The sequence below is a fragment of the Clostridium sp. CM028 genome (genome assembly GCF_030585565.1).
Classification (GTDB): Bacteria; Bacillota; Clostridia; order Clostridiales; family Clostridiaceae; genus Clostridium_AD; species Clostridium_AD estertheticum_B.
Genome location: NZ_CP077766.1, coordinates 980416 through 1038086 on the forward strand (window position 1 = coordinate 980416; position 57671 = coordinate 1038086).

A 57671-nucleotide genomic window follows, 5' to 3' on the forward strand; every position below is an offset into this window, starting at 1 on the left:
ATACAGCTCCTTATATAGGTAAATTATCTGTTTTATTACAATGGAATGCCCAGGATCCAGTTGATGCTTTTGAAAGACACAGAAATGATGTAATCTATAAGAATTATCAACACAACAGAAATCCATTTATAGATCATCCAGAATGGGCAAATTTGATTTGGAACTAATAACTAAAAAAACTAACTCAAAAATAAAAATTCGAGTTAGTTTTTTTAATCCTAATCTATTAAATTATCACAATCAGCATCAAATAGTCCATTCTTTACTTTACTCCTACTGCATCCCAAGCTGCATTTACCGCAGCAACTTCTGATCCATCTGCACCGTAAAGATCTGTTGCGGATTGAACAAGTGCAAGTCTTGCATCGTGGAAGTTAGAAGTTGCAATTAAATAATTAGATAAAGCACTGTAATAAATTTGTTCTGCTTTAGCTATCCCTACGTTATCATTAGAAGCTATAAGATAACAAGCTTTGTTTGGAATTCCACTGTTTGTATGAACTCCACCCCAATCTCCCTCTAGCGTATTAGGAGTAACTACAAATTTACTCATATTATCTGGATCGCCATATTTAGTTGGATTGGATATATCTCTTAATGCATCACCCTCTACTTTAGGTGTCCAAACATCTTCACCCATTAACCAGTCAAATTTATCAGCTTGTCCATAATTTTCGATGAATGCACCAAAAGCATCTGACATAGATTCATTTAATGCTCCAGATTGAAATTCATAATCAAGATTTGCTGTTTTTTCATCTACTGCATGTGTCATTTCGTGACCCACTACATCTAAAGCTCCAGATAATTCAATAGAATCAATACCATCCCCATCTCCATAAATCATTCGAGTTCCATTCCAAAAAGCATTAACATAGTTCTTAGCGTAGTGAACTGTAGATTTAATTTCCATATCTTTTCCATCAAAACCATTTCTATTGAATTTAGTTTTATAATAATCATATACAACTCCTGCATAGTAATGTGCATCTACAGCAGCTTTATCATTAATTACGTTTGTAGTTGAATAGACGATAGAACCAATTTTGTTAGTAGTATTAGCCGCTGAAGTAGTAGTTATGCCCTTACCTCTTGTTGTATCTCTTAATTGATATTGAACCTTGTTACGTACATCAACCTTGTCAAGATTTAATGATTTAGAATCATTAAGTACACCTAAACCTGTTCCTGTAGCAGCAACCTTAGATATTTTATTGCCTTTTTTTACTATATCTCCATTTTCAGCATTTATAAAGAACTTCCAATTTCCTGGTGTTGGTGATAGAAAGCTTAATGAAACAACATAAACTGGAACATATTTATCATTTATATTGTATAGGTAAAGTTTAGTAGTTGGATCCGCCTCAAGCTTATCAAATTTAACTTGCGTTTTTGCAATTTCAAGAGCTTTGTTTTCACCTATTAACTGTTCTTTATTTATTTTTGCATTTTTTGCGTTAGCATCATATTTACCATTTACAGCATATACTTCACCCTTTTGATTAAAATGAACGATATATTCATTACCATAAACCGGAATATCATTTACCATTTGTTGAGTTTTGATATGTTTAAAACCCAATTTATCATCATTTGATTTTACTTCTTCCAACTTATTCACTGAATCTTCAACTACGGTTTTATTTCCCTTAAAGAATTTATGCACGCCATTCATGTCTTTTGACAATTTTTCTGATGATTGTACCTTCACAAAATTTGCCGGCTTTCCTTGTGATGCATTTGCATTAGCTGGATTAATTAAAACCACCATTGCCATTGCAGTTAAGATTGAAATTGCTTTTTTCATATAATCTCCCCCTCTATAATTTGTATATACAGTGTTTTTATGTATATAACTACTTATATAATAAAGAGAATATTCTTTATAGTCAACTAATTTCGCAACATAATATATGACATTTTTTTTATTTTTTTGAATAAAACAGCAAAAACCAGCAGTCAAAATAAAACACTGCTGGTTTTTGCTTATTAGTATGATTTTCCCCAAAGCGCCTCTGCCTTAACTTCCCATTGCAGAACTCGACCTCACATTCTTCTATAATAATTTTTTAAGTCTATCTCCCTCATTACTAAATAATATTGCGTCGTCTAAACACTCAATATCTTTATTATTTAATTTATACAATTCAACTCCTAATTCAGATAACATGTCATTTTTATATATTTCAAGTTTTATTTCATCAATTGTATTCATAAACAATTTGTGCCTCCTTTATTATTTAATTTACCTGACTTAGTTCTCAATACAGTGTAATTACATATCTTTATTATTTTCTATCAATCCTTGTATTTTTATACCCTTATTTTTATACTTAAAATTCCAGAAAGAAAATCTCCCTATTAGGTTGCAAATAAATTTGTTACACAATTTAACTGTTTTGTAGTAACATTGCACAAATTTACTTTATTGGTAATATTATCAATCTTTATTATAGGCTATGATAATGCTAGAAATCAAATCAATAAAAAAATCAAGAAAGGCATGGTGTAACATGGGGAACTATCAAAGAATCAATTCACTTAAAAAGGATGGTATTGAAAACAAAAAAGCATATTTAATCGGTGGAGGTATTGCCTCTCTTGCAGCCGCAGCTTATCTGATCCGCGATGGACATATGGATGGTAAAAACATTACTATTATGGAGGAAACTCACGTTTTGGGTGGTGCTATGGATGGTGCAGGAGATGCCGACCATGGATATATTATCCGTGGTGGTAGAGAACTTGTGGAACATCATGAATGCTCCTGGGATCTGTATAGCTTTATCCCTTCATTGAATAATCCAAGCAGAACCGTTTTAGATGAATTTCGTGAACTTAATGTTGCAGAGCCTAATGAATCTCACTGTCGCTTGATTCATAACTGTGGAGAAAAAGCAGATTTTTCAACTTTAGGCCTATCCGATATTCATATTAAACAAATTACAAAACTTATTCTTGCCACTGAGGAGCAACTTGGCGTAACGACAATTGAACAATTTTTTGATCCCTCCTATTTTGAAACAAACATGTGGTATTTCTGGCGCTCCATGTTTGCTTTTGAAAACTGGCACAGTGTTGTGGAGATGAAACGCTATATGCAGCGCTTTATGCATCTTATCCCTGGTATGAACCAGCTTAAAGGAATTATGCATACCCAGTATAACCAGTACGATTCGATGATTCTTCCACTTATTACCTGGCTCAAGAATAAAAATGTAAACTTTGACCTCCACACACAGGTTACCGACTTGGATATCAGCACTGTTGGTGAGCAAAAGACCGTAATCTGTATTCATCTACTTCGTAATGGCAATTCTGAAAGAATTGCAGTGTCTTCAAGCGACCTCGTTTTCGTTACCAATGGTTCAATGACAGAAAACTCAACTTTGGGCAGTATGTATACACCTGCTGTTTTAAACAGAGATAAGGTAAACTGCGGTTGCTGGAATTTATGGAAGAACATTGCAAAGAAAGACCCTTCATTTGGTCACCCAGAGGTATTCTGCAATGACATTGACAAAACAAAATGGGAATCCTTTACAATGACCTTTAAGGGGCCGTTTATGGGCAAATTTCTAAAGAAATTAACTGACAGAGATCCTGGCGTTGGTGGTGTTGTTACCATAAAGGATTCTAACTGGTTGATGAGCTGGACCTGCTCTAAGCAGCCTCACTTTATTAACCAACCTGATGATGTATTAGTTTTATGGGCATATGGCTTATTTCCAGACAATGTCGGTGATTACATCAAGAAAAAAATGTGTGATTGCACCGGCGAAGAACTTGTCTCAGAATTATTATATCACATGGGGCTTAAGGATAAAATTGACGATATTCTAAAAACTGTAAATGTTATTCCTTGTATGATGCCTTATGTCACCAGTCAGTTTATGCCTCGTGTTAAGGGAGATCGTCCTGATGTTATCCCTGAAGGCAGTACAAACCTTGCATTTCTTGGACAGTTTGCTGAAGTTGCCGACGACTGTGTATTCACTATAGAATATTCCGTTCGTACGGCGATGATGGCTGTTTATGCATTGCTAGACCTTGAAAAACAAGTAATTCCGATTTATGCCTCAAAATATGATATACGTGTGCTATTGAGCGCCGCTAAAACACTATACAGCGGACGACCTATTCCGGGAGAAAAAATCATCCAAAAGCTGCTCAAAGATACTACACTCGAAAATTTACTGTAACAAATAAAAAAATATTGAGCTCTCAATGTATATACAAGAGAACTCAATATTTTTACTTAAACTTTGCTAATATTTCTTCCATTTTTTTAAATTCCTTATTTATAGACTCTTCCGGTTTTTCAGTTATAACGCTAACAATTATAACAGCTATGAGCGATAATATAAATCCTGGAACCATTTCATACATATAAGTAGATAGTCCAGAAACAATCCATACAATAACTGTTAAACCTCCTACAACCATACCTGATAGAGCACCCCACTTAGTCATTCTCTTCCAATAAAGACTTAGTAAAAGAACAGGTCCAAAGGATGAACCAAAACCAGCCCATGCTTGCCCAACTATATTAAGAATAGTTTTGTTTGGCAAATATGCAAAGAATGTGGCAACAGCTGAAACTATAAGTATAGATATTTTCCCTATCTTCATTTGCTGCTTATCTGATGCCTCTTTGTTTAAGAATGTTAAATAAAAGTCCCTTGTTATAGAACTTGAACACACTAATAGTTGAGAAGAAATAGTACTCATAATAGCTGATAGCACTGCTGCTAATATAATACCCGTAATAAATGGATGGAATAAAATATCTCCAAGACGAAGGAAAACTGTTTCTGGATCATTAAGCGGGATGTTGTTTTTTGTAAAGTATACAAGTCCTATAAGTCCACTTGATACAGCACCTAAAAGACCTATGGTCATCCAGGTAATCCCTATTCTTCTTGCTGACTTTAATTCCCCTGCAGATTTAATTGCCATAAAACGGACAATAATATGTGGTTGTCCGAAGTATCCAAGTCCCCATGCCAAAAGTCCAATAATAGTTGCAACACTTGTTCCTCTAAACATATCAAATAAAGCTGGGTCAATAACTTTTATCTTATTAACAAATGTACCAGCATCTACTCCTATATTCATATATGCTACAATTGGCACTACAACTAGTACAACAAACATCAGGGATCCTTGGAAAAAGTCTGTAAGACTTACTGCTAAAAACCCTCCAAAATATGTATATAGCACAACTACAGATAATGTGACAACTACACCCGCTGTATATGTAGAGTTAAATATACTTTCAAATAATTTCCCCCCTGCTACAATTCCAGATGAAACATATAGCACAAAGAACACAAGTATTATTATCCCAGATACAAGTCTAAGCATATTAGACTTATCTTTGAAGCGGTTTTCTAAATAATCTGGAACAGTTAATGAATCATTCGAAACCTCTGTATAAATTCTAAATCTTGGAGCAAGCAGAAGATAATTTAAGTAAGCCCCTATTGTTAAACCGATTCCAAGCCAAATGCTAGATATTCCTTTTGTATAAACCGCACCAGGAAGTCCCATCAGCATCCAGCCACTCATATCGCTTGCACCAGCAGATAGTGCTGTTACCATAGGTCCAAGCCCTCTTCCACCTATCATGTAGTCTGAAATATCATTTGTTTTTCTGTAAGAATAATAGCCTATTAAAAGTAAAATAAGTATATATACCCCCATAGCAGCAACTGATTCTATTTCCATATTAATTCTCCTTTCAATACTATAATGTCATTCGTCAATTTCATAAAGTTTGTAGTATAGCATTTTACAAGACAATTGAAAATATGAGTTTTTAACAGATAATATTTGAGCGTACAAAACAATATTATACCACATATGTTTATTAGCCCATTGCCATTTTAATCTCGTTTCATAATTTATATAATGAATTTCACAACTTTTTTAACACTGTAATTGACATAGGCACCAATTTACTTTATAGTAATTAACTATATATAGTTAAAATTGATATAAAGGAGTAGAAATCATGTGATTAAATTTTTGTTAGAGCTAGGCTTAAAGTTTGAAACCGTAGGTGTTTTGATAAAAATCATTATAACTTTAATGTTAATAATGATATTTTATTTAGTAAAAAAAAGTATATGTTCATTTATTAATAAATCCAATCTTGATTCCAATAACATAATAAAATATAAAAAAACATCCTCGCTATCAATAAATATCTTAACTGCTGTAGTGATTATACCAATATGGATGTATGAGTCTAAGTATATACTCACATTTTTAGGATTTTTCTCAGCTGGACTAGCCTTTGCCTTTCGTGATCTTGTAGCAAGTTTTTTAGGTTGGCTTATAATTAATACTCATAAGCCTTTTAAACTTGGGGATAGAATAAAGCTTGGGGAAAGTCTTGGTGATGTAATAGCTATAGACTGGTTTTATACTACCATAATTGAGGTTATGGAAAATGACAACAAAATCTACGGGCAAAGCACTGGAAGAATTACTCATATACCAAATATAAAAGTTCTCACTGAAGATCTTATAAATGAATCTAACTCATTCCCTTTTACTTGGAATGAACTTGAAATAAGCCTTACACTTAAAAGTAATTGGAAAAAAGCTAAAAGCATATTACTATCTATTGCTAATGATAAAGTAGGAGATATTGAGCAAGAAGCAAAAGATTCACTAAATATAGCCTCAAAAACTCTTCCTATTTATTACGAGAACCTTTCTCATACAGTATATACTTCTATGAAACCCGCAAAAGTTTGTTTAAACTTAAGGCTTATTTGCAAGGCGAGAAATTATAGAAACTTACAACATGCCCTAGTAGAGGATATCTTAGATGAATTTTCTAAACATGATGATATTGAATTATTATAATTAAGCGGGTAAATTAGGGATAACTTCTACATTAAGTGGAATTGGTGAATAGAAATTAAAAAAATGGCCAAGCAAGCTACTGCACGAGGAAAACTTGGAAATTTCAAGCCACTTGGCGCACAAAATGTACTAAATATATATAGATCTTCTCTATAATAAGGGGTATTTATAATTGTTACTACTCAGGCATTTACTATATGTTATGCCTAAGTAGTAACTTATTTTCTTTTCATGCTTATTATAAACACATTCCCAATCAAGTCCTAATATCCCATTTATTTATAGACACAATTCCATTACAGGTTACTTTTACTCCTTCATCTTCCTCGCATTGATAAAATCTTGTGGTAAACACCTCTTGTCCCCCATTTATAAATATTTCTATAGAAGATGTATCTGAAAATATCCATATTGATTCTAATTTTTCTAATTTGACTATCCTATTCACTCTACCGTATCCACTCTGCCCTAAAGAAAGCTCAAAGATTTGTTCATCCTCATTGAATATCACTTTGCAGTCATTTCTCATAATTAATTGAAAATCGCCAGAAAGCTTCTCTACATCTAGTTTTAGTTCTAAAATCTCTCCCTTCAATTCTTTAAATACTTTTTCTCCGTTAATGCTGGTTTTAAAAGCTATATGATTTTTTCGCAGTTCTTCCATTTCTTTAATAGGCCTCTGTATAAGTTTTTCATTCACTATAAAAAGCTCTCTAGGCATAGTTAAAGCATGTTGCCAAAAGTTTTTTATAGTAGGATTACTATACTGAGTTACATCAGTAAGCCCCATCCACGCTATCATTATGCGCCTACCTTTATTATCCTTAAAAGTTTGAGGGGCATAAAAATCAAACCCTCTATCTAATTCTATAAATTGTTCATAATTAAAATTCTTCTTATTTTCAGTAAAGCTTCCCAATGCATATCCACTTTGATATATATTGTTATATAAATACCCTTTTACAGAAATTCCTTGTGGTGATATGATCAAAACATCTTTCTCCTCAAGTGTGAAAAAATCTGGGCATTCCCACATGTACCCTAATCCTTCTAATCCTCCCGCTGGTGTGCTTTGAAGATTCCAATCCACTAAATCTTTAGATTTATATAAAAGCACGTAACCTTTATTATCTTTTCCTCTTGCACCTAATACCATATAATAATTATTGTTTTCCTTCCAAACCTTAGGGTCTCTAACATGTAACGTAAAATTTTCAGGAAAATCCTTGTTTGTTAATACTACTTTCTTTTCGCCAAAATTAATTCCGTCAAGACTCTTTACACAAATCACATTTTGCTGCCTACCAGTAAGTACATAATCGTGGTTACCTTCTTCTTTTACATTACCAGTATAAAATAGATATAATTCGTCTCCTTCTACTAAGGCTGATCCCGAATAAACTCCATCACGATCAAATTCACTGTCTGGATATAAGGCTATTCCTAAATCATCCCACCTCAAGAGATTCTTTGATTTATAATGTGCCCAAAATTTTAATCCACCTCTAGCATCGAGTGGTGAGTATTGATAAAACACATGATATTCACCTTTAAAATAGCACAATCCATTAGGATCATTTAACCATCCTATTTTAGGCATAATGTGATATTTTAATGCCCATTTATCTCCATTTACTATGTCTTTAACATTATTTATTGCTACAACTATTTCTTCATTTAATAATTCAATTTTTCTTTTCATAATTAGCTACTTCTTCATAATGTTATATACTTGTTCTTTTTTAGGCAATGCATCAATAGCCCCTCTTTTAGAAACTACGAAGGCTGCTGTTGCATTTGAAAAGTTTAACATTTCTTTAATTATGTCTTCATCTAAGCCCAAAATATCCTTTAATGATAAATCCATGCTTGCTATTTGATATAAAAATGCGCCTATAAAAGAATCTCCCGCTCCTGTAGTATCTTCAACTTTTATAGTAAATCCCTTTGAAAACACTTTTTTATTTTTCACAATAAACTCTGCACCACTGCTACCTTTAGTATAAATAACAATAGCTACATTACCTTTAAATAGACTACTTAGTGCAGTCTCTTCATCTTGAATTCCTGTTATAAATTGGAGTTCCTCATCACTTATTTTCAATATGTGAGCCTCTGGCAAAAACTCCAATATTGCTTGCCTACACTCATCTTCACTATTCCATAAAGGTAACCTTATATTAGGATCAAAGCTTATAATTCCGTTTTTTTCGCTACAATATTCTATAGCTTTTCTATGAGCCTTTTGGATTGGAGCATCTATTAAACTAACGGAGCAAAAATGAAGTATTTCTCCTTCCCCAAAATCGCTGTCTTTTATTTCTTTTTCATCTAGCAACATATCCGCACTTGGATTTCTATAAAATGAAAAATCTCTTTCCCCATTTTCGTTTAGCGAAACAAAGGCTAGTGCTGTTTTAGCTAAATTGGTTCTTAAAACACTTGATACATCTACTCCTAATGGTTTTACAGCATCTACTATTACATCTGCAAATGCATCATTCCCTAGTTTTGTAAGTATTTTGCTCCTACCACCAAGTTTAGCGACTGTAGCTGCAACATTTAAGGGGGCTCCTCCTGGAACTCTTAAAAAGCTATTAACTTCTTTTAGGGCTATCCCTTTTTCACACGGAATAAAATCTATTAAAGCTTCGCCTATACAAATAACCTTTTTCACTATTTAGCAACTCCTTATTTAATATCTTATTTATTATTATTCTTCTATACCTAAAACATACGTTGTACCAAATGAAACAACTAATGCTATGATTAATCCAATTATATAATTAACCATTGAATCAGGTTTTACTATAGTAAGTCCTGGAATTGCAGTTAATCCTATAGCATTCATAGCTACCTTTGTTAATACTACATAAGCGCCTGCAACAGCTCCACCTGCAAGTGCGGCTAAAAATGGTTTTCTAAACTTTAAATTAACACCGAATATTGCAGCTTCTGTTATTCCAAGAAAAGCACTTAAAGCAGATGGTAATGCTATAGCTTTTGTTTTTGCATTCTTTGTTTTAAAGTATACAGCTAGTGCAGCACCACCTTGTGAAAAGTTTGCCATTGCCCATATAGGAAGTAATGTATTAGCTCCTGTATCGGCTAATAATGAAAGTTCAATAGCATGGAAGCTATGGTGAATTCCAGTCATAACTATAATTGAATAAGTTCCACCAAATAATACTCCAGCTAATAACCCGAATTTACCAATTGCAACAGTTAAGAACATGCTTATTCCTTTCCCTATAACCATTGCAAAAGGTCCAACTATAGATAATGCTAAAAATCCTGTTATTAAAACAGTTAAAAATGGGGTTAAAAATATATCTAGTACTTCTGGAACAATTTTTCTAATTCTTTTTTCTATAAGACTCATAATCCAAATTACAAGTAAAATTGGTATGACAGTTCCTTGATATCCTACTAGTGGCATATCTATTATCCCACCTAATATTCGCATAGACTTATACCCGCCACCTATTGTCCACGCATTTTGAAGTTCAGGATGAATCATTATTCCCCCAATAACAGCCGCTAAATATGAATTAGTTCCAAATTCTTTTGCTGAACTAAATGCTACCAATATTGGGAGGAATATAAATGCTGATGAACTAAACCAAGCTAGCATTAACCACCACCAAGTCCCGGACAATGACTCAAAACCAAAAGCCTTTAGTGCTCCTAATGTTCCCATTAATAGTCCCGATGCTACAATTGCAGGAATTATAGGAACAAATATATTTGATAATACCCTTGCTATCTTTTGAATTGGGTTTAGCTTTTTCATAGCATCTCTTTTTACATCTGAAGTACTAACTTCATCTATATTTGCTTCTAAAGCAAACTGTTCATAGACTTTATTTACAATACCCTGACCTAATATTATTTGGTATTGTCCCCCATTTAAAAAGCTCCCTTTCACTAACTCTAAATTTTCAATTTTATCTTTTTTTATAAGACTTTCATCTTTTAGAACCAACCGTAAACGAGTTGCACAGTGCGCTGCACTGTCTATATTTCCCCTTCCACCTATAAGTTCTAATATTTCACTAGAAGTTTTCTTGAATAACATATCCTTACTCATAATACTTCCCCCTTTATAATTATAAATTGTTTAATGATAATGGTATCGTTCCCATAACGAATAAAAAATAAGTTTTAATTAAACTTCTCCTGCGGAGCTACAATATTAACGACTGATCTTAAATTTTATGGTATCGTTCCCATAAGCCCCTAAAAAAATGTAAGCTACTTAAATGTTTACATTTTCATTTTATACTATTTCTTACCTCAAGTCTATAGCCTAATTTAATATTTTTTACATTTTCTTTTACATAGTCTATATTTTTGTTTAACAACTCCATCATTATTTCTGCACTTTTTTCTCCAGCTGTTTTATAAAAATAATGCGCTGTTGTAAGTTTAGGAGTTACTACTCTAGATATTTTTGAATCTCCGATACTACAAATGGATATATCTTCAGGGATCTTGTATCCTATCTCTGTGAGGTATTGCATTGCTCCTATGGCTATATTATCAGTTACAGCAAAAATTGCTTTTGGTTTTTCAGTTTGACCCATTAATTCCGCTGCTAATTTATACCCAGAATCCATAGAAAAATCACCTTTTTTCAAAAACTCTTGTTTACATGAAACACCATATTCTTTTAATGCGTCCATATAGCCTCTTTTTCTTTCAAACCCAACAGAAATATCTTCTTCAGTAACTCCTATAAATGCTATTTCTGTATGCCCTTTGTTTAAAAGTAGCTTAACCATGTCCTTAGACGCATTGTAATCATCATAATAAACACAATGAAAATTTTCAGTTTTTTGAGCTACTACAACTATTGGAAATTCTATACTAGCCATAATCCTTAAATGCTTTTCTGTTAATTTTGTTGCCATGAATATTATGCCGTCTACTTGATTGTTTTTAAATATCTCTAAATACTCAATTTCCTTGTCTACACTTAAATTTGCATTTGCAATGAGTATATCATAACCATATTTAGATACTTCATTTGATATCCCCTCAACAACTCTAGAAGCAGTTTCTGTGCTTATTTTAGGAACAATAACGCCAATAAGGTTTGTTATTTTGGTTCTTAGAGTTTTAGCCTGACGAAGAGGCGTATATCCTGTACTCTCTATTATCTCTTGTATTTTGAATCTATTTTCACTACTGACGTATCCATCATTTAAATACCTAGATACCGTAGACTTAGATACACCAGCTAACTTTGCCACTTCTATAATATTCATAATTATCACCAACTAAATATATTTTACTCTTATCTATATAGTATACTTTTACTCCTATGTATAATCAACCTTTTAATGAACTTTAAGACAGCTACTAAAAAGGGGGCGTATTTGTATTGGGAGGTATAAGTTAAAAATTAATATTACAGAAAAAAAATAATTAACAAGGGAATTTGAACAAATCCCCTTGTTAATTATGATAATTTCCATTTTATACTTATAGATTATCTACCAACTAATCCTCCACCATTACCTGATGCTGGACTTTGTGGTCCATAAATTGGTGGTCTCTTAGCATTCTTTTGACTTGAAGATTTCGCTTTTTTTTCTTCAATAATTTTTTTCATTATTTCCATGTTTTTGTTTATATTATTTTTCATATTTTTTACCTTCTTTTCTTTATTTTTTACATCTTTTATATATAAAAAAACTAACTTCTACCTTCTAATTTAATATTAATAGTAAATATTTTCAAGGTATGATTTATTATTTTATTAATCTATTATACCCTAAAAACAATCCTTTGAGTGACACCTATTAACTAATATTTAAAAAGTAATTATCTTTACTTCCAATCTTTATAAAGAGTCAGATTCTTGTCAAAAACTGGGTCAGTTTTAATAGTAATATTATTTATTTATTGACAATTCTTTTTTAATATGATATATTCTTTTTTAATATAACTTATAATTTGATGACGAGAAAGAGTACGTTTTAGTATCTGTTCTAAAGAGAGTTGACATTTGGTGAGAGTCAACGTTCAGTCTATATCCGAAAATCATCTCTGAGAAGTAAACCTGAAATCTAATAAGGTTTAATGGTTGTCCACCATTACAAGGAACAGATATCGATTGGTATCTTGCTAAGTGCTATTAAAGTTATTCATTATAATTTTAATAGATTTAGGGTGGTAACACGTGCATACTCGCTCGTCCCTTTTATAGGGACGGGCTTTTTTTATTTTTAAAGGGGGTGGTTTAGTGGATAGCGACATTGATATTAGCGATATAATACTAAAATTTAAAAAAAATAATATTTTTGGAGGAATTACTATGAATAAATTATCAAGAAAAAGTTTAATGCTAGTTAGTTTAATGCTATTTTCAATGTTTTTTGGAGCTGGAAACTTAATCTTCCCTCCTGTACTTGGACAAATGTCAGGTACAAATCTTTTACTTTCGTTATCTGGCTTCCTTGCTTCTGCAGTAGGTCTACCGATCCTGGCTGTAGCTGTTGTTGCAAAAGCTGATGGTCTTCAAAATTTAGCTGGCAGAGTTAATAAAACCTTTGCGCTTATTTTCACATTGTTAATATATTTATCAATTGGACCATTTTTAGGCATACCTCGTGCTGCTAGTTTGTCTTTTGAAACAAGCATAGCACCATTTTTACCAGCATCAGTTATTGGTGGAGCTTTATCTCTTTTTCTATATACATTGTGTTTCTTTGGTTTAGCTTTTTGGCTAAGTATGAATCCTAATAAATTAATGGATCGTTTTGGGAAGGTACTAACCCCCGCTATCTTAATACTTATATTAATTGTATTTATAGGTAGTTTAGTAAAACCAATTGGTAGCTTCAATGCTCCAATTGGAGATTATGCTAGCTTTCCTGTGTTAAAAGGATTCTTGGATGGATACATGACTATGGATGCCATCGCTGCACTTAATTTTGGTATAGTTGTTGCATTAGTTTTAAAGAAACAAGGAATTACAGATGAAAAAGCTTTAAGCTCCTATACAATAAAAGCTGGACTTATAGCTGGTCTTGTTTTAACTGTAATATATCTAATGCTTTCATGCCTAGGCGCTGCTGCTCAAACTAGATTTGGTGCTACAAAAAATGGAGCGCAAACATTAACAAATGTAGTATCTTACCTTTTTAATGCAAATGGTCTTATAATACTTGGTTTAACTTTTGGACTTGCTTGCCTTACAACTTGTGTTGGTCTTATAACATCATGTAGTGAATACTTCTCAAGGATGGTTCCAAAGGTTAACTATAAAATTTGGGTTACTGCAATAACACTATTTAGTATGTTATTTGCAAATGTAGGCTTAACTAAACTATTAAGTATATCTGTACCTGTTTTAACAGTCATATATCCTATGGCGATAGTACTTATTGTACTTGCATTCTCCCATAACCTATTTAAAGGTTATAGCTCTGTATATTCTTTCAGCATGCTATTTACTGCTGTTTTTAGTATATTTGATTCATTAGATCAAGTTGGACTTAAAATGTCATTTTTGAGTTCTATACCTTTATTTAAGCAGGGTCTTGTTTGGGTAGTTCCATCGTTAGTTGGTGCTGTAATAGGGTGGTTTTTTAGCATGGTAAAAGAATCTTCTTTTTCAAAAGAAATCTCTTTAAATAAATATAATAAATAATAAAATTCAAGGGGATGCCACAACCGTGTGCATTCCTTTAATTTTTGTCTAGTACAATTTTTCCTTTTCCTTCATAACTCGCTAATAAAAACTTGTTGTGATATAATTAATCTAGTAGATCATTGCAAAGATACTATTTAAATTTCATATTGTTTAATTAACGGAGCGCCAACTAATTTTAATGTCTCATTAAATAATTAGTTAAGGGGTCTTTTTTAGTATGAAAAATAACAGTATTGATCTTACAACTGCAAATTTAAGTGAATTACTTTAGCACATTTCAGAAGGAAAGTCCTCCACTACTCTAAGTGAGGCGTTAGAGCACAATTCGTTAATCTTTGCTTTTATTAACGAATATTTTACATGAATGTAAAAATATTCGCTAAGGTTACTTTACATTTCCTACATATTGGAATATGATTAATATGAAATACTAAATTTACATTAAAAGAGGTGCCTCATGGAAATACAAACAATAAAACACAAAAAATCTATTCGCATTAGTATAATTTCTTTTTCTATTATCTTTGTTCTATATTTAGGTATGTCAATATATTTTAATAACCATTTTTATTTTGGTTCTGTAATTAATGGCATAAATGCTTCTGGTAAAACAGTAGATGAATTAGATAAAGCCTTATTATCAAAGTGCAAAACATATACACTGAACCTTCAAGAACGAAGTGGTGTGAATGAACAACTTAAAGCTGCTGACATTGGACTTAAATATAATGCAAAGGATAAAATTCAAGTTTTAAAAGACAGTCAGAATTCTTTTGCGTGGATTTATGAAGTTTTTAACTCAAAAGCTTCTGAACTACCTGACATAGTGACCTATGATGAAAAACTATTAAAAAAACATTTTGATAAACTCTCTTGTTTTGATAACAAGAAAGCAATTAAACCTAAAAATCCTAGTTTTAAATATTCAGATACCGGCTATGTGATCGTAAAAGAAATTATGGGAAACAAAATCAATAGCAAGCATTTGTATGCAAATGTAGTAAATGCAATTCTCAAAGGCGAAACAACAATAAATTTGGAGAAAACAAATCAATACATTAATCCAAAATATAATTCAAGTTCCAAAGAAGTTAAAAACACTAAAATTTTACTTGATAAATATGTAGCTTCAAAAATCACTTATACCTATGCTGGAGGTAAGGAAGTTTTAGACGGTTCTATAATACACAATTGGCTAGTAGTTAATGACAACCTTGCAATTTCATTTGATGAAAATAAAATGAAAGATTATGTAAGTGAACTGGCCAATCATTATAATACCTATGGCAATGAAAGAGATTTTGCTACATCATTCGGAACAACTGCAAAGGTTAGCGGTGGCGATTATGGATGGTTAGTTGATCGCACAGGTGAAGTCAATGATTTAATTGTATCTATAAAAGGTGGACAAACCATAACAAAGCAACCCAAGTATGCCCAAACCGCAGTATCTCATGGTGTAAATGATATCGGGAATACCTATGTGGAGATCAATTTGACAGAACAGCATATGTGGTTTTATAAGAATGGTGCTCTTATTGTAGATGGAGATGTTGTTACTGGTGATGTAAGCAGAAATACAGCAACACCACCAGGTGTTTATAAATTAAAAGATAAAGCAAAAAATACAAGCTTAAAGGGACCGGGTTACAATACACCTGTCAATTGCTTTATGCCATTTAATAATGGTATTGGAATACATGGTGCACCGTGGAAACACTCCTTTGGTGGAAATGTATATTTGACAAATGGTTCTCATGGTTGTATAAATGCATCAGACGATTTTGCAATGACGATATATAATAATATTGATGTTAATACTCCGGTTATTTGTTATAACTAGAGATTTAATAAAGTCTTTTTATAATATGTTTACCATTAAAAGCAAATCAAAAAAACGCAAGTTAGTTAACTTGCGTTTTTTTGATTTGCTTTTAGATTAAAGGTGTTAAATCATCACCTGCAGTGCTGAAATGTCGTTAAAATCATAGATTTTTAAAAAATAGGAAATTATTCTTCATCCCAACATTCCACATTTTTTAATCCTTCAATAGAGTTCTTTGTGAATACAGGATTCTTACCCTGCTTTTTCTGGAAGGTGTAGTCTTTTAATGCTGCAAAAGCAATTTTACCAAGTTGGAATATAGCGATTAAATTAATTATTGCCATTAAGCCCATAAATAAATCCGCTAAATCCCAAACTATTTGAATCTTTACTACAGAGCCAACAAAAACCATACCTACAACAGTAATTCTATATAATAAAACATATATTTTATTTGAGTTAATAAATTCTATATTTGTTTCGCCATAATAGTAATTTCCTACAATTGAGCTAAATGCAAATAAGAATATACATACAGCAATAAAGGTACTTCCCCAAGCCCCAACTTGTGAGCTTAAAGCATTTTGCGTAAGCTGTATTCCAGTTAATCCTTTAGTTGTATAAGTTCCAGATAATAATATTATAAATGCTGTTGCACTACATATTAAAATTGTGTCTGTAAATACTCCTAAAGTTTGAATCAGTCCTTGTTTTACAGGGTGAGTTACTTCTGCTGTTGCTGCCGCATTAGGAGCACTTCCCATTCCAGCTTCGTTTGAGAAAAGTCCTCGTTTAATTCCCATCATCATTGCCGCACCTACACCACCGCCTAAAGCTTGTTCAAAACCAAACGCACTTCTAAATATAAGTGAAATTACTGATGGTAGCGAAGAAATGTTTTTAAGAATAACAAATATAGCTACTAACAAGTATGCAACAGCCATTATAGGAACAATAATCTCTGAAACCTTAGCCACTCTTTGAACTCCACCAAAAATTATAATTGCTGTAGATATTGATAAAATTAAACCAGTAATTACAGTTTTAACACCAAAAGCTTCTTGAAAAGCAAGTGATATAGTGTTTGATTGAACAGAGTTAAATACAAGGCCAAAACATACTGTAATTAATATAGAAAAAACAATTCCCATCCATCTTTTATTAAGTGCTTTTTCCATATAGTATGCAGGCCCGCCCCTATAGCCATGTTTATCTTTAACTTTATAAATTTGAGCTAGAGTGCTTTCAACAAAGCTAGAAGCACCGCCTATTAAAGCAATTAGCCACATCCAAAATATTGCACCAGGACCACCAAGCGCTATAGCAATAGCAACTCCAGCAAGATTTCCAGTTCCAACTCTAGAAGCAGTACTTATGCAAAATGCTTGAAATGAAGATGTACCTTTCTTTTTATCAGATTTAGAAATAGATTTCCCCACACCTTCAGTTAAAAGAGAAATCATCTCTTTTAAATATCTAAATTGAACAAATTTTGTTTTAAAAGAAAAATATAGCCCCATAAAAATAAGTAGTGCAATAAGTATATAGGACCATAGAATATCATTTGTCTTTCCGATAATTGCTTGTAAAAAGTTCATCATTTTATCCTCCCCTTCTTTTGTAAATTTAATATTTTATAAATATGTATGAGTTAAATTCAAAGTTATTGTACCACAGAAAAACGTAAAACCCAAAAATTAGAATATTCCGAAAGTAATGTTTTTAAAATTATGTTAGATAATGTAGCTTCAAATTGGTTATATACAATGACTATTTTTTTTTTAAAACTTTAAACCTTTTTTCTTATTAACAAAAATATGAATATATTATTTATGCAAAATGCAAAATTCTTATTAATATTATCACCATTTTCAATTCGCGCTAAAGTAAACGCCATATGTTTTTAAAAAACCTCTCTGTAGCTACAGAGGCTACAGAGGGGTTTTTGTATTATTTAGAATGTTACATATAGATAGTACTGCATGCATAATTGTCTAGCTTTAAAATTGATTATATATATAAGAAATTTTAACATCTGGCTGAAATAAAAATACATAACTACAGCCTAAAATGACAATAATATAAATAGTTGTCATAAAAATTATATTAGTTTTCATTTTTGTTATAAAATTTATCAATAGCTTCATTAACATATACCCAACCTTTCCAGCCTAAGTGGGAACTATCCATTAGAAAGTATTTTTCATTTTCATATTTTGAAAAATCAGCAACTTCAAATCCATAGGAATTAACCATAGTGTTTATTTTTTTATAATAAGCTAGCCTATCATTTTTATTAAATCCAGCATAGTCATACCACTCGCCGTTTACAGGAATATTTAGAAATAGTGGTTTAATTCCTTGTTCTTTACAAACATCTAGCAACAATTTAAAATCCTCATATTCTGGAGATACTTTATAAGAGTCCTTCTTCATAGACCCCTTTATTTCATGAAGATTTCCTCTAATCGCGTGTTTATACGCATTATTGTCCATACCAAATTTATTATTATTAGACTTTGATTCGGCAATCTCCGTAGCTTTTTTTAATTCCGCATTCCAGTTAATATTTGTATGCTGCGTCGCATTATATTTTGCAAGTTTAGGCTTAAGATATTTAATGCTATTTATATTGTCCTTTAACATTAATTGCTCGTATCTTATCCTGTAATAAGGAGTCATCAAATATCTCTTAGATGTACTTAATAAGTCATTATTACTATAAAGAGAGCAGTAGTCTCTCATAATATCAAAGTGTTTATTGGCCTTTTTGTCAGTAATTGATATTATTCTTTTAGAAAACTCTTGCTTTGTAGTTAAACTAATATCCTTATTAAACAAAAATCCATATACCTGTGCTTCAGAAGAATTGGCTTCGAACTCATTTTCATTAATGCCGTTCTTTAAAAACCATTGTGGAGAAAGTACGAAAACCACTTTTTCCCCCTTAAGTTCCTTACCAATTGCTCCAAAATTAGCAGTATGTACTAAGGATTTATAACCTCCTTGTCCTATAAGATTGATTTGGAAACCATTTTTTTTATCATTAAAAACTTTAATTGGATGAGTAGAATATGCAGTAGTCTTTACAACTTCAGAGGAACCAAACATAAAAAGATTATCACCTTGTCTTGCTCCCATGCTTTGAAGTGCTACGCTTTTAAATTTATATGCAGATAAATTTTCTCCGAATTTATCATAATATTTTTTTGAAATAAGACCTTTATAATAGCTTTGATAACAAAATAAAAAACCAATACTAATAATAATAGAACAAGCGAAAGCTATGACCTTTTTCATTACATTCTACATTCAGAGAGAGTTTGAATGTAGTCAATAATTTTGTTTGGTGTTTCTATATCTCCTCTTTCAACAATTGCAGGATCAAGTTTGATTTTAGCTTTATCCTCTAATTCTACAATCAGTTCAATAATTCCTAATGAATCCAATCTTCCGCTATCAAATAAATTCACATCACTTTCGTTATGTAAATCCTCACCAGTAATTTCTTCTAATATACTATAAATTAATTCTTGCATATAAATTCCTCCTTCTATTTAAATAAATATCCTGAAAATATTAAAAAACTAAAACATATCAAATTAAAAGTTACAAAAGTCGAAGCAATTTTAAAATAACCCTTTCCTTTGATTTTTTTGTAGAGTACTTTTCTCTGAAAATAATCTGTAACTATGATTAAAATCCCATGGAAGGCACCGTAAACAACATAATTCAACTGAATCCCATGCCATAGCCCCATGGTTATCATGTTTATCATGAAACCAATGTAGGAAGCTGTATATCTACTCTTGAACCACTTTTTCTTAATGGCAGTCATTACGAATCTATTATAAATAAAATCTCTAAACCAAAAAGATAAGCTCATGTGCCATCTGTTCCAAAAATCTTTTATATCTTTACTTATAAATGGAAGATTAAAGTTTTCAGGCGTTTTTATTCCCATTATGTAGCTTACGCCTATTGCAATTAAACTGTAACCGGCAAAATCGAAAAACAAATAAAAGCTATAAGAATACATATATTTAGTTGCATTTATTAAAGTGTGTGGTCTTAATGATATTACATTAATAAAATGTTGTTGTATATAATATCCTATTAAGAATTTGTAACCTATTCCCTGTAGAATCTTAAATAGTCCATCACCTAAATATTCAACATATTGTCTGGGCTTTATAACCTTATTGCTTTCCTCAGTAAATCTAAGTGAGCGGTCAATGGGTCCAGAACTTAATGTTGGAAAAAATAACATAAAATAAGCAAGATCAAAAATATTTATTTTGGTAATATACCCATCAAAAATTTGTATTAACATCTGAATAACTTTGAAAGTTAAATAAGAAATCCCTAGAAATCCAAGCTCTCTGTGTATAAGTATATTGCTAAACTTTGAGTAGATTAAAGGTGACAGGCCTATAAATATCATTATCCAAAGTAACCATCTTTGTTTAAACTTTTTCACTATAAAGCTGTAAATAATAATTAACAAAAATTCCATTATAAAAAATATAATTAAATATTTAATTTGCTGTTTTGATTTACCAAAAATTAAATACATCATAAATAAGCTAGCCGGTAGTCCATACCATTTTATCCTTTTGCCAAGCAAACCAACAACAATTGCTGGAATTAGCACTAAAATCATTATATAGAAATACAAAAAATCTCCATAAGGAAGCATTTAAAATTCCTCCATTATCTTTTTTCTGTCGATTTTTCCATTTCCATTTATCGGTAGAACTTCTACTACCTTTACTTTGCGAGGTATCATATATGAAGGCAGTAAATCCTTCAAGGAATTTTTAACTAAGATAATTATGTTTCCTTCATATTTATCATTTAGCACTACAGCTGTTGCTAAATATTTAATTTTACCTCTTTCTTTAATAGGTACTACAACTGCATTTTTAATGAAAGGAAGTATTCTTATATTGTTTTCAATATCTTCAATTTCCACTCTATAACCATGAAGTTTAATTTGATTATCTATTCGTCCCTCATAATATAATAGACCATTAACTATATAACCCGTATCTCCGGTCCTGTATCCCCTCTTTTTAACATCTAAAATTTCTTTTTCAAAAAAATTTTTTTCTGTTAAAATAGGCTCAGCAAAGTACCCTATACTTACACTATCACCTACTATTAATATTTCATTTGTATTTTCTTCTATGATTATTTCACAGTCTTTTTTTACGTACCCAACTGGAAGCTTTTCTTTACTTAAAAGCATTTCTTTCTTTATTTCAATTGCAGTTACTGCTACTGTTGCCTCTGTTGGCCCATAGAAATTTATTATTTTAATTTTAGGGAATCTTTCGAATAATTTTCTTACGCATTCCTTAGAAAGTGTTTCTCCACAGAATAACAACTGCCTCAATTTGGGTAATAACTTTTCATTAAATTGCTCACTTTGTAAACACATTTCTGCGAAGGACGGAGTGGAAACCCAAGTTGTAATTCCCGAAGACTTAAAATCAATAAAAAGCTCAGGTAAATTAGCTATCATCTCTTTATCAATACTATATAGTATTGAACAAGAAACCAATGATAAATAAGTATCCATAACAGATAAATCAAAAGAAAAAGGTGCTTGATTCATAAATATTTTATCTTTTTTATCAGTTAAATCCATACTCCAATCAATGAAGCTTTGAATACAATTTTTAGTTATCTGAACTCCCTTTGGATTACCAGTACTTCCTGAAGTATATATAATATAATAAACTTCTTCATCCTTAATTCTATAACCTATATTTGGTATTTTATTCCCATGTTGTAATAAATGTTCTTCTATTTCACTCTTATTCAATATTGTTTCTGCTGGAATATCAATTAAATCATCTGATGTGTTTATAATTAGTTTAGCACCAGAAATAAATACAATATCTTTAAGCCTTGTAGTTGGTGTTGAGCTATCCACTGGAATATATGCATGTCCACTTTTTACACAAGCTAAAAAACAGATAAGCATTAAATGATCTTTATGTCCAAAAACTATTATTGGAGTTTTATCTTTTCCAAATAAATCTATAATATTTACAGCAAGTGAATCAGATTTTGTTTTTAATTCCCTATAGGTTAAGTTACTATTCCTATACATATGAGCTACTTTATCGCCAGTACTGTAACTTTCGATTTTATCAATAAAGTCCATAAATGTGCCTCCTCTCTATATTTCAAAAATCTATGTTTTCTTTTATTTCCTATTCGCTAAGCAATAATTATGTACATTATATAATCTAAATATATTAATAACTCTAAACATTCTATTTAACATAATTCAATGTTTTTGTTTACACACATACATTCGTTTTGCTTAATTATCCACTTTCCCTTGCCTCCATTTATATTCGCTCTTACAATTTATGGTATAACGCTACTCTATGTAAAACTTCCCATGTAATTATAAGGCATATTGGGTACAAATGTATACATAAAAGTAAAAAAATAAATAAAATTGTATATTGCAATATAAAATATCCGAAAATTTCAAGATAAATATAATATTAAATTGTAATGGTTTTTGCTCCATCATGTTGGCAGATAAACCGTTTAAAATTTTTCAACAAAGTAAAATGCATATTCCTTGCTTTCTTATATTACAAGAAGGAGTTTAAGAAAATTGTAATTAAACCTTAAGATTTCTTAAGATTAGAGTATACAACTTACCAAAGAGAACTAAAATACTCTGTAATATCGTTCAATTTTGTAGACCCTTTCTACTTTAGAGTAAAATAGAAACAAAAAAAATTCTATGCTTATTTAAAAAAGCCCTCAAATGATTGGTTTTCAATCGCTTGAGGACTTTCTTTATCTGTATGACCTTCCCTTTAGAAAGACCTGTAGCTTTAATTATTATATTCTGAACTTGCTGTCAAAAAAATCACCAATCCCCTATTCACAAATTGGAATCTCTATTGTTACCTGTGCGCCACCAGTTACAAGTGAATTATCCATATGGAGGGTCCCCCCATGGAGATTTACAAATGATTGGGTAATGTACATCCCTATCCCATAATGACTTTTCGATGCGCGGCTACAATCACCCATATAAAATTGTTTTGTGGCTGATTTGATATCCTCGCTTGAAAAACCCTTTCCACCGTCTGTTGTAATGAATCTTATTTTATTATCCATGGATTTTACCTCAAAATAAATTTTTCCGTTACTTGGGGAGTAATCCACCGCATTTGAAATAACATTCATAATGGCACGTTGAAGTAGCAACTTATCAATCATAATCGACCTAGGAATATAAGTTTTAGTAAACTCAACTTTAAGTCCCTTGGTATTTGCAATGGCTTCAAGCTGCTCTTGAATTGTGCCAATAAAATTTTCAAAATCTATCCTTTCCAGTTGTAGAAAAAGAGTTTTTTCTGAATTTGAAATATCAATCAGTGTTTTGATATACTGATCAATCTGCCTTGTATTTGTTGAAATATAATCAATATATTCCTGTTGCTCCTTATCTAATGTTGAATCAGACAGCAATTCAGCATTTCCTTTGATAATTGTTAGTGGAGTTTTAAGATCATGGGCAAGAGCGGAAATCTGCTCCTTCTTTGCTTGTTCTATATTCCATTGCTGTTCTAATGATTTTTTTAATTCTGTTTTCATGTCTGATATTGATAAAAGTACATCATTGAATTCTTTAATTCCTGAACATTTTATGTCAAAGTCCAAATCCTGCTCCTTGATTTTTTCAGTAGCTTGCAGGAGGGGCCTTAGATGCTTATTTAGGTTTTTCGCATAAATAGTAGTAATGATTAAAATAATGAAAAAATATAAAGCGGCAAAAGTTATAATCATGATTTTTTCGGGATCCGGTAAATGCTTATTTAAAAACTCAGATTGGTAGCTCATTTGAACATAGTACTCTAAAACACAAAACCCATCTTCCCTTTCAATGAAATAGTAGTTCTTTTTGCTTACACTTTTAAGGTAAGTACCCTTAGCATATTCTGTTGCGGTAAGTAAGTCCTGACCCTCTAAATTTGTTTTTACAACCTGATATTCTTTATCGAAAACAGCAAATTTACATCCATAGGGTATCATGTTTTCTGTGATTTTCGGTGTAGATGCAAGTAATGGTTTAGCGCTCCTAGCCAAATCCTCGCAGTAACTCGGTATAAGAATCACACCATTTCTTACGCCTAGATTAAAAATTCCCATATATACTCCTGCGAAAACAATAAATGTAACTCCTAAAATTAATAGATACTTAAAAAAGACCGCCTTTAACGTAAAAGCTTTTTTCTTTACTTCCATTTGTACCCTATCCCCCATACCGTCTCAATTGGTGACAGTTCAAACACAGCTATCTTTGCCCGTATGTTTTTAACGTGCTCCGTAATAGCTGAGCTGTCACTTTCTCCATCATACCCATAAACACCTTCGTATATTTTGTCCTTTGAAAAAACCTGGCCTTGATTTCTGGCAAGAAATTCGCATATGTTATATTCACTTTTGGTAAAAGGAATTTTTTTATCATCCACTAAAATGTCCTTACCAGCTAAATCAAACTTCACCCCGGATACACAAAGAGTAATTCGCCTTTCACGGTTTTCCCGCCTAAGATAAGCATTTACTCTGGCTCTTAGTTCCCCCACTCCAAATGGTTTTGTAATGTAATCATCCGCGCCAAGCCCTAACCCGTACATAATATCTATTTCCATAGTTTTTGCTGTAAGAAAAATAATAGGACAGTCTACAATACCACGAATCTCCTTACAAAAAGTAAATCCATCCATACCCGGCATCATGACATCAAGTAAAATCAAATCAAAGTTTGAAAATTCACTAGTTAAAATTTTTTCAGGATTCACAACTGTAGTTACCAAATGATTATCTTTCTGAAGAATATTTTTAATTAAAGCCAGGATATCAGGTTCATCATCGATAACCAAAATTTTTGCCATATTCCTCACTCCTCGCATGTTGTCTATAACTAGTATAACGTCAAAATATTATCCAATCAACTTATATTATCCATAAATTCCAAATCATAGCGAAGCTTATTATAAGCACTTTTATTTTTACTCCGCAGGAGATAATTTGATGGCTGTTTTATCAGTAGACGCGCTTCCTACAGGCATCGCTTTGTAAAAGTTGTTATCAACTTGGACGGCGATGGCTTCTTTACTATCTATACCTTTTATTGAACAAACACTTTGAAAAGATACAATAAACTTTGCATTTTGGGGAAGATCCTTTTTTACATCCTCTATTGTTAATTGGGCAGACAAATCAATTTCCTTTTGTTTAAGTATACAATTATTTTTATCAAGAACTGCCACTTTGTCAATAATTCCGTTCCATCCCCCAAGTTTAGACCGATCCAATGAAACATTTGAAATTTGATAAGTTATTTCCTTATAACTGATTTGCGTAGCATTTTTAGCATTGACCTTGCAAACAATTTTATCTTTAAGTGCATATGTCCTTACTTTTTTAATTATAGTATCTTTTGCAAAATACCCTATTACTAATGTACAAAACAAAACTGTGAACAAAAGTACAAATCCTCTTTTTATCTTCATAACAATTCCTTCTTATTCATATGACTTTCTTCCTTCCCATTTTTTGAACCAAAATAAACTTGCAACAAAGGCTATACATACGGCAAATAACATGACAAATAATCCTTGCTTCGTATCAAGCGTTACAACAGCACTTGTAAAATGATCGGCCCACTCTGCAACGAGATAATCGCAAAATCTCACGCTCCATGCGCATGGAATGAAATGCCATATCTTATCTCCAAGACCAGTAATCATCAGCGCAGAAATCAGACTTTCGAAAACTCCAAGCCCTGTGGAAGCTCCTTTTCCAAATTGAAGACTTATGAACATATGCAATATATAGATGAATATATTTCCTAGAACTAATGCTCCTGCGGCTTTCAAGTAAAATATAATGGGCATTGTTTGGAATCCAAGTGCAAAGATTCCTACAGCAAGTGTTATAGAAAAACTTCCCAATAAAAGTAAAATGATTAGCTTACTCAAATACGTGGTGCATTTTGATTTTGTACTGCACAGTAGTGTTTGAAAATTTCCAGCTTGCTCTTCCTGCTCAATTACTATCCCACTGATTATTCCTATCAGCAAAGGAAATGCAATTGCTAGGACCTCCAGATACCCGCTTATTTTTTTTACTGCGCTCCATGAATATAATCTATAATACGCCAAAAACATGAATGCTCCCGCTAGTGGAATAAGTAAATGAATCCACGGAATAGAAGTGTGTCTTAATTTATAAAAATCCGATTTTATACATCTAAGTAAAGCAATCATATTAATTAACCTCCTGTTTTTCAAACCAATTAGCGGTAACAATCAGTAGCAAGATAAACAGAGCAACTGACAGCATAATTCCAATTGGAATCACGACTGGATTTCGTAGCGGATCTCCTATGCCTGCTAGCTCTCCATTTGGCAAAATTCCAAGAACGGAACACATAATACGTGACGTCCAACTATAAGGAGAAATCCACCACATTGATGTACTTACAGCCATAACATTTAATACAGTTCCAACTCCAGCGTTTATCAAAACCGTCCCTAGCATTCCCAGTTTCTTCGCTAAAAACATACAAAGTGGAATCTGCCATAAAGATGTAACTGCAATCAAACCAGCTCCGGCAAATGCACTAAAAGCCGGTACGGGAGTGATCCTTAGATAACTTCCTAAAAAAATTCCAACTATAAAAACCATACATGAGAAAGTCATATAAATCCCGTTTGCCAAAACTTTTGAAATCCACACTTTTTTTAGTGAAATTGGCAGACCAAATACAGCCCTATAGCGTAACTTTTTTTGCTCCTTTTCGTTAGTCATTACTGCCATTATTGAAATATATCCGGGCAAAATCATCATGTACCACCAATTGAAGCTATTGGATTCAAAATATTTTCCGGTCATAAATCCAAATAACAAAGTAACTATAGGTGCGATAATAATCAGTTTTTTTATAAATGTTCTCTTACATTTCAAATTTTCAGCCTGTAAATATTTAAGCATTATAAATCCTCCTTCCTGTTCTTTTTCACAACCTCTGTGAAAAGCACCTCCAAATCTTCACCAGGATTAATTTTTCCGTTATACCCGAGTACCCCATTGCTTATGATGCCAATGTGATCTGCAATAAGTTCAACCTCAGACAATATATGACTGGAGAGGATGACTGTCATTCCCTGCGCCGGGAATGAACATATTAACTCACGTAAATCTTGTATTCCAAGAGGATCCAGACCATTTGTAGGCTCATCCAAAATTAGCAATTTGGGTTTATTTAGTAGTGCAATTGCAATTCCAAGCCTTTGCTTCATTCCCATAGAAAACTGTCCTGCCTGCTTTTTTCCTGTATTCGTCAAATCCACAATTTCCAGTACTTCTTTAATACGGGAATCTGGAAGTCCTAAAAGAATAGTTCGTACTTTCAGGTTTTCAACAGCCGTAAGATTTTCATAAAGAGGTGGAGATTCAATCAAAACTCCTATATTAGAAAGATCCTTCCTGCTCCACTCATGACCTTCGAAAATAATTTCTCCTGATGTTGGATGAAGCATTCCCGTAATCATTTTTAATAGAGTTGATTTTCCGGCACCATTCGGGCCTAGCAATCCATAGACAGAATTTTTCTCAATGGACAGCGAAATGTTGTTTACTGCACGCTGTTTTTTGAAAGTTTTGCAAAGATTTTTTGTTTGTAAAATGTAATTTTTCATATATACTCATCTTCCTTTCGTTTACTATAGTTTTATAATACTAAGTAATTATAAGGATTCTATAAGGATTTTGTTTTTTCTGCTATTAATTGAATTCTTAGAATGAATACTTCGCCTTGATGGCACTTACAGTACAGATACATCAGCCATCCACGTAAAAAAAGGCCCTATCATGGATTTAATATCCACAATACAGCCCTTTCTTCACTTCATTTTAAAAATTCCTTTTAAATCTATTGTTCCTTCTTTTTCTCTTATTTAAATTAATCATTCTTATTATAACCGCTATTCCTATTAAAAATAAAATAAATATCCCAGTAGCCATAATGTATATATGTATATTGTTTTTTAGTAAAGATCCTTTCGAAACTGTTGAATACAGCTTGTAAGTTTTGACCTTCCCTTTTTCAGTTAATGTCAAAGTTCCAACGCTCTTATTTCCTTTAAGACTAGATACAGACATACTGGTTAAGTTTATATTTTCGTTCAAATCTTTTTTGTTTGCTTCGTTGTTGTAATAGCTAACATCCTCTTTAGCTACCAGTGGTACACTAATAGTTTTCTCTGGACCAAAGAATCCAAGCGGTTTGTATTTTAATGTTTCAGTTCTTATTACAGAATTATTTGCATGTAATACTTCTTTCTGCAAATTATAGCTATAGTTAATTATGTTTTCCATATCATTGAAAACATAAGTGTCTTTGGCATCCATAACTGATCCCATAACAACCCCCATAATTTCTCTACCATTTCTTTCATAAAAGGCTACAAGACATCTTCCAGCTTGTGAAGTATATCCTGTTTTCCCACCAATACAACCATCTACGCCAAGAAGCTTGTTGCTATTTTCAATTTTAAATGTTGTACCTTTTGATGTTGATATGGTACTTTTCTTTTTAGTCATTGATTCTTTTACCCATGGGTTTAAAAATGCAGCTCTAGCCAATATACTCATATCATAAGGCGTAGTATAATGATTGGGACGCGAAAGCCCATTAGGAGTTACAAAATGAGTTCCTGTCATGTTCAATTGGGCTGCCTTATCATTCATCGTTTTCTCAAAGTTTGTACCATTTCCTGAGACGTCGTCTGCAATCATACAGGCCAGATCATTCGCTGAAAACAGTGACAGTCCATCCATTACGTCAGCACCTGACATAGTTTCATCAAGTCCAATTGGATGAAAATTAACATTTAATGAATCCGCAGGCTGGATTTTTGCACTTTGCGTATATTTTATTTCATCAGTTTTTTCCCTGTTCTCAGCGAGCAATAGCGCGGTCATTAACTTTGTTGTACTTGCTGGGTACGTTAGCTTGTCAACATTTTTCGCGTAAATTATTTCGCCAGTTGCAACATCTACAGTGATGGCTGCTTTCCCATATATTGTTGGTAAACTAGCAGTGTCATTACTACTAACTGCGAAAACATTTAAGTTCATAGAAAATACTAGAAATAAAACAATCAGAGTAAATTTTTTTTTGTATTTCAACTTTCATCTCTCCATTACTATAATTTATTTGCATTCATTATAAAATACAATTGAAAATAAGACTTTTCAACAGATAATATTTGATTGTATAAAGGTATATTATAGCACATATATGGTTATTAGCACATTACCATTTTAATCTTGTTTCATAAATCGACTTTATTTTTCTGTTAAAATAAGCAATGCGCGCCTACCGAGTTTCGCAAAATAATTTGAACTTGGTAGAATTGCCGCATCATCTACTGTAAATTTAGGATGATGAAGTGAATATGACACACCTGTACCTATACTAACAAATGCACCCTCTATTTGCTCTTGATAATAAGCAAAGTCTTCTCCAATTAGGGTTTGAGGAAGTTCCTTAATAACATATCCCTGTTCTTTTGCTACTTCTAATGCAACAGACGTCCACTTCGCTGTGTTATTTGTTGCTGGCGGTCCGCAATACCATTTTAGCTCGGCAGTTGCACCAAATGAGTCAGCCATTCCTTTAACTATTTGCAGCATTTTTTTAGGGACGAACTCACGTGTTTCAGCCTTAAGCGTCCTCACAGTTCCTTCAAAATAAGCTGTAGTGGGAATTACGTTCCATGTATTACCACTTTCCAAGTGAGTAACACTAATGAGTACCTGATCAAATGCACTAACATTACGACTAACAATTGTTTGTAATGCTGTAATCATATGAGCTGCAACAATAATCGGATCTGTTCCCTTTTCCGGTGATGACGCATGTGTTCCAGTGCCTGCAATTTCGACTTCAAAACGATCAACTGCTGCAGTCAAAGCTCCCACATTTGTTCCTAAACTGCCTACTTCTAAATCTGGTGAGCTATGCAATCCAAAAATTGCATCAACACCTGATAGGACTCCGCTTGCCAAAATGTCTTCTGCACCCTTCCCTATTTCTTCAGCTGGTTGAAATATAACCCGTACTGTTCCAGATAATGTTGATTCTTGTTGTTTTAATAAATAAGCTGCACCTAAAATAACAGTTGTATGAAAATCGTGTCCACAAGCATGCATTTTTCCAAAAACTTCTGACTTATAATCTAAATCTGTTTCTTCAATAATAGGCAACGCATCAATATCGCAACGAATTGCAATAATAGGCCCTTCCTTAAATCCTTTTATTTCTGCAACTAACCCTGTTTCAAGTGGTAGATCAAGTACACGAATTTGAGCTTCATTTAATAGCTTACGTAAAGTCTGCGTTGTTTTAAACTCCTCTTTAGATAACTCTGGATGCTTATGAAAATTATGACGTATCTCTATAAGTTTTTCTTCCAAATTATCATCAACACTTTTTAATAATATCTCATTCTTCATAAAATCATACCCCTTAAATTTATTTAAACACACGTATAAATTGAGCTTTATCTATCTTTTCTAATTTCTTACCATAATAACATGAAAATATAATAATAATTATAATTATCAAATTAAAGATGCTTAATATATACTGCGAAAGCAAATGAAATACCAGTATGTTTACATACAAAATTCATAAAAACGGTATAGCTAAATATTGCTATACCGTTTCTGATTATTGTATTCTTACTCTATCTATATCCGTTTTTTTTATCTATTGCCTCTTCTCTAATTTCTGTTCTCATGCCTGTAATAGCTTCTTTTCTTCTCTCATTCTTTTCCTCTAGTGAATTTATAATTTTTTCATCATCTGTTTTTTCAATAGCTTCTTCAGCAAGGTTAAAATTTTCAATAGAATTATCAATATTCTCCTGAATTTTATCTACATTATCTCTCCTGTCATCTGGTTTGTTTTTCATAATTTCATCTCCCCTTTTGTTTGATTTAATAAACTATCTTTTATTATTATATCTACAAAAATATTTATTATGCGACAAAACATTAAAAGAAGAAAGACAAAGACGTTAATGTTTAGATATATCTATTTGTTAGCAATGAATAAGTATATAGCTACATGCTCAAACTATATTATATGGAGTAAATCAAAGGAAGTGTATGACTATGCTTAAAAATAACATACTAAAAAATTTGCTGATTATTAATTTAATTTTTTTGGCCATACTTCTTTTCAGTAAGATGTTCTTTGTTCATAAAATTATAATTATACTTTTTAAATCATTTTTAACTCCTTTTATATTTTCTGTGTTTTTGTTTTATATTATGAACCCATTAAATACAATTTTCATGAAAAATGGTTTAAAACCAAGTACCTCAGCTCTATTAACATTAATCCTTGGAGTATCTATTGGCACAGGTGCTATAACCTTTTTTAGTAATTATATTGCAATTCAGTTTAATGGAACAATAGAAGAACTAACCAATTTTATGAAAAGCCAAGACCCTGTTAATCAAATAATGAATAAAATTAATAACTATATACCCCCTAAGATATATAAAACATTTGCCAATATAGCTAATACTTATACGCATAATTTGGGTCAAACCCTTATGTTTGCAGTAAAGTATGCAATGCACACATTTTCAACTCTATTTCTTGTGTTAATAATATTATTTTTTTTGCTTAAAGATGGTTGTAAATTTAAAGATAAAATCATGTGCATAACCCCTAAAAAGTATGGAAAACTTGTTCTGAAAATTCTTTCTGAGAGCAATAAGGTATTGGATGCTTATGTTACAGGTCAAGCAAAAGTAGCTCTTTCTTTATCCATTATGATATTTATTGCCTACAAAATAATAGGCATTCCCAATGCTCTACTTTTCTCCTCAATAACTTTTATTTTGGCTTTTATTCCTTTTATAGGTTTTTTTATTTCCATGATTATTCCCTCTATCATTGCTTTAAGCATGGGATTTCTCATGATAGTAAAACTTATTATTGTATTCATCATTGTACAAACTTTAAAAGGAAGGGTTGTTGTGCCTGCAATTATGTCTCATGCAATGAAAATTCACCCTCTAACTGACATCTTCTTAGTAATAGGTGCAGTTGCAGTAGGTGGACCATTGGCTGCCTTTGCTGTTGTCCCTATTTATGCCATTATTAAAACAATATTTTCTAACTTGTATGAATGCGGCATAATCAAAAAATTCAACAACTAATTCCACTTAAAAAAGATTTTAATTAAGTTCTGAAATTTAATAATTACTGACTTATAGACTTTTAATAACTGTGTAATCCATAAGAATTAATAGCTCCATTATTAGCCATTAGAAAAGCACCTGTAAATTTTCTACAAGTGCCAATGAATTATATTACTATTATGTATTGTCGTATTATACTTTTATTTTACACATTTCACTAAAGTAATACTTTACTTTTTTATCAATTGTACAAATGTCATATTACCTATTATTCTGGAAACTGGTTGTGGCTCAGTCAATCCTTTGGGAGTAGCTCCACTGTAAAAAAACAAAGCTTTATTTGTTGGATCATTTCCATTAAGTGATTCCATTGCAGCCTTCATTCCACTTGCCTCTGCAGGTCTATTAATGTTACCATTTAATACCGGGGTGAATTGATAACGCCCATTTGTATTTTCATTAATAACAGCCTTGATTGAATTTGGGAAATAACTGCTCTTAACTCTATTTACAACTATTGCGCCTACAGCAACCTGAGCCTCATAACTTTCTCCTCCTGCTTCAGCGGTTATTAATCTAGCTAGCAAGTTCAAATCGCTATCTGTATATTTTATTGCCGTAGATTTTGTTTGCGATGTTTGCGCTGCAGTAGAACTAGTACCTCCTGAAATCTTAAGAACCTGTCCTGGGAAAATGGAATCATTCCATTTGTTATTATCTTTCCTTAAATCATTTAATGATTGTCCACACTTTTTCGCTATTGAAGATAAGCAATCCCCACTTTTAACAGTATAAGTCTTAAGTGAATCACTCTTCGTTTGTGTTGTTTGTTTCACCGTAGCACTATCTCCTCCTGAAATCTTAAGAACTTGACCCGGAAAAATAGAATCGTTCCATTTGTTATTAGCTTTCCTTAAGTTATTTAATGATTGTCCGTACTTCATCGCTATTGAAGATAGGCAATCCCCACTTTTAACAGTATAAGTTTTAGTTGTTGATGTAGCTGCAAATATATTTTGTGATGTAAGCATTGATACACCAATTGTTAATGTTGTTGTTAATAAAATAGATTTAAGACTTTTAAATTTGGTCATTATTTCCACTCCTTTTTCCTCCCAGGTTAGTTGACAGGTTAGGGTATAGGCACCTTAATTTCACATAAAGCTTCACCCTAAAATTAAATCCCGTACTTCCTTTGGAGTATTATTTTATTATACCATAATACGACAACGATAAAAATCCAATGCATTTTTCGGAATTTTATGTCATATATAAATAATATTAAATCATCACCCTCGAAGCTGAAATGTCGCTAAATCATGGATACTAAATCCAGTTTTTTTATATTTTACGAATACTTTTCAGCTTAATAGTTCAGAATTAAAAAGTGCTAGTAAAAAAGGATGTAAGGAGGAAATTATGAAAGTTGGTATTCCTAAAGGCTTATTATATTATAAATACTTTCCTTTTATAGAAAAGTTTTTAATTGAATTAGGTGCAGAAGTAATTACATCTGCTGATACAAACAAAAACATTTTAAATGGAGGGGTTAAATACTGTGTAGACGAGGCTTGTTTGCCCATAAAGATATTTCATGGACACATACTAGATATAAAGGACAGATGTGATTTACTAATAATACCTAGAATTATGAGGGTCCGCGCACGCGAATTTATATGCCCTAAGTTTTGTGGACTTCCAGAAATGATAATGTATAGCATACCCAATTTGCCAAAGGTAATGACAGAACCTATATATGCAACTAATGAGAAAGAATTATATTGTTGGTGTAAAAAACTAGCTCGAATGATTACGAAAGATAATAGCAAGGTAAGCGTTGCATTTAACAAAGCCTTAGAAACACAGAGGAATTTTAAATTTGGGATTAAAGATGAAGGCTTAAAAAAAAATGTTGCTTTAGTAGGACATCCATATAATCTTTACGATACTTTCATTAATATGAATATAGTAAAAAAATTAAACAAACTAGGTGTAGGAGTTATAACAGAGGAATATATGGCGGAGGAACAAATTAAGGCAGAAGTAAAAACTCTTTTTAAAAGGCCCTTTTGGACTTTTGCTGCAAATTCTTATGGATTTACAACTAGTATAGCTAAAAATAATGAAATAGATGGAGCAATATACATATCATCCTTTGCTTGTGGAATAGACTCTGTTGTACTAGAACTTATTAAAGAAAAAATTGGAGATTTCCCTCTTTTAGTTTTAAAAGTTGATGAACATACTGGTGAAGGCGGCCTAGACACAAGGCTTGAGGCCTTTATTGATATGATTGAAAGGAAAAATAATAATGAAGATAACATTTCCACATTTAGGCAACACATATCTTGCAGCTAAAGCACTATTTGATGGACTGGGTATAGAATGCATAGTTCCACCATTTAGTAGTAACGAGGCGTTAGAGCTCGGTTCAAAGTTTTCTCCAGAAGAAATGTGCTTACCTTATAAAATTATGATGGGCAATTATTTACAGAGTATAGATCTTGGAGCGGATACCATAATTATCCCTGGAAGCTGTGGTCCCTGTAGATTTGGCGAGTACTGTGAATTACAGATGAATGCGCTAAAGAAATTAGGACACGATTTGACTTTTATCGTAGTTGATAGCCCTTTTGACATAGGTAAAGAAGAATTCTTAAATCGCCTATCCAATATCACGGGTAATAGCCCATTAGGTAAATCTCAAAAAATTAGAGCGTTAAAGGTAGCCTATAATGTAATTGAGCTAATAGAAAAAATTGAAAGTAAAGCACATTATTTAACAGGATTCGAGGTAACCAAAGGAGAATTTAAGGGCCTTTTAAAAGAATGTACCCTTAATGCTTCGAAAGCAAGTTCGCCATCACAGATGGTGAATATTCTAAAAGAATATAAAAATAAAATAAACGAGATTCCTATTAATAAACATAAGTCCCCAGTAAAAATTGCAATTATCGGTGAAATTTATACTATAATTGAACCCTTTTCTAATCTTTATATAGAAGATAAACTTATGGATTATGGGGTCGCCACTAAACGAATGCTTACTCCTAGTTGGTGGATTAAAGATACAGCACTTCGCCCTTTAAAGCTTAACTCAATTGACATAAGGAGAGCTTCTAGAGAATATCTCCCATATTATATCGGTGGGCACGCTAGAGAGTGCATAGGAGAAGTACTCCTTGCTGAAAAAGAGAATTTTGATGGAGCCATTCAAATTTTTCCTATGGGATGTATGCCAGAAATTGTATCAAAATCAATTTTGACTGCAATTTCAAATGATAAAGATTTTCCGATAATGACTTTGATAGTAGATGAAATGACTGGAGAGGCAGGGTATATTACTAGAATAGAAGCATTTGTAGATATGTTAGAGAGGAGGAAAAACAATGTACTATATGGGAGTTGATGTGGGATCTGTAAGTACTAATATTGTACTATTAGATAATACATTAAAAGTTATTGAAAAATTATATTTAAGAACAAAAGGTAAACCTATAAAAGCAATCCAAGATGGACTTAAAATTCTAAGTGAAAAATACGATAGTAAGCAAATAAGCTCAGTTGGAACTACGGGTAGCGGAAGACATATGGCTTCTTTTTTAATAGGCGCTGACATAGTAAAAAATGAAATTACTGCTCATGCAGTGGCAGCACTCGAAATTGATAAAGATGTAAGTACTATATTAGAAATTGGAGGTCAAGATTCAAAGATAATACTATTAAAAAATGGCATAGTGACAGATTTTGCAATGAATACGGTTTGCGCAGCAGGCACAGGTTCTTTTATTGATAGGCAGGCGGAAAGGCTAGAGATACCTATTGAAGATTTTGGAGAGTATGCATTAAAGTCAAAATCACCTGTAAGAATAGCTGGGAGATGTGCTGTTTTTGCGGAATCTGACATGATACATAAGCAACAGCTTGGATATAATGAGGACGATATAATAGGAGGTCTTTGTGAGGCAATGGTTAGGAATTATCTAAGCAATGTAGGGAAAGGAAAACAAATTCGATCAAAAATATTTTTTCAAGGTGGAGTTGCAGCGAATATAGGCATTAAAGTAGCTTTTGAAAAAGCCTTAGGCACTGAGATTCATGTTCCAGAGCACTACGATGTAATGGGTGCTATTGGAGCGGCAGTACTTGCAAATGAAGCAGTTATGAAGACAGGAAAAACAAATTTCAAAGGGTTTGAAGTAGCTTTCAATGATTTTGCCCCTCGAAATATAGAGTGCAATGGTTGTGGTAACAATTGTGAAGTAATTGAAATAAAAGATGGTGAAAAAACTGTAGGCTGTTTTGGAGATAGGTGTGGTAAATGGAGCAGTAAGATGGTTATATGATTTTTTTGTTTTAATTTTTAAATATTCATATATTAATTCAACAGCTCTCCTATTTATAAATTGTATAGAGGAGCTACAAAAACTACAGTTACGGAGCATCCTATAATATTGCCTATGCATTGTGACTATATGCATAAAAAAGCTAACCATTAACATGGCTAGCTTTTTTTCAAATGTCTTAATATATAAAATATCACGCTAAGCATTACCTTATCACGCTAAATTATAACATCTTTTAAATATTTCTGTTAATTAATTTAAGCTGTTTTCTATTGTTTGTTATCATTGTATACTATTTAAAGTTTTTATTCAATATATTTTGTAAGTTTAGATAATAATGTTATAATATTAATCAGCAACAACACTAAATGATAATAATTGATGAGGTGCTTAAATGTTTACTGAAGAAAGACTAGAACAAATCTTAAGTATACTTAATGAAACCGGTAGAATAAAAGTTAAAGAACTAAGTGAACGATTTAATGTTTCAGAAGGTATGATAAGAAAGGATCTACAAAGACTAGAAAAATCTGAGGCCCTTCAAAGGACCTATGGTGGAGCTATCCTAAATAGAAAGATTTCTAAAAACAGCTCTATAACTACTAGAATGAACGTAAACTTAAATAGCAAAGAGTTAATATCTCAAAAAGCTTTTTCCCTTATAGAGAATGGAGATGTGATTTTTTTAGATACCTCAAGTATCAACTTTTTGTTAGCTAAATTAATATCTAATAGTACTAAAAATTTAACTTTAATAACTAATATGTCACTAATACCACCCCTTTTTAATGATAATGAAACCGTTAAGCTAATATGTATAGGTGGAGTATATAATAATAAATCTGGTGGGGTTTTTGGTTCAGAGGCAACTAAGAGTATATCTAAATATACCTTTAATAAAGGTTTTGTGGGGAGTTCTGGAATAAACTTAATTACAAATAGCGTAGGTACTGTTACATTAGAAGATGGTAATGTTAAAGAAATTATAGTCTCTAATAGTAAAGAAGTATTTTTACTTGTAGAAAAAGAAAAATTTAATGTTGATGGCACCTATAAATTTGCTACTTTAGATGATATAGATGTTATAATTACGAGTTCGGACCTTACTGATGAGATTAGAGAAAAACTGTCTAAATCAACTATAAAGTTAATCTAGACAGTTTTATATTAATATCATTATCCTGATTTCCGCTTATTTCTGCACATCCTTTTTGATACTGCCTTCTGAGTAATTCTTTATGAATTTAAGTAATCTATATTCCTCATCTTTAGAATTAACCCAGAAGTCAGGTAAAACTCCTAATCCATCTCTCCATTCTAAATCATTATCTACAAAAAGAGTATTTCCAAAAAAAATATCGATCTTAGAATTTGGTAGAACATAATATCCCACATCCCCTATATTTGACATCCCACTTGTGTTTGTACCTATAAAAAATGTGTTACTACAACTTTTTAATGCCTTTACAAAGCTTTCACCTGCTGAAGCTGTATTCTTATCCATTAAAACAAAAATTATCTTTTCATTATTAATATGAGTTGAATCATCATGTCCTACTTCTGACCAACCGATATATTTAAGATAACTTTTCTTATTTTTATACATATCATTAAGTTGCTGTTCAAATTTAGGATAATCCTTTGGTCCCACCATTTTTTTACCGTTGTAAAGCAATGCATCTTTTGAATTTTTAGTAAGTAGCGTTGAACTAAAGCCCGGTGATTTGTACTCTTGATTTGTAAAATTTTTAATCCAATCGAAAGCATATATTTCATTCCCGCCGTAATTCCCTCTTAAATCAATTATAACTAAATCTTTCTTAGATATTTTTTTACCATCTTCCACAAATTTTTCAAGTTTTTCAGATAGTTCAAAAGAATTTAAATCAATTACTGGTATTTTATAAACTTCTTCATATTTATAACTATTATTACTTCCTTTATGCACGTAATTTTTTGATGTATTCTCTAAGTTAATACTTATATTATTGTCCTTATTACCATCTTTAAATTTTAGGTCAATTGATAACATATCTTCATTACTCTTATATAATCTACATAATCTATATACAATATTTCCATTTTCATCTATAGAAGGCTTAATGTATTTTTCAGGCTCCTCTTTATTTATAGTAACAATACCTTTCATATCGTTATTCAATTTCAAAAAATAAGAGTTATCCTTTTTTATAACTTCGTATTTTTCAGTAGTGTACATAATAGACTCCTTACATGTTCTGCCACCCCCTATAGAAAAATGCCCATCTTGAATAAAATCTAAATTCTCACACATAACTTTTTCTAATTCGTTACATTCAATTCTGCCATTCTTTTTCTGCAACTTCTTAAATTCTATTAAAATATTTTCTTTTGCTTTTAGAAACTTTTCATCTCCTCCAAAATATTTATAACCAGCATATCCATACTTCAATTCTTTAAAAATATATTCTATATCCTCTATAGCCTTTTCTCCATCTACCGAAATTCCTTTTTTTGATTCATCTACTTCTATATAATCCGGGGTATTTTTTAAGTTTTCATATTTATAAAGAAACTCTTTTTTGAAGTCATTAATTGTCCTTATGCTTTGATTTCTTTCACTCGTTGCATCCCTGCTTTCAACAATACTCTCCATAATATCTTTCGGAATATTATTTTTTATGCTCTTAGCTTTCTCAATATTTCATCTTAAATTTCTCCTCATTTTAAATTTATTATTACTTTTAGAAAATTCCATTCAAGCATAATTTATAATATCATAAATCTTTATTGGTTTACTCCTTAGTTCTATTTAAATAGAAATGTAATAATTATCATTTAGAGGAATATAGTATAGAATAATACAAATTACAGTTGTAATTGAAATGAGGTGATATGGAATGTGTAAAATTCCCAAGATATCAAATGCTGAATGGGAAATAATGAAAATAATATGGATTAATTCTGAAATTTCATCAACCAATATTATACAAGAATTAAAGGATAAATCCGATTGGAAACCAGCTACAGTTAAAAGTCTGATAAACAGACTATTAACTAAAAATGCAATTGGATTTACTAAATTAGGTTATGAATATTTATATTTCCCTTTAATATCAGAAGATGAATGTAAAAAATCTGAAAGCCACTCCTTTATTAATAGGGTATTTAATGGCTCTATCAAATCTATGCTCTTAACTTTTGCCCAATCAGAAGAAATATCTGAAACAGATATAGATGAGTTAAAAAATATACTAAACCAATCAAGTAAAAGGGAAGGTTGATGCGTGTGGATTTTTTAAATATTTTTGAGATGATTGTACTTTCATCTTTAATTGGTAGCATAATTGTACTAATGATATTAATTTTCAAAGGAATATTTAGAAATAAACTAAATTTTACTTTCCACTATTATATATGGTTAATATTAATTATAAAATTAATAATTCCATTTGGGCCACAAACCCCTTTAAATATCTCTAATTTATATGAAAATTTTCATGTACAGGGTACTACAAATAAATCTACACAAATAACACAAAGTAATTCTTCAAAAGAACTTACAAATGCAACTTTAAGCAATCCAATATCAATAAGTGCGATGCACCCTTCAAATAAAAGTGTAATTAGTAAGGCTAACCGTATTCCTTTAAACCACAAAGTTAATATTGAAAAAGTGTTTTGTTTTATATGGATATTGGGCACCTCATTATCAATAGCGATATTAGTTACAGGATATAAAAAATTAAAGGATATTGTTGGAACGTCTATAAAAAATATAAACAGCACACATAGAGAAATTCTAAATAAATGCAAGAAAGCTATGAATATAAGAACTGAGGTAGAATTATCATATTCGCAAAAAATAAATAGCCCTTCTTTGTGTGGATTGATTAAACCAAAGATATTAATTCCAGTCAGTGTAGCCGCCAATATTGGTGATGAAGAATTTAAATATATTATAATGCATGAATTAACCCATTTGAAAAACAAGGATATATTTATAAATTATGCTATTACTTTATTGTCCATAATTTACTGGTTTAATCCTCTCTTGCTCTATGCTTTTCATAAAATGAGAGAAGACTGTGAAATTTCCTGCGATGGTCAGGTTATTTCTTATTTAGGAGCTAGCGAAAACCTGCAATATGGAAATACAATAATAAAAGTATTGGAGCTGGCTGGCAAAAGCAATAGACTTATAGGAACTACTTCAATGATTTTAAATAGTTTTGAAATAAAAAGGAGGATTATTATGATTTCAAAGTATAGGAAGATAAATTTCAAAGGTATATTACTTGGGACGGTCGTTTTCGTTATTATAGGAGGACTCGGTATTGCCATAAACACTTCAAACATAATCTCTGATAAAAATATTGTTAAAGCTACAACATTGCAAGTAAAAACACCAGTAATAACTTCTAAAAGTACAGTTAAAAACACACCAAATACAGCCTCAGCAGCTATTATAAAAAAATCAACAAGTGATAATACCGATTCTATAGTACCATTTTCAGCTGACATAGTAATTTACAATAGTCACGCTGATGAAGCTTATCCCTCTGGAATGAAAGTATCTGATGTGGGTGCTTTATTGAGCAATAAACTTGTAAAAGAAGGTTTTAATAGCCATTTTGTAAAGTCTGATCCACAGGCAGACTATAATAAATCATATCAAACTACACGCGATTTAATAACAAAATATGTAAAACATTATTCAAATACTATTTTATTAGACATACACTCCAATGTAATAGAAAATGAAAAATCTGATACGAGAAAGATGCTATTTGTGCTCGCCAAAAGTAGTCCACATTATAAAGCAAATAAAAAATTTGTTGATAGTTTGTTAGGAAACATTAAGAATTCAAAAGATGTTAAATCCGAAATAAACTTTTATCAATTTGGAGTCTCTTATTTTAACCAAGATTTATCTAACAATTCGACACTTGTTGAGTTTGGAAATAATATATCCAGCGACAGCGATATTGAAACTTGTGTAAATGCACTTGTTTCAGCATTAAAGAATACTCAAAAGGTTTCATCCAACTAATAGATTCGTTTAAATATATATTAGAATATAAATAAATTAACTCAATTAATATTATACTAAAACTAAAGGATAAAACCTAGTGGAAACCCACTACAGTTAAATCATCACCTGGGTGCTATTCTAAAACAGATTATTAAATAAAAATGTAGTGGGGGTATAAATATGAGGTGGAAAGGTGTTAAAAAAGATGGTAATAGGAGTATTTTTTTAAGTATTTTCACAGTACTCATCATCTTTTTATTAGGCTTAATTTTACCTAAAAGTGCTAATGCAAGCAATGAAGGAAATCTGCAAAATTATTTTTATGTTAAGGCTATCAATAATACATTTGCTTTAATTAATTCTCCAAACAATGGAAATAAGGATGTTAACAGTGAAATTGAATATACAGTTTTATCACTTTTACGAATAGACATTTCCAACCTTATATCAATAGTAACAAAAGAAGTTTCCTATTTGGATAAAAGTGAAGTTAGCACTGATGTAAATGCTGAGAACACTGGAGAAAAAAATTCAAATACATTTATTATAAACCCCTTTAAATTAGTGGATAAGCAAGTAATCAAGTTCTCAACTAAAGGTGATGACGCTAATTTGGTAGCAACCCTCGACAATCCCGCTTTGAAAAAAAAACTAAATAATGCTAAGCCACGAGTGCTAATATATCATTCTCATACCTCAGAGGCTTATCGAACCTCGGATAAGGATACATCTAAAACTAATAGTAGTACGGATCAAACAAGAAATGTGTGTGCTGTAGGAAATGTAATAAAGGAAGAACTAGAAAAAAAATATGGAATCGCCGTTATACATGATAAGACTGTCCATGATAAAGGGGATTATAATAATGCCTACAAAAAATCTGGTGTTACTTTGGATAAGTATTTAAAGGTATATGAATATTTTGATTTAATTATTGATTTACATAGAGATAGTGTAAATGATAAGAATGCAGTAACAACCAAAATAAATGGGGCAAATGTTGCCCAATTTATGTTTGTAGTTACACAGCAAAACCCTAGATATGCTCAGCAGAAAAAATTAATAAATTCCATGATAGGAATATCAAATAAATTATACCCTAATCTTTTAAGAGGTCTAGAAATTTCTGTTGCTAATCGCGGAATTGGTTTTTATAACCAGAACAGAAGTGATAATGCATTACTAATTGAAATGGGCACATATACTAATACTATTTCCGAAGCAGAAAATACTGGTAAGTATTTATCAAGAATTATTGCAGAGCAATTAAATGGAAAGAAGTGAATACTTCTTTTATAATTTTCAAGTTAAAAAAGATAGGAAATCCTATCTTTTATCTTATAAGCCATACTTTTCTAGTATGCCTTCTATAAACCTTCCATTTTCATAGAATAATTCACCATCAGCATAAATTTTCCCACCATTTCTCATATTGCAAAGCATATCCCAATGAATAGTAGATCTATTTAATCCACCGGCTTCTGGCATTGAATCTCCAATAGCCATATGCACCGTTCCGCCAATTTTTTCATCAAAAAGCATATTTCTTGTAAAATCCACAATGCCATAGTTTGTGCCTATAGCTACCTCACCAAAGCTGCGCGCTCCTTCATCAGTTTCAAGAAGTGCCTTAAGTAGGTCCTCTCCTTTCGTGGCTGATCCTTTAACAACCTTTCCTTTTTCAACCTCTAAAACTATCCCTTCAATTTCTTTGCCCATATATATTCCTGGAAAGCTAAAGGTAATTACTCCATCCACTCCATCCTCAACAGGTGATGTAAATATCTCTCCGTCCGGGAAATTTTCTTTTCCATCGCAGTTTATCCACTTTCTTCCTGCTATATTTGCTTTTATGTCTGTTCCCTCAGACATAAACTGTAATCCTTTTTTAGTATCAAGGTATCTAACCCATCTTTCTTGCTCTGAACTTATCCTTTTCCATTCTGCTACTGGATCTTTCGCATCAAGTAATCCTGCACCATAAACAAAGTCCTCATAATCGCTAAAACTCATTGAAGCTTCCTGAGCATCTGCATAAGTAGGAAATTGTGTGCCACACCATCTTAACGACCCATTGCCCATCTTCTCAGAATATATTTTTCTCCAGCTTGCTTCCCCTTGGGAATACATTTTAAATTTATCTGCATCAATTCTTGAGTTTGTCTTTGTGTTTCTACTTCCCCAAGCAGAAATCCACACATCTGCCTTTTCAAGCATAGTTTTAAAAAGCAGATTTTCTTGAAGAAGCTGCTCCTCACTGCTATATTTAAGTTTTATTTCTGATACCTCCTGCGAAGTTAATACAGTTTCCACATGAGCACCTGCCTTCACAGCTTCCTTTACTACCTCTACCATCCAAGGTCTTGCAACCTCATCACAAGATACAAATACAAAATCACCTGGTTTAACCTTAGTAGAATAATTCACAAGTAGCTTTGCAAGTTTGTTAAGTCTTTGATCAGCCATTTATACTTCCCCCTTAACTTTCTAAATTATATATACCTATTATTTTATCATATATATTGCTATTTAAAACTGTTATACTAATAATTTAAAACTGTTTGCACAACGACTTTCTGATTGAGACAATTAATTTTAATAATATTAATTGATAATTTCTACACCCTAGGGCATAATTAAATCATCACCTGCGGTGCTGCAATATTAACGACTTCAGAAGGAGATTTACCCCCACTGAAGTTTTCTATTTGTTAGGGTAAGTAACTCCTACTTATAGTAGGTACTCTCGCTTATAGAAGTGGGTGACTTTCCTTCTGGACTGTCGTTAAAGAGTAAATTTTAGACATGGAGGTGGACATCTTAAATATTTTAATAGCAGAGGATAATCAGGATTTAAGGCAACTATTGGAATTACACCTTATAAAAGAATCCTTTACGGTATATGATGCAGAAAACGGGTTAAAAGCTTTGGAGATATTTAAGAATAACGAAATCAATTTAGCTATTCTTGACGTAATGATGCCAGGGCTTGATGGTTTCAATTTACTGAGAAAGATAAGAGAAACAAGTGAAATCCCTGTAATTTTTTTAACTGCAAGAGGTGAAGATTCAGATAAAATATTAGGACTGGGACTAGGTGCTGATGACTATATGGTCAAACCCTTTAATCCCATTGAACTAATCGCAAGGGTCCATGCGCAACTAAGAAGATCCTACAAGTACAAAATGGCGCTAAAAATACCCGATAAGTTAATTATTCAAATAGGAGATTTAACTTTTGATAAAAATAGTTACAGTGTATATAAAGATAATAAACAATTAGAATGTAATGCAAAGGAGCTAAAATTACTTCAAATTTTTATGGAAAACGTAGGAAGAGTATATACAAAAAAGCAACTTTATGAAGCGGTATGGGAAGATGCTTACTTTTGCGATGGCGATGATAATACAATCATGGTGCATATTAGCCATTTAAGAGACAAGATTGAAGATAACCCAAAGTATCCTCAGTATTTAAAAACTATAAGAGGAATTGGTTATAAGCTGGAAAACAACTTAGGGCTAAGGAATAAAGTATGAAAAAAAAGAAAGTTGCAAACATGCTTTTGTTAAATTATTTATTACTATTTATTTTTTCTACAATAATCTTCATTATAGTGTCCTTAATCATTTCAGTAAGCTTTAAGGGATTAATAAAACATGATGAAATACCAGAACTATCAGCTTCTCAAATTATGAGAGATGACTATGAGAATATAGATTTTTCTCAGGTTTTAAAATATAAAGGTGGGGTTCAGGTAATTGACAAAAATTATAAGGTTGTTTTTTCAAGGGGAATAAATCCGAAGAATATAGAACAATATACTAAGAGTGAGTTTAGTGAATTCTTAATTAATAGCGGCAAGCATCAAGAAGAATATTATTATAATGTACGCTATAATAACAACGGTGATTTTTGGTTAAAAATAGTTATTCCTATTAAAACTCAATTCGTTAATGGCATTTTTTTCGATAAAAATGGAATTCCTAGAGCCATAGATAATTTTATATTTATTCTAATTTTAGGTGGTTTAATTAATATTACTTCTTTTATCCTTGGGCTTATTATTTACTCACGGTTAACCTCTAATAATTTTGTAAAACCTTTAAAAAAATTATTAAGTGGAGTTACAACAATTGCAGGCGGTGATTATTCTGCCAGGGTTGATTTGAGATCGACAAACGAATTTGGGGAGCTTAAAGATGCTTTCAACATAATGGCAGAAAAAATTGAAAGCGAGAAAAATCTAAAAGAAAAATCTCAAGATAATAGGAGAAAACTAATACTAGATATATCTCATGATTTAAAAACTCCCCTCTCTAATATAATGGGATACTCTGATTTACTAATGAATAACAAGGATATATCGGACTGTGACAGAGAAAAGTTTTTGGGCATTATAATAAATAATAGTTCAAGAGCCAATAGTTTAATAGGAGATTTATTTGAATTATCTAAAATGGGGAGCTCAGATTTTAAGCTTAATCTTAAAAGCGTAGATATTTGTGAATATTTAAGAGAGCTTATAGCCTCATTAATACCTCAAATCGAAGAGGCTGGTTTTAAATATTCTTTTGAGATACCATTCGATAAAAAAGTTGTTCTTATTGATGTGAAACAAATGGATAGAGCCCTCATTAACATTCTTAATAACGCTTTAAAATATAATAAGCGAGGTACAGAAATAAAAATTTTATTAAAGAATTCTTTTAACAAAGTAGTACTAGAAATTCTGGATAATGGAATTGGAATTCCTCTGGACCTATCCGCTGAAATATTTGAGCCCTTTAAAAGAGTGGATAGCGCAAGGAACTCTCAAACTGGAGGTACGGGCCTCGGACTTGCAATTACTAAGACTATAATCGAGAAACATAATGGACGAATAAGCCTTGAAACTGCTATAGGAAAAGGCTGTAAATTTATCATCAAATTAGAATAACTAAAGGAACTATCTCACTTTAGAATTTGTTTCTATCTTGAGGGAGTTCCTTTGTTATTTAACGACATTTCAGAAGGAAGTCTTCCACATCTATAAGTGGTAATCTAAAGCTCCGTCAGAAGTTGTTAATGCAGCGACCCAGGGGATGATTTAAGGTAGATTTAAGATTAACACAGGGCTTATTTAAGATTCAATTGCTATTATAAATGTATAAGCTCAAAAATGGAAATACACTAATGGATTCGAAAGGAGTTATTTATGCTTTTATCATTAAACAATCTTTCAAAGGAATATACTATTGAAAAAAAGAAGAGTTTCAACGCTCTTAGCTCTGTAAATCTTAATTTTGAAAAAGGGGAATTGGTTTCAATTCTCGGACCGTCAGGCTGTGGAAAATCCACACTTTTAAATATAATCGCTGGCCTCGATAGGCCAACTTCAGGTGATTTAATTATTGAGGGAAAATCAACTAAAAAATACAAAAAAAAGAATTGGGATTTATATCGTAAAAACAATATAGGCTTTATTTTTCAATCCTTTAATTTAATTGAACATTTATCAGCACTTGAAAATGTTGAAATTGTTATGAATTTAATCGGTCTATCAAAAAAGGATCGTATAAAGCGTGCAGAAAGCTTACTTAAACAGGTAGGCCTGGAAAAACATATGGATCATAAGCCAGGTGAATTATCTGGAGGCCAAAAACAACGTGTAGCTATAGCAAGAGCCCTTGCAAATGATCCAGACATAATACTAGCAGATGAGCCAACAGGAGCCCTTGATAAAAAAACAGGGATTCAAATTATGCAGCTTATTAAAGATGTTGCTCGTGATAAGTTAATTATTATGGTTACTCACAACCGAGAACTCGCATATGAATACTCTACCCGCGTTGTAGCTATTCTAGATGGTAAAATTCAAAAAGACGAGAAAATTAATGAATCTGAAAAAAATAGTTTAAAATCAGAGCTAAAAAAGAAAGATGGTAGCATGTCTTTTGGAAATGCCATAAAACTATCCCTTAGAAATATTAAAGAGAAAATGGGACGAATAGTCGTAACCACTATTGCTGGTTCAATTGGAATAGCAGGTATTTTATTAGTTATCGGGCTTAGCAATGGGGCAACTAATTACATAGATATTCAAACAAATTCTTTTGCTAGTGCTAACATAATACAAGCATCTATGAAGTTTAAAGATGCGGCGATTGAAAAAACTGATTACCCAAAGAATATAAATGTCTATGACAGCATTAAGAAAAATCCCGACGTATTAAATGTTAGAGAAGACTTAAATGTTAAAGATATTACTTCTTTTGAAGCAAATAGTAAAGAATTAAAGGATATTCCCTTTAACTCCTTAGCTGGTGAAAATTATCTTTCAAACATTGAGCATGCACTAAAAGGTAGTGTACCAAAGGACAATAAGAATGAATTATTAGTAAATAAGGATATGGCTAAAAATGTAATTGAAATGTATGGCATGAACCCAGATAAAGATGATTATACAAAAGCCATTGGTAAGAAACTCAAGGTAATAATTCAGGAGAAAACCACAAATCCAATCACAGGAGATGAAATTCTAGGTAAAAAATATACACAGGATTTTGAAGTTGTCGGTGTTGTGGATGAAATAGCCTTAAGCTCAGCCTCTGCATATTATTCTTATGATGCAGTTAATGCATGGCTAAAAAATGATGGCTATTTTATAGGAAAAGAAAACCGCATAGTAAATGCAGAAGTGGTTATAAAAGACGTTCATAACAATGAAGCTGTATTAAATTACATTAATGCTAAGGAAAATGGCGGTATTGGTGGAAATAAAATGACGGAAACAAAAGGCTTTTCCGCAACCTCACAAATTGTTATGGTTAAAACTGCTATCAAAACTTTAATTAATTTGGCCGAGGCGGTTATGATTGTATTTATATCACTAGCACTCGTAGTTTCAACAATTTTAATAGGGATTGTAATTTTCTCAAGTGTACTTGAGCGTAAAAAGGAAATAGGTATTTTAAAAGCTGTGGGAGCAAGAAATAAAGATATTGCTCGTATTTTCCAAGCTGAGTCTGCCTTAATTGGTCTTTTTGCAGGAGTCACTGGAGTTCTAGTAGCTTTTATAATACAACCAATTGCAAATAGAATAATCAATAATGTATTAAATATACATTCCGATAATATCGTAAATATCCCATTAACCGGTATCCCATTTACAGATATTAAAATTCCCTTTGTAACTATTGCCGGACTAATTGTTATCAGCATATTAGTCGCAGTTTTAGCGGGACACTTTCCATCTAAAAGAGCAACTAAAATTCAAGTTATCGACGCATTGCGTGATGAATAGGAGGAATAGTAAATGTTACAAATTAAAAATTTAAGAAAAACATATAAAATCGGTAAGCACCAGGTTATAGCATTAGATGATGTTTCTTTTGATTTACCTAATGGAAAACTCGTGGCAATTGTAGGACCTTCTGGTTGCGGAAAAACAACAATGATGAACTTAATAGGAGCTTTGGATAAGGATTTTGAAGGTGATGTTATTGTTAACGGAAAATCTTTAAAAGAGGCCGGAGAAAAAGATTTAGACACTTATAGAAAAAATACAGTGGGTTTTATTTTTCAACAGTTTAACTTGCTTAATTCACTAACATCAATCCAAAATGTGGAACTCGCTTTAGATTTATCAGGAATAACTAAGCAAAATAAAACGAAAAAAGCATGTAGCCTCTTAGAGCAAGTTGGACTATCAAATCAAATGAAGAAGAAAGTAAACCTTCTGTCAGGTGGACAGCGCCAACGTGTTGCTATTGCCCGTGCTCTTGCTAATGATCCAGAAATAATTTTAGCCGATGAACCAACTGGCGCCTTAGATGTTAAAACAGGTGAGCAAGTTATGGAATTATTAAAAGAAATTTCAAAAGATAAACTAGTACTCATGGTTACCCATGCACCGGACCTTGCTAAGGCTTATGCAGATTTAATTGTTAAAATGGAAGATGGTAAGTTAATTTCTATTGAAGAAAATATGGCCTCGGTGTCAACCGCTGCGCCTATTATAGAAAAAATAGAAACAAAATCAAAAATGTCCTTTTTATCATCCTTAAAAATATCACTTCGTAACGCATGGCTTAAAAAAGGTAGAACCCTAGCAACAGCCATTGGTACTTCTATAGGTATTTGTGGAATTGCCTTAGCTATAGCTATTACTTCAGGTACAACTAATGCAGTTGATACTCAAGTTAAAGGCATATTTCCAACAAATGCAATAACTGTAGGGTTAAAAGAAAATACTGATAAGTCTCTAAAAAATATTAAGCCTCTAAAATATAGTGATATAAACTCAGTTATGTCCTTAGATAAAAATATATATGCCTATTACTTTCAAATTGGAGGCAAAGGAATTCCTGTTGCACAATTTTATTCTTTAGATCAAAGCATAATTAAAGATGAAAAATTGATGACTAAACTGTCCGACCAATCCACTAGAGAAAAATTGGTTATGATGATGGCTCCAGGGGTGCTAGAAGATGTTAAAAATGACATTCAATATGGCAGCCTTCCAGAAGCAGGTTCCACAAATGAAATTGTTATCTCACTTTCCACCGCGAAGGATTTAGAAAAAAATGGTGGTGATCTCAAGGACTTAATTGGTAAAAATATGTACGTTCGCTATTTAAAACAAGGTTCTAATCCACATAGTGAGCAAAGTGGTATTCCTGAAGTACCCATTGTGAAAGCTTGGAAGATCGCCGGAATTGCCAATACTACAACTTTAATTGATACCTATTACGCAACGAGTGATTGGGCAATTAATTTTTATGAAAAAGAGTTTAAAATAGATAAAACAACTTTGGAAAGCCCTTCCTTAGTTTTATATTCTAGTAATACTAAAGACTTAGATGCAAGCCTCCAAAAATTAAATGATTCACAAGATAAATACAAATTTGAATTAACCGGTAAAACTATATCTTCGCAAGTTGATGGAGCAATGAAACAAGTGCGTTATGCACTTATGGGATTTTCCGGAATATCAATTCTTGTAGCAGCTCTAATGATATCAATAGTTGTTTATATTTCTGTACTTGAAAGAATTAAGGAAATAGGTATTCTCCGCGCCGTGGGTGCACGAAAAAAAGATATCTTGAATATTTTCGTTGCAGAATCATTTATTATTGGCGTCTTATCAGCAGGCATAGGATTACTATTTACTTTAGGTGCATCTAAACTCATCAATTCAGCAGTTTATGGTTTCTTAAAGAATATCTCTGCAAATGCTCCTTATATGGAAGTAGCTAAATTGCCACTTGCAGATGCTGGTTTAATTTTACTATTCTGCGTAGTTTTAAGTATGATTTCAGGCTTTTATCCATCCTTAAAGGCTTCAAAAATGGATCCGATAGACGCATTACGTAGTAGATAACACAAAAACTCATTGATTAGGATACTATAAATAGTATCCTAATTTTTTTATATATTAATACTACTCTCATTAGTTTTTCTCATCAGATATCCCTTTTTGATGTTATACACTTTTTCCATTGAAGATAATTCTTCACCTTATAAGGTTATAACCCATATATTAAAATGTAAATAATGAAAAGGGAGAACCTATATGTCATTAATTATATCAGCATTATCATTTAGCTTATCCTCTAACCTAGATAACGCTGTTGTAGGAATAGCTTACGGAATAAAGAAAGTAAAAATAGGTATAATTGCAAATCTTATAATAGCCATTGTAACATCCGTAGGAACACTTTTATCTATGTTAATTGGAGCATATATATCAAAATTTTTACCTCACTCAATAGCTAATGGTTTAGGTGCTATAGTTATTATTATATTGGGAGTATATTTTATAATCCAAAGTATAGTAAATCTTTTAAATAAGACTAATTCAAAGGCACTTGCCTTGAAAAACATTAGTGAAATGATTGATTATGCTGAAGAATCAGATTTAGATAACTCTGGCGATATAAATATGAAAGAAGCTCTCATTGTAGCATTCGGATTAACCTTTAACAATTTAGGAACCGGAGTAGCTGCAAGTATAACCGGAGTTAATATTCAACTTACAGTCATATCTACATTTATATTAAGTATTCTTACAATTATATTTGGTGAGGCCGTAGGTAATCATGTATTAGGTGAAATTTTGGGCAAATACGCACCCTTATTTTCAGGTATATTGCTAATAATACTTGGTATTATTGAATTCGTTAATTAGCATTAACAAATTTACAAATATGACTTTGTCAAATAAACTAACTTCAATCAAGCTTAAATGACTTATATGTTTAGTATAATAAAATTTTGATAAAAGCGAATTCAGAAAACGTGCAGATATTCCATTTGGCTTGTTTTGGGACTTATTGGAGATAAAAAAAGAAGGCATATAATTGCCCTCGTGAGTATACTTTAAAAATAGTACCTGTTGAAACTAAAAAATTTTTAATGTTCATTTATAAAATTATTAAGTTGCCCGTGCCAATCATCTGGTTCAAATGTCCCCGGTATTGTATCCTCTCCAAATAAAAGGTCTACTAAGTACCTCGGTTTCTTACCACCTATATACATTGATTTAGAACAAGAAACACAATAAACAACAACATCGCTAGCAGGCATCTCGTGAGCACGTTTTTTCATTTGCTCCTTAACCTGCTCCACAGAAAGAACACCATAAAAGCTATCTCCACAACAAGTACCATTTGTTCTCGTCTTTTCTGGTTCTACCAAATTGATATTCATTTTTTTCAATAGCACTCTTACTGCATTATGCACTCTTTCCTGATCTCGAGTAGGACATGGATCAAGTATAGTCATTTCCATTCCTTTATAATCTGGGAATGGGAATGTTTTTACCTCAGCTAATATCTCCCAAAGTGAAATTGTCGTTACTTCTTCATAAAGTTCCCTATACCGTCTATCACAACCAGCACAGACATTTATTATTTGTGTTCCATTTTCCAAATTAGGTTTATGATTACAACAAATTAAATATTCATCTATATCTCCTAACTCACTATTTAAAAAATCCAGTACTTTTTTACCTAACTCTGGTTTATAAATCATTAATGCACATCCCGGTGCAAATACTCTTTTCATAACACTCGCCTACCAATCTTCTAAATTTTTTCAAAACTAATTTTCTAATCCTCGTCTATTGATTAACCCTACTACTGTTTCTTACTAATAATAAATTGTTCAACTAATAATTTTTCTAATCTATGGTTTATAATAACTATTTTGGGAATAGATTTTAAAGCCTCACTATAAGAAATCTCGACCAAAAAATATTTTGTTTAATTAATAATATATTTCTGATGATATATATAATCATATTTAGAAAAGCTAAACTCATAATTTCTCCTTTTATACTTTATGACAATATCCTATGATTATACAATAAATACATACTTTTAAACACCTTCAATAGATAATTAAGTTTTACTTTAATTACATTTATAGCTTCTTTACCTCTTTGACTATGGACGCATCGGAAATATTAATCTCTCCCTTATATTCTAAAAGCCCTATATTACAACCTTCACCTACCGTAATATTATCTCCTCTTACTATCTTTACATTGGTGTTTTGGATATATATATCATCCCCTTCTATTAGCTCTGTGGTTAACTCACTTCTTGAATTAAACATTTTATCAATTACTTTTCTAACCAAAGAATTGTCAAAAAAATTAATTTTTATTTCAATATGCTCGCCACCAATTTCTTTTACAATGCATTTCCCACCTAGTTTAACATTTACTTGTCCTGCATTTAATGATCCTTGTATTTTAAAACCACCACTAGCCTTAAAACATTCCGTTTCACAATTTTTCCCTATATTCACTGAGCCCGCTACACTAACTTCTTCTCCGTATAGGCTTCCTTCTATATGAGTTGATCCACTTATTTTTATGCTTTTGCTTTTTACATTTCCTACGATATGAGAGGATCCACTTATCTTTATATCTCCTACTTCTACATCACCTTCAATTTTTGCAGACCCGCTGATTTTTATACTTTCTGCTTTTAATTTACCTGCAACTTTTGATGAACCACTAGTTTTAAAGTCTATGCACTCTAAATCACCGTTAATTTTTCCTGACCCACTTATAATTACACTATTATATTTTCCACCACCTGAACTTCCTGAGCCGTTTATTTTTATATCATTATTATTCATCTTTTCCATATTAAACCTCCCATATTTTTCTATATTAAATCATCTCCTGCGGAGCTGAAATGTCGTTAAATTTTAATTTTAAGATCCTCGATGCACTGTGAAATATTAAGCCTTAATACTATTTTTGCATCTTTTTCTATATAAACCTCATTAGGAACAGTAATTAAAAAACATAGCGCCATCCCAAATTTTCTTAAAAAAATCATCTCGCAATTTTTACCTTCTAACGACTTATAATTTCCTTCTAAAGTCTCTATTATAAGTTTACTTTCTTCTAAAGATACATTACCAGATACTAAGCTCTTTTCTAATAGTGAAATATATAAGATTTTTTTAAAAGAAAATGTTTTTATTTCTCCATAGATGTTTTTATACATTGTTAATGTCTGCTTCGTAACAATCTTCTTTTTTAATAACTCGCTCTCATTTAAAAACACATCCGCTAACTGTGGTGAAAACATTTGTGCCAGGTCATCTAATGATGCATCCCCTTTCATATTAATAATTTTTTCTATTCTATCTAATATTTCCTCCCTTGGGAAATAGGTTTCTTGACCTGTATAGCTAGATTTTTTTATAAACCATTCTTCTGGTATAAGACTTTTCCTTTTCCATCTATACAACTGCCCATAGGAAACATTCGTGACTTCTAGCAACTCTTTTTTCGTTATTAACTCTTTATCCATATTGCCACTCCTTTTATGCTTTGAGGTTATTTAACAATATTGTTTTTTTATTATACATTTAGTGTAACATAACATTGTTACGTTGTAAATAATAATTGAAGTAATTATTTGTTTCCAGATACTCAAAAAATTAACCTGTATTCACATATATATTGCAAATACAGGCTAATTAATATTGTTGAAAAGATCTACTTATCATTATGTTAAACAAATTTTCTCCCTGAGTATCCTCCCTATAAAAACATTGTCATAAAATGTACAATAGGATCCCATAATTTTGGATACTCTTCTTTGATTAAATTTTCTATCTGCGCAGCTGTAATATTGGCAAAATTACCATTAGATGATGTATCAATAATAGTTCTCACCCCATTGGCACTACTTCCTATTGCTATATGTCCCCTTGCATAATTACCTATTGCTATTTCTGATGCAATTGAACAACCACCTACTGAATACATTCCAATGGATAACCCTCCAAGGGTAATTACTCCCATTGCTACTCCCCCTATGGCAATAGTACCAATGGCAATTCCCCCTAGAGCACCTAAAATACCTATAGCTATACTTATCAGCCCTATCGCTACAACCCCAAAACTTAACATGCCTAGCGAAACTATTCCTAATGATATTAATCCCCTTGAAATATTTCCCATTGCAATAATTCCTTTTGCTTCATAAATTCCTAGTCCAATATTAATATGAACTAATGGAATTCCAAAAACTTTTCTCTTGCTTTTATATTCATATCTAATCGCCTTTCATCATTATAAGATTTTTAGCTATTTATTACAATCAGCAATTACATTAATTTTTATAGCAATAAACCTGAAATTTAATGCAAAAAAATAACACCGGTATCTATCCGGTGTTATTTATAAATATCTATTTTATAGGGGGATCCTATTCATTAATACTAGTCCTATTATGTGACAGTAACATGACAAATATGATAATAATTTATGAACAATACTATATTGCATTAAAAAATCGGTAGTTTATACTAATTCTTTACATCATTATGTTAATTTTTTAACCAACTTCATAGAAAGACCCGTATTTTGATGTTAAAATATATATGAACAATAATGCCACTAAACAATAGGAGTTGGAAAAATGCTAAAGACAATAATATCACCTGGAAAATATATTCAAGGAAATGGAGAATTAAGAAACTTAAACGAACATACAAAAAACTTAGGAAAATCATTTTATATAATTGCAAGTTCTAATGGCATCAAGAGAAACCAACCAATTATAGATAAAAGCTTTAAAGGGACAGACGTTAAACTTACATTTCAAAAATTTAATGGAGAATGTTGCAACAGCGAAATAGATAGATTAAGAGAAGACGTAAAAACTAATAACTGCGATGTCGTTATAGGAATAGGCGGAGGTAAAATATTTGATACTGCTAAGGCTGTAGCTTACTATGAAAATTTACCCGTGGTAATAGTACCAACTATTGCTTCAACAGATGCTCCTTGCAGTTCACTCTCCGTTATATATACAGAATAAGGCAGTTTCAGCAAATATTTATTTTTACCAAATAGTCCAAATGTAGTTTTAGTTGATACAGGAATAGTAGCTAAGGCCCCAGCTCGATTATTAGTAACAGGCATAGGAGATGCATTAGCGACATATTTTGAAGCAAGAGCTTGCAAGCAATCTAATGCATCAAATATGAGTGGCGGTAAAATTACCAAAGCTGCTTATGCCTTAGCAGAGCTTTGTTATAATACTTTATTAGAAGATAGTATTAAAGCCAAAGTAGCGGTAGAAATAGGAGTTTGTACTCCAGCAGTTGAAAATATAATAGAGGCTAACACATACTTAAGTGGTATAGGCTTTGAGAGTGGTGGGCTAGCAGCTGCTCATGCAATTCATAATGGTTTCACAGTTCTTGAGGAATGTCATCACTTATATCATGGAGAAAAAGTAGCCTTTGGATTACTAGCTCAATTAGTTTTAGAAAATAGCCCACAAGAAGAACTCGATGATGTTATAGGCATTTGTATTGATTTAGGATTGCCTGTTACTTTAGAAGAAATGGGAATCAAAGAAATAAAAGAAGAAGATATAAGAAGGGTCGCTGAAACTTCCTGCGCAGTGGGAGAAACTATTCATAATATGCCATTTGCGGTTACTGCAGATGATGTATATGCAGCTATACTTGGAGCAGACGCATTAGGAAGACTTTATAATTAACTATTGATATGGGGCATATTATATATATAATATGTCCCATATCAATAGTTGGCAATGAAACAGGCACTTTTTATTGATTATTATAAAGCTATGTTAACAATATTTATGAACTAAACATTCAATTTACAAGCTTCAAAAATAATGGTAATAGTGACATAAGAGGGATAAATGTTGCTGGGAACCCCTTATACCATTTCTTATTATATATAAAACAAACTATAATCCAATTTATTGCACATCCTAAAAATATTAAACATGCCCCATAAAATACAAAATTAGAATCATTACTTACTTTATATATGCCTGAAAGTAGTATTGTATAAAATAAAAAATCCCCTAACCCTTTTGTTGGTATTGGATTATTATTTTTAAATGACTTCCCATATACTATTAATTTTGACATTAAATTTTTATTTGACATAACTTTAGCATTTGTAGTTTTTGAACCGATTTTCATAAAACTGATTATATCGAATACTGGTATTCCGATACCTACTCCAATTAAATTTGATAATGGAACAATCTTTCCAATTAAGATTCCAATAAAAATTGCAAATATCATACATAACCAACTATTAATGATTAAACATTCTTTGTCGTATGGCTTTTTAATATAAATTATTAAAAATATAGCTCCAATTA

General features: G+C 31.6%; 48 protein-coding genes, 1 pseudogene and 1 other annotated feature (2 of these 50 only partly in view). Of the genes and pseudogenes, 19 read left to right on the forward strand and 30 right to left on the reverse strand.

Annotated elements, in window-relative coordinates:
• Positions 1-167 carry the 3' portion of an endonuclease I family protein gene (locus KTC94_RS04680; protein ID WP_304518695.1) on the forward strand. The gene continues 655 nt to the left of window position 1, outside the view, so only the last 167 of its 822 coding nucleotides appear in the window; its start codon lies beyond the left edge, outside the window; the stop codon is at positions 165-167.
• A 95-nt stretch (positions 168-262) separates the two neighbouring features.
• Here KTC94_RS04680 and KTC94_RS04685 read toward each other — a convergent pair whose 3' ends face one another.
• Both KTC94_RS04685 and KTC94_RS04690 read right to left on the reverse strand, forming a co-directional pair.
• Positions 263-1807 carry a M4 family metallopeptidase gene (locus tag KTC94_RS04685; protein ID WP_216303750.1) on the reverse strand — a complete coding sequence of 515 codons (1545 nt, stop codon included), beginning with the start codon at positions 1805-1807 and terminating at the stop codon, positions 263-265.
• Positions 1808-2056: 249 nt separating this feature from the next.
• Positions 2057-2215, reverse strand: coding sequence for a hypothetical protein (locus KTC94_RS04690; protein WP_216303751.1), 159 nt, complete (start codon positions 2213-2215; stop codon positions 2057-2059).
• Between the two features lie 250 nt (positions 2216-2465).
• On the opposite strand from KTC94_RS04690, the gene KTC94_RS04695 reads away from it, so the two are divergent.
• Positions 2466-4202, forward strand: coding sequence for an oleate hydratase (locus KTC94_RS04695; protein ID WP_258876429.1), 1737 nt, complete (start codon positions 2466-2468; stop codon positions 4200-4202).
• Positions 4203-4254: 52 nt separating this feature from the next.
• Here KTC94_RS04695 and putP read toward each other — a convergent pair whose 3' ends face one another.
• A complete protein-coding gene (putP, locus tag KTC94_RS04700) occupies positions 4255-5730 on the reverse strand; it encodes a sodium/proline symporter PutP (RefSeq protein WP_220320075.1) in 1476 nt (491 codons plus the stop codon).
• Positions 5731-6018: 288 nt separating this feature from the next.
• On the opposite strand from putP, the gene KTC94_RS04705 reads away from it, so the two are divergent.
• Positions 6019-6879, forward strand: a complete 861-nt coding sequence (locus KTC94_RS04705) for a mechanosensitive ion channel family protein (RefSeq protein WP_258280706.1) — start codon at positions 6019-6021, stop codon at positions 6877-6879.
• A gap of 256 nt (positions 6880-7135) precedes the next feature.
• Here the strand turns inward: KTC94_RS04705 and KTC94_RS04710 are convergent, their stop codons facing one another.
• From KTC94_RS04710 to KTC94_RS04730, 5 genes are all read right to left on the reverse strand, one after another.
• On the reverse strand, positions 7136-8581 hold the full coding sequence (locus tag KTC94_RS04710) for a glycoside hydrolase family 32 protein (RefSeq protein ID WP_220286947.1): 1446 nt from the start codon (positions 8579-8581) through the stop codon (positions 7136-7138).
• 6 nt (positions 8582-8587) lie between these two features.
• Positions 8588-9556 (reverse strand): carbohydrate kinase, encoded by a 969-nt coding sequence (locus KTC94_RS04715; RefSeq protein ID WP_220286948.1) that lies wholly within the window; start codon positions 9554-9556, stop codon positions 8588-8590.
• A 36-nt stretch (positions 9557-9592) separates the two neighbouring features.
• The gene (locus tag KTC94_RS04720; protein WP_258876428.1) at positions 9593-10969 is read right to left on the reverse strand and encodes a sucrose-specific PTS transporter subunit IIBC; all 1377 of its coding nucleotides are present in this window, start codon (positions 10967-10969) and stop codon (positions 9593-9595) included.
• A 184-nt stretch (positions 10970-11153) separates the two neighbouring features.
• Positions 11154-12149 carry a LacI family DNA-binding transcriptional regulator gene (locus KTC94_RS04725; RefSeq protein WP_253198239.1) on the reverse strand — a complete coding sequence of 332 codons (996 nt, stop codon included), beginning with the start codon at positions 12147-12149 and terminating at the stop codon, positions 11154-11156.
• A gap of 224 nt (positions 12150-12373) precedes the next feature.
• Positions 12374-12529, reverse strand: coding sequence for a hypothetical protein (locus KTC94_RS04730; RefSeq protein WP_165412254.1), 156 nt, complete (start codon positions 12527-12529; stop codon positions 12374-12376).
• 305 nt (positions 12530-12834) lie between these two features.
• Positions 12835-13089: a binding site (T-box leader), on the forward strand.
• 112 nt (positions 13090-13201) lie between these two features.
• On the opposite strand from KTC94_RS04730, the gene brnQ reads away from it, so the two are divergent.
• A complete protein-coding gene (gene brnQ / locus KTC94_RS04735; RefSeq protein ID WP_220320084.1) occupies positions 13202-14539 on the forward strand; it encodes a branched-chain amino acid transport system II carrier protein in 1338 nt (445 codons plus the stop codon).
• A 460-nt stretch (positions 14540-14999) separates the two neighbouring features.
• Entirely contained in the window at positions 15000-16385 is a 1386-nt protein-coding gene (locus KTC94_RS04740) for a L,D-transpeptidase family protein (protein ID WP_220320074.1), read from the forward strand.
• Between the two features lie 167 nt (positions 16386-16552).
• On the opposite strand, the gene KTC94_RS04745 is transcribed toward KTC94_RS04740, so the two are convergent.
• From KTC94_RS04745 to tlp, 14 genes are all read right to left on the reverse strand, one after another.
• Positions 16553-17965: a sodium:alanine symporter family protein gene (locus KTC94_RS04745; protein ID WP_216303763.1), complete on the reverse strand. Its 1413-nt coding sequence runs from the start codon at positions 17963-17965 to the stop codon at positions 16553-16555.
• 508 nt (positions 17966-18473) lie between these two features.
• Positions 18474-19667, reverse strand: coding sequence for a D-alanyl-lipoteichoic acid biosynthesis protein DltD (dltD, locus tag KTC94_RS04750; protein ID WP_220286950.1), 1194 nt, complete (start codon positions 19665-19667; stop codon positions 18474-18476).
• Complete coding sequence (locus KTC94_RS04755; RefSeq protein WP_216303021.1) at positions 19667-19906, reverse strand: phosphopantetheine-binding protein; 240 nt, start codon at positions 19904-19906, stop codon at positions 19667-19669. Before KTC94_RS04755 ends, dltD begins: the two co-directional genes overlap by 1 nt.
• A gap of 14 nt (positions 19907-19920) precedes the next feature.
• On the reverse strand, positions 19921-21066 hold the full coding sequence (gene dltB / locus KTC94_RS04760; protein WP_216303020.1) for a D-alanyl-lipoteichoic acid biosynthesis protein DltB: 1146 nt from the start codon (positions 21064-21066) through the stop codon (positions 19921-19923).
• Positions 21067-22542 (reverse strand): D-alanine--poly(phosphoribitol) ligase subunit DltA, encoded by a 1476-nt coding sequence (gene dltA / locus KTC94_RS04765; protein WP_220320073.1) that lies wholly within the window; start codon positions 22540-22542, stop codon positions 21067-21069.
• Positions 22543-23282: 740 nt separating this feature from the next.
• Positions 23283-24656 (reverse strand): sensor histidine kinase KdpD, encoded by a 1374-nt coding sequence (locus KTC94_RS04770; RefSeq protein ID WP_216303018.1) that lies wholly within the window; start codon positions 24654-24656, stop codon positions 23283-23285.
• Positions 24647-25306, reverse strand: coding sequence for a response regulator transcription factor (locus KTC94_RS04775; protein ID WP_216303017.1), 660 nt, complete (start codon positions 25304-25306; stop codon positions 24647-24649). The genes KTC94_RS04770 and KTC94_RS04775 overlap by 10 nt, the downstream gene beginning before the upstream one ends.
• Positions 25307-25423: 117 nt before the next feature.
• Positions 25424-25927: a NisI/SpaI family lantibiotic immunity lipoprotein gene (locus KTC94_RS04780; RefSeq protein ID WP_220320072.1), complete on the reverse strand. Its 504-nt coding sequence runs from the start codon at positions 25925-25927 to the stop codon at positions 25424-25426.
• A 12-nt stretch (positions 25928-25939) separates the two neighbouring features.
• Positions 25940-26683, reverse strand: coding sequence for a lantibiotic immunity ABC transporter MutG family permease subunit (locus tag KTC94_RS04785; RefSeq protein WP_220320071.1), 744 nt, complete (start codon positions 26681-26683; stop codon positions 25940-25942).
• A 1-nt stretch (position 26684) separates the two neighbouring features.
• Positions 26685-27410, reverse strand: a complete 726-nt coding sequence (locus tag KTC94_RS04790) for a lantibiotic immunity ABC transporter MutE/EpiE family permease subunit (RefSeq protein WP_220320070.1) — start codon at positions 27408-27410, stop codon at positions 26685-26687.
• On the reverse strand, positions 27410-28117 hold the full coding sequence (locus KTC94_RS04795) for a lantibiotic protection ABC transporter ATP-binding protein (protein ID WP_216303013.1): 708 nt from the start codon (positions 28115-28117) through the stop codon (positions 27410-27412). The genes KTC94_RS04790 and KTC94_RS04795 overlap by 1 nt, the downstream gene beginning before the upstream one ends.
• Before the next feature lie 214 nt (positions 28118-28331).
• A complete protein-coding gene (locus KTC94_RS04800; RefSeq protein ID WP_220320083.1) occupies positions 28332-29558 on the reverse strand; it encodes a D-alanyl-D-alanine carboxypeptidase family protein in 1227 nt (408 codons plus the stop codon).
• Between the two features lie 210 nt (positions 29559-29768).
• Positions 29769-30938, reverse strand: coding sequence for an amidohydrolase (locus KTC94_RS04805; RefSeq protein WP_220320069.1), 1170 nt, complete (start codon positions 30936-30938; stop codon positions 29769-29771).
• A gap of 233 nt (positions 30939-31171) precedes the next feature.
• Positions 31172-31399 (reverse strand): small acid-soluble spore protein Tlp, encoded by a 228-nt coding sequence (gene tlp, locus KTC94_RS04810; protein WP_216303011.1) that lies wholly within the window; start codon positions 31397-31399, stop codon positions 31172-31174.
• A 202-nt stretch (positions 31400-31601) separates the two neighbouring features.
• On the opposite strand from tlp, the gene KTC94_RS04815 reads away from it, so the two are divergent.
• Entirely contained in the window at positions 31602-32660 is a 1059-nt protein-coding gene (locus KTC94_RS04815) for an AI-2E family transporter (RefSeq protein ID WP_258876427.1), read from the forward strand.
• A gap of 212 nt (positions 32661-32872) precedes the next feature.
• On the opposite strand, the gene KTC94_RS04820 is transcribed toward KTC94_RS04815, so the two are convergent.
• Complete coding sequence (locus KTC94_RS04820) at positions 32873-33736, reverse strand: LysM peptidoglycan-binding domain-containing protein (RefSeq protein ID WP_220286971.1); 864 nt, start codon at positions 33734-33736, stop codon at positions 32873-32875.
• A gap of 325 nt (positions 33737-34061) precedes the next feature.
• Here KTC94_RS04820 and KTC94_RS04825 point away from each other — a divergent pair, with 325 nt between their 5' ends.
• The 4 genes from KTC94_RS04825 (at position 34062) to KTC94_RS04840 (ending at position 38144) form a co-directional block, all read left to right on the forward strand.
• Positions 34062-35000, forward strand: coding sequence for an acyl-CoA dehydratase activase-related protein (locus KTC94_RS04825; RefSeq protein WP_220320067.1), 939 nt, complete (start codon positions 34062-34064; stop codon positions 34998-35000).
• Positions 34954-36051 carry an acyl-CoA dehydratase activase-related protein gene (locus KTC94_RS04830; RefSeq protein ID WP_220320066.1) on the forward strand — a complete coding sequence of 366 codons (1098 nt, stop codon included), beginning with the start codon at positions 34954-34956 and terminating at the stop codon, positions 36049-36051. The genes KTC94_RS04825 and KTC94_RS04830 overlap by 47 nt, the downstream gene beginning before the upstream one ends.
• Positions 36032-36988, forward strand: coding sequence for an acyl-CoA dehydratase activase (locus tag KTC94_RS04835; protein ID WP_216303006.1), 957 nt, complete (start codon positions 36032-36034; stop codon positions 36986-36988). Before KTC94_RS04830 ends, KTC94_RS04835 begins: the two co-directional genes overlap by 20 nt.
• A gap of 394 nt (positions 36989-37382) precedes the next feature.
• A complete protein-coding gene (locus KTC94_RS04840; RefSeq protein WP_216303005.1) occupies positions 37383-38144 on the forward strand; it encodes a DeoR/GlpR family DNA-binding transcription regulator in 762 nt (253 codons plus the stop codon).
• Between the two features lie 36 nt (positions 38145-38180).
• On the opposite strand, the gene KTC94_RS04845 is transcribed toward KTC94_RS04840, so the two are convergent.
• Positions 38181-39623 (reverse strand): S41 family peptidase, encoded by a 1443-nt coding sequence (locus KTC94_RS04845; RefSeq protein ID WP_220320065.1) that lies wholly within the window; start codon positions 39621-39623, stop codon positions 38181-38183.
• Between the two features lie 244 nt (positions 39624-39867).
• Between KTC94_RS04845 and KTC94_RS04850 the strand changes: the two genes are divergently transcribed.
• From KTC94_RS04850 to KTC94_RS04860, 3 genes are all read left to right on the forward strand, one after another.
• Entirely contained in the window at positions 39868-40251 is a 384-nt protein-coding gene (locus tag KTC94_RS04850) for a BlaI/MecI/CopY family transcriptional regulator (protein WP_216303003.1), read from the forward strand.
• A 5-nt stretch (positions 40252-40256) separates the two neighbouring features.
• Positions 40257-42020 carry a M56 family metallopeptidase gene (locus KTC94_RS04855; protein WP_220320064.1) on the forward strand — a complete coding sequence of 588 codons (1764 nt, stop codon included), beginning with the start codon at positions 40257-40259 and terminating at the stop codon, positions 42018-42020.
• Positions 42021-42182: 162 nt separating this feature from the next.
• Positions 42183-43286, forward strand: coding sequence for a stage II sporulation protein P (locus tag KTC94_RS04860; protein ID WP_220320063.1), 1104 nt, complete (start codon positions 42183-42185; stop codon positions 43284-43286).
• Between the two features lie 54 nt (positions 43287-43340).
• Here the strand turns inward: KTC94_RS04860 and KTC94_RS04865 are convergent, their stop codons facing one another.
• On the reverse strand, positions 43341-44468 hold the full coding sequence (locus KTC94_RS04865; RefSeq protein ID WP_220320062.1) for an aminopeptidase: 1128 nt from the start codon (positions 44466-44468) through the stop codon (positions 43341-43343).
• Between the two features lie 339 nt (positions 44469-44807).
• On the opposite strand from KTC94_RS04865, the gene KTC94_RS04870 reads away from it, so the two are divergent.
• The 5 genes from KTC94_RS04870 (at position 44808) to KTC94_RS04890 (ending at position 52174) form a co-directional block, all read left to right on the forward strand.
• The gene (locus KTC94_RS04870; RefSeq protein ID WP_220320061.1) at positions 44808-45542 is read left to right on the forward strand and encodes a response regulator transcription factor; all 735 of its coding nucleotides are present in this window, start codon (positions 44808-44810) and stop codon (positions 45540-45542) included.
• Entirely contained in the window at positions 45539-46942 is a 1404-nt protein-coding gene (locus KTC94_RS04875; protein WP_216302998.1) for a cell wall metabolism sensor histidine kinase WalK, read from the forward strand. The genes KTC94_RS04870 and KTC94_RS04875 overlap by 4 nt, the downstream gene beginning before the upstream one ends.
• A gap of 258 nt (positions 46943-47200) precedes the next feature.
• The gene (locus KTC94_RS04880; RefSeq protein ID WP_220320060.1) at positions 47201-49288 is read left to right on the forward strand and encodes an ATP-binding cassette domain-containing protein; all 2088 of its coding nucleotides are present in this window, start codon (positions 47201-47203) and stop codon (positions 49286-49288) included.
• 12 nt (positions 49289-49300) lie between these two features.
• Positions 49301-51367 carry an ATP-binding cassette domain-containing protein gene (locus KTC94_RS04885; protein ID WP_220320059.1) on the forward strand — a complete coding sequence of 689 codons (2067 nt, stop codon included), beginning with the start codon at positions 49301-49303 and terminating at the stop codon, positions 51365-51367.
• A 192-nt stretch (positions 51368-51559) separates the two neighbouring features.
• Positions 51560-52174, forward strand: a complete 615-nt coding sequence (locus KTC94_RS04890; RefSeq protein ID WP_216302995.1) for a manganese efflux pump — start codon at positions 51560-51562, stop codon at positions 52172-52174.
• A 224-nt stretch (positions 52175-52398) separates the two neighbouring features.
• On the opposite strand, the gene KTC94_RS04895 is transcribed toward KTC94_RS04890, so the two are convergent.
• The 4 genes from KTC94_RS04895 to KTC94_RS04910 form a co-directional block, all read right to left on the reverse strand.
• Complete coding sequence (locus KTC94_RS04895; protein WP_216302994.1) at positions 52399-53052, reverse strand: (Fe-S)-binding protein; 654 nt, start codon at positions 53050-53052, stop codon at positions 52399-52401.
• A 357-nt stretch (positions 53053-53409) separates the two neighbouring features.
• A complete protein-coding gene (locus tag KTC94_RS04900; RefSeq protein WP_165414459.1) occupies positions 53410-54144 on the reverse strand; it encodes a polymer-forming cytoskeletal protein in 735 nt (244 codons plus the stop codon).
• A 56-nt stretch (positions 54145-54200) separates the two neighbouring features.
• Entirely contained in the window at positions 54201-54821 is a 621-nt protein-coding gene (locus KTC94_RS04905; RefSeq protein ID WP_216302993.1) for a YhbD family protein, read from the reverse strand.
• A 233-nt stretch (positions 54822-55054) separates the two neighbouring features.
• The gene (locus tag KTC94_RS04910) at positions 55055-55477 is read right to left on the reverse strand and encodes a hypothetical protein (RefSeq protein ID WP_216302992.1); all 423 of its coding nucleotides are present in this window, start codon (positions 55475-55477) and stop codon (positions 55055-55057) included.
• A 460-nt stretch (positions 55478-55937) separates the two neighbouring features.
• Between KTC94_RS04910 and KTC94_RS04915 the strand changes: the two are divergent.
• Positions 55938-57029 (forward strand): annotated as a pseudogene (locus KTC94_RS04915) (glycerol dehydrogenase).
• Positions 57030-57147: 118 nt separating this feature from the next.
• Here KTC94_RS04915 and KTC94_RS04920 read toward each other — a convergent pair.
• Positions 57148-57671, reverse strand: partial view of a hypothetical protein gene (locus KTC94_RS04920; RefSeq protein ID WP_220320058.1) — the 3' portion only. 130 nt of this gene lie beyond the right edge of the window; 524 of the gene's 654 nt are visible here — the last part of the coding sequence; the start codon falls outside the window, past its right edge; it ends in the stop codon at positions 57148-57150.

Coding starts and splice junctions, on each gene's coding strand:
- KTC94_RS04685 (WP_216303750.1), bottom strand. CDS start 1,807: ATGAAAAAAGCAATTTCAATCTTAACTGCAATGGCAATGGTGGTTTTA.
- KTC94_RS04690 (WP_216303751.1), bottom strand. CDS start 2,215: ATGAATACAATTGATGAAATAAAACTTGAAATATATAAAAATGACATG.
- KTC94_RS04695 (WP_258876429.1), top strand. CDS start 2,466: ATGCTAGAAATCAAATCAATAAAAAAATCAAGAAAGGCATGGTGTAAC.
- putP (WP_220320075.1), bottom strand. CDS start 5,730: ATGGAAATAGAATCAGTTGCTGCTATGGGGGTATATATACTTATTTTA.
- KTC94_RS04710 (WP_220286947.1), bottom strand. CDS start 8,581: ATGAAAAGAAAAATTGAATTATTAAATGAAGAAATAGTTGTAGCAATA.
- KTC94_RS04720 (WP_258876428.1), bottom strand. CDS start 10,969: ATGAGTAAGGATATGTTATTCAAGAAAACTTCTAGTGAAATATTAGAA.
- KTC94_RS04725 (WP_253198239.1), bottom strand. CDS start 12,149: ATGAATATTATAGAAGTGGCAAAGTTAGCTGGTGTATCTAAGTCTACG.
- KTC94_RS04730 (WP_165412254.1), bottom strand. CDS start 12,529: ATGAAAAATAATATAAACAAAAACATGGAAATAATGAAAAAAATTATT.
- brnQ (WP_220320084.1), top strand. CDS start 13,202: ATGAATAAATTATCAAGAAAAAGTTTAATGCTAGTTAGTTTAATGCTA.
- KTC94_RS04740 (WP_220320074.1), top strand. CDS start 15,000: ATGGAAATACAAACAATAAAACACAAAAAATCTATTCGCATTAGTATA.
- KTC94_RS04745 (WP_216303763.1), bottom strand. CDS start 17,965: ATGAACTTTTTACAAGCAATTATCGGAAAGACAAATGATATTCTATGG.
- dltD (WP_220286950.1), bottom strand. CDS start 19,667: ATGAAAAAGGTCATAGCTTTCGCTTGTTCTATTATTATTAGTATTGGT.
- KTC94_RS04755 (WP_216303021.1), bottom strand. CDS start 19,906: ATGCAAGAATTAATTTATAGTATATTAGAAGAAATTACTGGTGAGGAT.
- dltB (WP_216303020.1), bottom strand. CDS start 21,066: ATGCTTCCTTATGGAGATTTTTTGTATTTCTATATAATGATTTTAGTG.
- dltA (WP_220320073.1), bottom strand. CDS start 22,542: ATGGACTTTATTGATAAAATCGAAAGTTACAGTACTGGCGATAAAGTA.
- KTC94_RS04770 (WP_216303018.1), bottom strand. CDS start 24,656: ATGGAAGTAAAGAAAAAAGCTTTTACGTTAAAGGCGGTCTTTTTTAAG.
- KTC94_RS04775 (WP_216303017.1), bottom strand. CDS start 25,306: ATGGCAAAAATTTTGGTTATCGATGATGAACCTGATATCCTGGCTTTA.
- KTC94_RS04780 (WP_220320072.1), bottom strand. CDS start 25,927: ATGAAGATAAAAAGAGGATTTGTACTTTTGTTCACAGTTTTGTTTTGT.
- KTC94_RS04785 (WP_220320071.1), bottom strand. CDS start 26,683: ATGATTGCTTTACTTAGATGTATAAAATCGGATTTTTATAAATTAAGA.
- KTC94_RS04790 (WP_220320070.1), bottom strand. CDS start 27,410: ATGCTTAAATATTTACAGGCTGAAAATTTGAAATGTAAGAGAACATTT.
- KTC94_RS04795 (WP_216303013.1), bottom strand. CDS start 28,117: ATGAAAAATTACATTTTACAAACAAAAAATCTTTGCAAAACTTTCAAA.
- KTC94_RS04800 (WP_220320083.1), bottom strand. CDS start 29,558: ATGAACTTAAATGTTTTCGCAGTTAGTAGTAATGACACTGCTAGTTTA.
- KTC94_RS04805 (WP_220320069.1), bottom strand. CDS start 30,938: ATGAAGAATGAGATATTATTAAAAAGTGTTGATGATAATTTGGAAGAA.
- tlp (WP_216303011.1), bottom strand. CDS start 31,399: ATGAAAAACAAACCAGATGACAGGAGAGATAATGTAGATAAAATTCAG.
- KTC94_RS04815 (WP_258876427.1), top strand. CDS start 31,602: ATGCTTAAAAATAACATACTAAAAAATTTGCTGATTATTAATTTAATT.
- KTC94_RS04820 (WP_220286971.1), bottom strand. CDS start 33,736: ATGACCAAATTTAAAAGTCTTAAATCTATTTTATTAACAACAACATTA.
- KTC94_RS04825 (WP_220320067.1), top strand. CDS start 34,062: ATGAAAGTTGGTATTCCTAAAGGCTTATTATATTATAAATACTTTCCT.
- KTC94_RS04830 (WP_220320066.1), top strand. CDS start 34,954: ATGAAGATAACATTTCCACATTTAGGCAACACATATCTTGCAGCTAAA.
- KTC94_RS04835 (WP_216303006.1), top strand. CDS start 36,032: ATGTACTATATGGGAGTTGATGTGGGATCTGTAAGTACTAATATTGTA.
- KTC94_RS04840 (WP_216303005.1), top strand. CDS start 37,383: ATGTTTACTGAAGAAAGACTAGAACAAATCTTAAGTATACTTAATGAA.
- KTC94_RS04845 (WP_220320065.1), bottom strand. CDS start 39,623: ATGGAGAGTATTGTTGAAAGCAGGGATGCAACGAGTGAAAGAAATCAA.
- KTC94_RS04850 (WP_216303003.1), top strand. CDS start 39,868: ATGTGTAAAATTCCCAAGATATCAAATGCTGAATGGGAAATAATGAAA.
- KTC94_RS04860 (WP_220320063.1), top strand. CDS start 42,183: ATGAGGTGGAAAGGTGTTAAAAAAGATGGTAATAGGAGTATTTTTTTA.
- KTC94_RS04865 (WP_220320062.1), bottom strand. CDS start 44,468: ATGGCTGATCAAAGACTTAACAAACTTGCAAAGCTACTTGTGAATTAT.
- KTC94_RS04870 (WP_220320061.1), top strand. CDS start 44,808: ATGGAGGTGGACATCTTAAATATTTTAATAGCAGAGGATAATCAGGAT.
- KTC94_RS04875 (WP_216302998.1), top strand. CDS start 45,539: ATGAAAAAAAAGAAAGTTGCAAACATGCTTTTGTTAAATTATTTATTA.
- KTC94_RS04880 (WP_220320060.1), top strand. CDS start 47,201: ATGCTTTTATCATTAAACAATCTTTCAAAGGAATATACTATTGAAAAA.
- KTC94_RS04885 (WP_220320059.1), top strand. CDS start 49,301: ATGTTACAAATTAAAAATTTAAGAAAAACATATAAAATCGGTAAGCAC.
- KTC94_RS04890 (WP_216302995.1), top strand. CDS start 51,560: ATGTCATTAATTATATCAGCATTATCATTTAGCTTATCCTCTAACCTA.
- KTC94_RS04895 (WP_216302994.1), bottom strand. CDS start 53,052: ATGAAAAGAGTATTTGCACCGGGATGTGCATTAATGATTTATAAACCA.
- KTC94_RS04900 (WP_165414459.1), bottom strand. CDS start 54,144: ATGGAAAAGATGAATAATAATGATATAAAAATAAACGGCTCAGGAAGT.
- KTC94_RS04905 (WP_216302993.1), bottom strand. CDS start 54,821: ATGGATAAAGAGTTAATAACGAAAAAAGAGTTGCTAGAAGTCACGAAT.
- KTC94_RS04910 (WP_216302992.1), bottom strand. CDS start 55,477: ATGGGAAATATTTCAAGGGGATTAATATCATTAGGAATAGTTTCGCTA.